At 68.5% G+C, this 52448-nt stretch carries 50 protein-coding genes (1 of these 50 running past the window's edge); 23 read left to right on the top strand and 27 right to left on the bottom strand.

What is annotated here, in order from left to right:
* The 3 genes from AB2U09_RS03475 to AB2U09_RS03465 form a co-directional block, all read right to left on the bottom strand.
* A partial coding sequence (locus tag AB2U09_RS03475; protein ID WP_459191299.1) for a DUF7827 domain-containing protein occupies positions 1–1795 on the bottom strand: 1795 nt, incomplete at its 3' end.
* A gap of 339 nt (positions 1796–2134) precedes the next feature.
* Positions 2135–4246 carry a sugar-binding protein gene (locus AB2U09_RS03470; RefSeq protein ID WP_459191298.1) on the bottom strand — a complete coding sequence of 704 codons (2112 nt, stop codon included), beginning with the start codon at positions 4244–4246 and terminating at the stop codon, positions 2135–2137.
* 470 nt (positions 4247–4716) lie between these two features.
* Positions 4717–5481 carry an IclR family transcriptional regulator gene (locus AB2U09_RS03465; protein ID WP_459191297.1) on the bottom strand — a complete coding sequence of 255 codons (765 nt, stop codon included), beginning with the start codon at positions 5479–5481 and terminating at the stop codon, positions 4717–4719.
* An 875-nt stretch (positions 5482–6356) separates the two neighbouring features.
* Between AB2U09_RS03465 and AB2U09_RS03460 the strand changes: the two genes are divergently transcribed.
* From AB2U09_RS03460 to AB2U09_RS03450, 3 genes are all read left to right on the top strand, one after another.
* The gene (locus AB2U09_RS03460) at positions 6357–8321 is read left to right on the top strand and encodes a response regulator (RefSeq protein ID WP_459191296.1); all 1965 of its coding nucleotides are present in this window, start codon (positions 6357–6359) and stop codon (positions 8319–8321) included.
* 164 nt (positions 8322–8485) lie between these two features.
* Complete coding sequence (locus tag AB2U09_RS03455) at positions 8486–9424, top strand: branched-chain amino acid transaminase (protein ID WP_459191295.1); 939 nt, start codon at positions 8486–8488, stop codon at positions 9422–9424.
* Between the two features lie 288 nt (positions 9425–9712).
* Positions 9713–9964, top strand: coding sequence for a hypothetical protein (locus AB2U09_RS03450; protein WP_459191294.1), 252 nt, complete (start codon positions 9713–9715; stop codon positions 9962–9964).
* Between the two features lie 24 nt (positions 9965–9988).
* Here AB2U09_RS03450 and AB2U09_RS03445 read toward each other — a convergent pair whose 3' ends face one another.
* From AB2U09_RS03445 to AB2U09_RS03435, 3 genes are read right to left on the bottom strand one after another with little or no spacing between them, the layout of a single operon-like run.
* Complete coding sequence (locus AB2U09_RS03445; protein WP_459191293.1) at positions 9989–10798, bottom strand: PH domain-containing protein; 810 nt, start codon at positions 10796–10798, stop codon at positions 9989–9991.
* Entirely contained in the window at positions 10795–11439 is a 645-nt protein-coding gene (locus AB2U09_RS03440) for a PH domain-containing protein (protein ID WP_459191292.1), read from the bottom strand. Before AB2U09_RS03440 ends, AB2U09_RS03445 begins: the two co-directional genes overlap by 4 nt.
* Before the next feature lie 57 nt (positions 11440–11496).
* Positions 11497–12690 (bottom strand): hypothetical protein, encoded by a 1194-nt coding sequence (locus AB2U09_RS03435; protein ID WP_459191291.1) that lies wholly within the window; start codon positions 12688–12690, stop codon positions 11497–11499.
* 140 nt (positions 12691–12830) lie between these two features.
* Between AB2U09_RS03435 and AB2U09_RS03430 the strand changes: the two genes are divergently transcribed.
* Positions 12831–15008 carry an NHL repeat-containing protein gene (locus AB2U09_RS03430; RefSeq protein WP_459191290.1) on the top strand — a complete coding sequence of 726 codons (2178 nt, stop codon included), beginning with the start codon at positions 12831–12833 and terminating at the stop codon, positions 15006–15008.
* 60 nt (positions 15009–15068) lie between these two features.
* Here AB2U09_RS03430 and icd read toward each other — a convergent pair whose 3' ends face one another.
* Positions 15069–16346, bottom strand: coding sequence for an NADP-dependent isocitrate dehydrogenase (icd, locus tag AB2U09_RS03425; RefSeq protein WP_459191289.1), 1278 nt, complete (start codon positions 16344–16346; stop codon positions 15069–15071).
* A gap of 323 nt (positions 16347–16669) precedes the next feature.
* Here icd and AB2U09_RS03420 point away from each other — a divergent pair, with 323 nt between their 5' ends.
* The gene (locus tag AB2U09_RS03420; RefSeq protein ID WP_459191288.1) at positions 16670–17602 is read left to right on the top strand and encodes an isoaspartyl peptidase/L-asparaginase; all 933 of its coding nucleotides are present in this window, start codon (positions 16670–16672) and stop codon (positions 17600–17602) included.
* Here the strand turns inward: AB2U09_RS03420 and AB2U09_RS03415 are convergent.
* Positions 17599–17991 (bottom strand): PIN domain-containing protein, encoded by a 393-nt coding sequence (locus AB2U09_RS03415; RefSeq protein WP_459191287.1) that lies wholly within the window; start codon positions 17989–17991, stop codon positions 17599–17601. The genes AB2U09_RS03420 and AB2U09_RS03415 overlap by 4 nt on opposite strands.
* Positions 17988–18242 carry a DUF7557 family protein gene (locus tag AB2U09_RS03410; protein ID WP_459191286.1) on the bottom strand — a complete coding sequence of 85 codons (255 nt, stop codon included), beginning with the start codon at positions 18240–18242 and terminating at the stop codon, positions 17988–17990. Before AB2U09_RS03410 ends, AB2U09_RS03415 begins: the two co-directional genes overlap by 4 nt.
* A 128-nt stretch (positions 18243–18370) precedes the next feature.
* On the opposite strand from AB2U09_RS03410, the gene map reads away from it, so the two are divergent.
* Positions 18371–19264, top strand: coding sequence for a type II methionyl aminopeptidase (gene map / locus AB2U09_RS03405; RefSeq protein ID WP_459191285.1), 894 nt, complete (start codon positions 18371–18373; stop codon positions 19262–19264).
* A 16-nt stretch (positions 19265–19280) separates the two neighbouring features.
* On the opposite strand, the gene AB2U09_RS03400 is transcribed toward map, so the two are convergent.
* Positions 19281–19979 carry a DUF2270 domain-containing protein gene (locus tag AB2U09_RS03400; RefSeq protein WP_459191284.1) on the bottom strand — a complete coding sequence of 233 codons (699 nt, stop codon included), beginning with the start codon at positions 19977–19979 and terminating at the stop codon, positions 19281–19283.
* Between the two features lie 147 nt (positions 19980–20126).
* On the opposite strand from AB2U09_RS03400, the gene AB2U09_RS03395 reads away from it, so the two are divergent.
* Entirely contained in the window at positions 20127–20534 is a 408-nt protein-coding gene (locus AB2U09_RS03395; RefSeq protein ID WP_459191283.1) for a universal stress protein, read from the top strand.
* A 45-nt stretch (positions 20535–20579) separates the two neighbouring features.
* A complete protein-coding gene (locus tag AB2U09_RS03390) occupies positions 20580–21449 on the top strand; it encodes an NAD-dependent epimerase/dehydratase family protein (RefSeq protein WP_459191282.1) in 870 nt (289 codons plus the stop codon).
* Positions 21450–21497: 48 nt separating this feature from the next.
* Here AB2U09_RS03390 and AB2U09_RS03385 read toward each other — a convergent pair whose 3' ends face one another.
* On the bottom strand, positions 21498–21740 hold the full coding sequence (locus AB2U09_RS03385; protein WP_459191281.1) for a hypothetical protein: 243 nt from the start codon (positions 21738–21740) through the stop codon (positions 21498–21500).
* A gap of 117 nt (positions 21741–21857) precedes the next feature.
* Between AB2U09_RS03385 and AB2U09_RS03380 the strand changes: the two genes are divergently transcribed.
* Positions 21858–22304 carry a GNAT family N-acetyltransferase gene (locus AB2U09_RS03380; RefSeq protein ID WP_459191280.1) on the top strand — a complete coding sequence of 149 codons (447 nt, stop codon included), beginning with the start codon at positions 21858–21860 and terminating at the stop codon, positions 22302–22304.
* On the opposite strand, the gene AB2U09_RS03375 is transcribed toward AB2U09_RS03380, so the two are convergent.
* A complete protein-coding gene (locus AB2U09_RS03375) occupies positions 22305–22499 on the bottom strand; it encodes a hypothetical protein (protein WP_459191279.1) in 195 nt (64 codons plus the stop codon). It abuts the gene before it with no gap.
* Positions 22500–22616: 117 nt separating this feature from the next.
* On the opposite strand from AB2U09_RS03375, the gene AB2U09_RS03370 reads away from it, so the two are divergent.
* The 4 genes from AB2U09_RS03370 to AB2U09_RS03355 all read left to right on the top strand — a co-directional run bounded on the left by AB2U09_RS03370 (position 22617) and on the right by AB2U09_RS03355 (position 27164).
* Positions 22617–23165, top strand: a complete 549-nt coding sequence (locus tag AB2U09_RS03370; RefSeq protein WP_459191278.1) for an HIT family protein — start codon at positions 22617–22619, stop codon at positions 23163–23165.
* A gap of 51 nt (positions 23166–23216) precedes the next feature.
* Positions 23217–24155 carry a cation diffusion facilitator family transporter gene (locus AB2U09_RS03365; protein WP_459191277.1) on the top strand — a complete coding sequence of 313 codons (939 nt, stop codon included), beginning with the start codon at positions 23217–23219 and terminating at the stop codon, positions 24153–24155.
* A 57-nt stretch (positions 24156–24212) separates the two neighbouring features.
* Complete coding sequence (locus AB2U09_RS03360; RefSeq protein ID WP_459191276.1) at positions 24213–25613, top strand: carotenoid oxygenase family protein; 1401 nt, start codon at positions 24213–24215, stop codon at positions 25611–25613.
* Positions 25614–25697: 84 nt separating this feature from the next.
* The gene (locus AB2U09_RS03355; protein WP_459191275.1) at positions 25698–27164 is read left to right on the top strand and encodes a dihydrolipoyl dehydrogenase family protein; all 1467 of its coding nucleotides are present in this window, start codon (positions 25698–25700) and stop codon (positions 27162–27164) included.
* Positions 27165–27175: 11 nt separating this feature from the next.
* Here the strand turns inward: AB2U09_RS03355 and AB2U09_RS03350 are convergent, their stop codons facing one another.
* The 4 genes from AB2U09_RS03350 to AB2U09_RS03335 form a co-directional block, all read right to left on the bottom strand.
* Positions 27176–27967, bottom strand: coding sequence for an alpha/beta hydrolase (locus AB2U09_RS03350; protein WP_459191274.1), 792 nt, complete (start codon positions 27965–27967; stop codon positions 27176–27178).
* A 90-nt stretch (positions 27968–28057) separates the two neighbouring features.
* Positions 28058–28453, bottom strand: coding sequence for a PIN domain-containing protein (locus AB2U09_RS03345; RefSeq protein WP_459191273.1), 396 nt, complete (start codon positions 28451–28453; stop codon positions 28058–28060).
* Complete coding sequence (locus AB2U09_RS03340) at positions 28450–28695, bottom strand: antitoxin VapB family protein (RefSeq protein WP_459191272.1); 246 nt, start codon at positions 28693–28695, stop codon at positions 28450–28452. The genes AB2U09_RS03345 and AB2U09_RS03340 overlap by 4 nt, the downstream gene beginning before the upstream one ends.
* A 76-nt stretch (positions 28696–28771) precedes the next feature.
* Positions 28772–30031, bottom strand: coding sequence for a tRNA (N(6)-L-threonylcarbamoyladenosine(37)-C(2))-methylthiotransferase (locus AB2U09_RS03335; protein ID WP_459191271.1), 1260 nt, complete (start codon positions 30029–30031; stop codon positions 28772–28774).
* Positions 30032–30173: 142 nt separating this feature from the next.
* On the opposite strand from AB2U09_RS03335, the gene AB2U09_RS03330 reads away from it, so the two are divergent.
* Positions 30174–31319, top strand: a complete 1146-nt coding sequence (locus AB2U09_RS03330) for an outer membrane protein assembly factor BamB family protein (RefSeq protein ID WP_459191270.1) — start codon at positions 30174–30176, stop codon at positions 31317–31319.
* Between the two features lie 104 nt (positions 31320–31423).
* Here the strand turns inward: AB2U09_RS03330 and deoC are convergent, their stop codons facing one another.
* Positions 31424–32110 carry a deoxyribose-phosphate aldolase gene (gene deoC, locus AB2U09_RS03325; RefSeq protein ID WP_459191269.1) on the bottom strand — a complete coding sequence of 229 codons (687 nt, stop codon included), beginning with the start codon at positions 32108–32110 and terminating at the stop codon, positions 31424–31426.
* Between the two features lie 150 nt (positions 32111–32260).
* On the opposite strand from deoC, the gene AB2U09_RS03320 reads away from it, so the two are divergent.
* The 4 genes from AB2U09_RS03320 (at position 32261) to AB2U09_RS03305 (ending at position 36914) form a co-directional block, all read left to right on the top strand.
* Entirely contained in the window at positions 32261–33103 is an 843-nt protein-coding gene (locus AB2U09_RS03320) for a DUF63 family protein (protein ID WP_459191268.1), read from the top strand.
* A 398-nt stretch (positions 33104–33501) separates the two neighbouring features.
* Positions 33502–34227, top strand: coding sequence for a guanosine phosphorylase (locus AB2U09_RS03315; RefSeq protein WP_459191267.1), 726 nt, complete (start codon positions 33502–33504; stop codon positions 34225–34227).
* Positions 34228–34368: 141 nt separating this feature from the next.
* A complete protein-coding gene (locus tag AB2U09_RS03310) occupies positions 34369–34644 on the top strand; it encodes a hypothetical protein (protein WP_459191266.1) in 276 nt (91 codons plus the stop codon).
* 749 nt (positions 34645–35393) lie between these two features.
* Complete coding sequence (locus AB2U09_RS03305; protein WP_459191265.1) at positions 35394–36914, top strand: HPP family protein; 1521 nt, start codon at positions 35394–35396, stop codon at positions 36912–36914.
* Between the two features lie 51 nt (positions 36915–36965).
* Here the strand turns inward: AB2U09_RS03305 and AB2U09_RS03300 are convergent, their stop codons facing one another.
* Positions 36966–38165, bottom strand: coding sequence for an NAD-binding protein (locus tag AB2U09_RS03300; protein ID WP_459191264.1), 1200 nt, complete (start codon positions 38163–38165; stop codon positions 36966–36968).
* 165 nt (positions 38166–38330) lie between these two features.
* Here AB2U09_RS03300 and AB2U09_RS03295 point away from each other — a divergent pair, with 165 nt between their 5' ends.
* The 3 genes from AB2U09_RS03295 (at position 38331) to AB2U09_RS03285 (ending at position 41993) form a co-directional block, all read left to right on the top strand.
* Positions 38331–39581: a potassium channel family protein gene (locus tag AB2U09_RS03295; RefSeq protein ID WP_459191263.1), complete on the top strand. Its 1251-nt coding sequence runs from the start codon at positions 38331–38333 to the stop codon at positions 39579–39581.
* Positions 39578–41629 (top strand): TrkA C-terminal domain-containing protein, encoded by a 2052-nt coding sequence (locus AB2U09_RS03290; RefSeq protein ID WP_459191262.1) that lies wholly within the window; start codon positions 39578–39580, stop codon positions 41627–41629. Before AB2U09_RS03295 ends, AB2U09_RS03290 begins: the two co-directional genes overlap by 4 nt.
* 88 nt (positions 41630–41717) lie before the next feature.
* Positions 41718–41993 (top strand): ubiquitin-like small modifier protein 1, encoded by a 276-nt coding sequence (locus AB2U09_RS03285; protein WP_459191261.1) that lies wholly within the window; start codon positions 41718–41720, stop codon positions 41991–41993.
* A 6-nt stretch (positions 41994–41999) separates the two neighbouring features.
* On the opposite strand, the gene AB2U09_RS03280 is transcribed toward AB2U09_RS03285, so the two are convergent.
* The 3 genes from AB2U09_RS03280 to alaS form a co-directional block, all read right to left on the bottom strand.
* Positions 42000–42272 carry a hypothetical protein gene (locus AB2U09_RS03280; protein WP_459191260.1) on the bottom strand — a complete coding sequence of 91 codons (273 nt, stop codon included), beginning with the start codon at positions 42270–42272 and terminating at the stop codon, positions 42000–42002.
* Positions 42273–42333: 61 nt separating this feature from the next.
* A complete protein-coding gene (locus tag AB2U09_RS03275; RefSeq protein ID WP_459191259.1) occupies positions 42334–43029 on the bottom strand; it encodes a hypothetical protein in 696 nt (231 codons plus the stop codon).
* A gap of 121 nt (positions 43030–43150) precedes the next feature.
* Positions 43151–45928, bottom strand: a complete 2778-nt coding sequence (gene alaS, locus AB2U09_RS03270; protein ID WP_459191258.1) for an alanine--tRNA ligase — start codon at positions 45926–45928, stop codon at positions 43151–43153.
* Between the two features lie 143 nt (positions 45929–46071).
* Here alaS and AB2U09_RS03265 point away from each other — a divergent pair, with 143 nt between their 5' ends.
* Complete coding sequence (locus AB2U09_RS03265; RefSeq protein WP_459191257.1) at positions 46072–46620, top strand: hypothetical protein; 549 nt, start codon at positions 46072–46074, stop codon at positions 46618–46620.
* Between the two features lie 53 nt (positions 46621–46673).
* On the opposite strand, the gene AB2U09_RS03260 is transcribed toward AB2U09_RS03265, so the two are convergent.
* Positions 46674–47816 carry a DUF4382 domain-containing protein gene (locus tag AB2U09_RS03260; RefSeq protein WP_459191256.1) on the bottom strand — a complete coding sequence of 381 codons (1143 nt, stop codon included), beginning with the start codon at positions 47814–47816 and terminating at the stop codon, positions 46674–46676.
* 404 nt (positions 47817–48220) lie between these two features.
* Between AB2U09_RS03260 and rnz the strand changes: the two genes are divergently transcribed.
* A complete protein-coding gene (gene rnz, locus AB2U09_RS03255; RefSeq protein WP_459191255.1) occupies positions 48221–49153 on the top strand; it encodes a ribonuclease Z in 933 nt (310 codons plus the stop codon).
* A gap of 460 nt (positions 49154–49613) precedes the next feature.
* On the opposite strand, the gene AB2U09_RS03250 is transcribed toward rnz, so the two are convergent.
* The 5 genes from AB2U09_RS03250 to AB2U09_RS03230 form a co-directional block, all read right to left on the bottom strand.
* Entirely contained in the window at positions 49614–50006 is a 393-nt protein-coding gene (locus AB2U09_RS03250) for a DUF7573 domain-containing protein (protein ID WP_459191254.1), read from the bottom strand.
* A 75-nt stretch (positions 50007–50081) separates the two neighbouring features.
* Positions 50082–50732 (bottom strand): bifunctional 4-hydroxy-2-oxoglutarate aldolase/2-dehydro-3-deoxy-phosphogluconate aldolase, encoded by a 651-nt coding sequence (locus tag AB2U09_RS03245; RefSeq protein ID WP_459191253.1) that lies wholly within the window; start codon positions 50730–50732, stop codon positions 50082–50084.
* Positions 50733–50777: 45 nt separating this feature from the next.
* Positions 50778–51164 (bottom strand): cupin domain-containing protein, encoded by a 387-nt coding sequence (locus AB2U09_RS03240; RefSeq protein ID WP_459191252.1) that lies wholly within the window; start codon positions 51162–51164, stop codon positions 50778–50780.
* Between the two features lie 59 nt (positions 51165–51223).
* Positions 51224–52132: an AEC family transporter gene (locus AB2U09_RS03235; protein WP_459191251.1), complete on the bottom strand. Its 909-nt coding sequence runs from the start codon at positions 52130–52132 to the stop codon at positions 51224–51226.
* 151 nt (positions 52133–52283) lie between these two features.
* On the bottom strand, positions 52284–52448 hold the 3' portion of the coding sequence (locus AB2U09_RS03230) for a DUF8108 domain-containing protein (protein WP_459191250.1). It continues 807 nt past the right edge of the window; 165 of the gene's 972 nt are visible here — the last part of the coding sequence; its start codon lies off the right edge, out of view; its stop codon occupies positions 52284–52286.

Genomic DNA, 52448 nt, shown 5'->3' with positions numbered 1-52448 from the left:
CACGCACGGCATCGACGAAGCTCCCACTCTCACCGCCCCAGGCGGTGACGTTGTCATCGCCTTCGGCGCTGAAGATGTGGTCGCGCTCGCCCGTGCCGGACATGTACGTGTTCCACTCGACGACGACCTCGCCGTCGCCGTTCACGTCGGCAACCGTCACGTTCGTCACGTAGTTCGTCTCGCTCAGGGTCCCGATCGACACGGTCGCCTGGGCGCCCTCTTCGCTGTCGTCAAGATTAACCGGAATCTCGACGACGTCACCGCGCTCCTCCTCGAAGACGCCGCCGCCGAACGAGGCGGAGTCGGCAGCAGGTAGGCTGTCGACCGTGAACTCACCGGCCTCGACCGTCACACCGGTCTGGACGTCGATGACTTCGACGTTGTACGAACCGTATCCGCGCGCACCCGGCGGTGCGAGGAATCGGATCGTCTCGTCGAACTGACCGCGGTTGTCGAGCATCGTCCCGTTCGCGGTGTCTTCCCAGCTGCCCGCGTCGTCGGGACCGTTCGTCCGGACGACGACCTGCGAGTCACCGCGGATGGCGCTCCCCTCGACGTCGTAGGTGAAGTTCACCTGTCCCGGTTCACTGAGCGGGAGTTCGTCCTTGTAGGTGAACGTCTCGCCGTCCGCATCGATGGACGCCTCGAGTCCCAGGTTGGTGACGTTGAAGAACTTCTTCGGGTACACCGAGTCCGTGATCTCCCACGTGTCGGAGTTGGATGCGAGGGTGGCGCCCTCGCTGTTCTGCAGTTCGAGCGTACCCGTGTGACTGCCCGTGTTCGGGGCATCGACGTCGGACACCGTGACCGTCACCGTGCCGCTCTCCTGGTCGAGCTGGAACCCGTCGGTTCCGACGAGCATACCGGACGAGCTAGCGTAGTAGACGCCCCAGTTAGCGGGATCGGTGTCGTCGCCGTCGATGCTGATCTGGCTGTCGGAGATGGCCGACGGGTCGATCCCGCTCGGGTTGCCGGAACTACCGAACTCGACCCAGAATTGCGAGACCGTATCGCTCGAATCGTACTCGCTCAGGTCGATGTCGAAGGTGAACGTGTTGGCTCCGGGGTCGCCGGGCGACGCCTGGATCGGGCCGCTATCGCCAGCAGCCTTCTCGAAGGCGACCTTGTAGGTCGATCCGGAGTTGAGATCGCCCGTGTCGACGCGCAGGTTGTCACTGTTGACACCCGTCGACCCGTCGAGGACGATCTCGCCCGTCTCGACGTTGATGACGTCGAGCTTCTGGTTGTCGGTCTGGCCCGTGAAGCTGAGGACCTCACCCTGGTAGATTCGCGCCGCGTCCTTTCGTGAGGAGTGAGCCGACTCGAGAACCGAATACGACTTGCTCGGCATGTCGGCGGTCACGTTCTCGAAGGACGCTGTGTAATCGCCGGAACCGACCGACGTCGACGCCGGTCGAGCGCCGTCGACTGACACTCGGATCGTCGTCGCGGGACCGCCGGTCGTCGGCCAGCCCGAGAGGCGGTAGCGCGACCCGCCCTTCTCGGGGGTGACCGAGAACTGTGACCCGTTGACGCTGTAGAAGTAGTTGCCCGTCGAGTCACGGCGCCAGATCGTGAAGTTGTCGGCGCTCAGATCGCTCGCCTCACTGTGCTGTTCGACGTCGTCGTCGAAGACGACGACCAGGTCGCTTCCCTCCTGGTAGACTTCCGTGAGGTCGGGTTCTTCGTTCGCCGCAGCCGCCGTTCCCGCGAACGCGACGGACCCCGCGAAGACGGAGGTCACCATCAGCATCGTCAGGAAGAGGCTGCGAAGCTTCTGCTCTGTACTAGTCATCGTCGATCCACCCGGTTCGCTGCGAACGGTCCACACCCATCGGTCCGTTCCGCAGTGTCGGTCGTCGTTGACCCTGTCATAGTTAGCTATACCCAGTAGCCTCGGCGACGGCGCTACGCCCGGCGTACCGATCCACTCGTGTAACCCGCCCGCGCGTGATAGCCCCGCCGCGTCGGCCAGTGTGTGGTACGGTAATCAGAACTTCTCCACATCCATAAATAAGTTATCATCACCTCTATCCGCGTTAGAGAATCCCATTCTCGGGGAATCAGCGTGAGATTAGGACACGGAGTCTGCCCCGCACCGGCGGGGCACCCGGGAAGCGGTGCGGCCGGACCGTCAGTCGGTGAGCTCGACGGTCGCGAACAGACTGGGATCGTCCCACGCCATGTCAGTGTCGGCGGCCCACGACAGTTTGGCGTCGCGCCCGTCCCCGTCGTCGTCGTCGTTGACGTGGACGTCGAAACCCAGTTGGTGGCCGGCTTCCGGCGACACGCCGAGCACCGACCAGGGGAACGCACACTCGATGCGGTAGCCGTCGTCGGTCTCCGCCCGACTCCATTCGACGGCAGCGACGCCTCGCGGGAAGATTCCCGTCATCTCGCCGTCGTCCCGCGGGAACGAGAAGTGGAAGTCGTTCTCGCCGTCGTAGCTGTTGCCGCCGGAGTTGTCGGCGTCGACGTACACCTCGACGGAGTCGTCGTCGTAGTGGTCCGCCGAGTCGGTCGACCGCTGGTCGTCGGTCACGTCGACGAGGACGTACAGAGCCTCGCCGTCCCAGCGGGCCCGCCATCCCCCGCTGAGATCGCGTTCGCCGTCGACGGTGCCCTGGATGACGTGCCGGAACTCGTGGGTAGTGGCCTCCGACCAGCCGTCGTCGTCACCGTCGATCGTCGGTGCGCTCGCGGTCTTCGCGATCTCGGCGGCCGGACCCGGTTCGGTACCGGTTTCGTGAGTCACGGGGTCCGTTCGGGCCGATTCGTTGCTCAGTGCGTCGGCCGCGCTCACCGAGACTTCGTACGTCTGGTCGGCATCGCCTCCGACGACGTGACTGGTTCCGTCCCGGACGATAGACTCTACGTCTCCATCGAGGTACACGGTGTAGTACTGCGTCGAGGTCTCGGCGTCGGAGACGCCGTCCCACCGGACCCTGAACTCGCGCTCCGAGACGACGTCGGTCGTGACGCCCGCGGGCACCGGCGGCGGAGATACGTCGTCGGGTCCCGCGTAGGCCGCGCCGGAACTCGTCACCGCGTCGGGCGTTCGGTTCGTCCGGTTCTCGAAGAGCTGTCGCTTCATCGTGTGGCCGGCGAAGCTATCGCCGCCGAGGAGGTTCCAGTCGGCGTCTACCAGCGGCGGTCCCCACACCGGGTCGTAACACCAGCCGATCCAGCTCACGTTCTCGTAGGATTCGAGCCACTCGAAGAACGGATCGCCCCATCCGGAGGTGGTCCCCTGGTCGACGTCGGAGTCGCTGGTGGCGTCCCAGCCGAACTCGGTTATCATCACCGGGACGTCCTCGGCGGGGGCGCCGTAGGTATCGTCGAACTCCCCGGGCTGGCCGTTGTCTGGATAGATGTGGCCGGCGTAGACGAGGTTCTTCCCTTCGAAGGGGTCCTCGACGGCCATGTGGGGCAGCGAGGTCCAGCGGGGTGATCCGACGACGAGCGGCGTCTCGGGGGCGTGCTCGCGGACGAGGTCGACCCACGGCTGGGCGATCTCCTTCCAGGCGCTCCAGGCCGCTTCGTCGTCGCCCCAGTGTGCGGGCTCGGTCGGTTCGTTGTACAGTTCGTAGAGGACGTGCGAGTCGTCGGCGTAGCGGGGCGCGACCGTCTCCCAGAAGGTCCGCATCAGCCGGTCGGTCTCGTCGGACTCGTACTCTTTGACCAGGTGGTGGTCGATCAGCGCGTAGACGCCGTTGTCGGCGCAGTGCTCGACGATGGGGTCGAGGAAGCGCTCGGCGTAGGTCTCGATCCCCAGCTTCTCGTACTCGGTCGTACAGGGGATCCGGACGACGCTGGGGTACCAGCCGTTCGACTCGTCGGTGAGTCGGTCGAGACTCTCCCAGTAGTCGGCGCCGCGCTGGTCCGCGTAGTTCATCCCCCAGAGCGGTTCCACGGTCGCCAGCCCGCGCAGTACGACTTCGTTCCCGTCCTCGTCGACGAGCCACTTCCCGTCCGTCGCGAGCGCCGGCAGGTCGCTTCCGGGGCTCGCCGTCTCGGTGTCGGTCTCGGCGTCAGTTTCCGTCTCGGTACCGGTATCCGCGGCCGTCGCCGTGCCGGTCGCCGTCGCGGTGGGGCTCGCGGTCCCCGTGGGCGTTGCCACTCCGGGCGTGTCCACCGGTGTCTCGGTCGGGGCCGCAGTATCGTCCGCGCGCAAGTCCTCCGGGCAACCCGCTACCCCGAGAGAGCCCAGCGCCGACAGCGCCGCCAGAAACCGTCTGCGTTCCATGGCCGTTGTCGCCGATATCCGCTGTTAACCGTTTCGGAATCTGTAGGAGTGTACGGCTGTCGCGGGCGATAGCTGTGTCCGCTGGCGACTGGTTCGACCGTTGCGAAAGAAGTTCGGCCGCGGTCCGAACGAGTGTGTGGTCCCGCCGATTTGCTCCACCCAAACCACCCCGTGTGTCAGAGGGGTCGCCCCTACCCGTCGTGCCGCCCGAACGGCGGGACCGCCAGATGGGTACCACTCGAATGCCGGGTAGGGGTACGCAGACAGCGCTCAACCGCGCGTCCGGGGCCGAGGCACGGCCCCCGTCCGTGGCAAGCCAAATCCCCACTGTGAGTCATGGCAAGGATCTCTGGTTGAGTCTGCCCGCGTTACAGTCGAGATCGAACATCGGTATTAAGTCTTTTGAAGAATCTCTCATATATCGGTCCCGTCTCCCCGTGATTCGGTCCGGGACGCCGACACTCCGCCGGTCACGAGTAGGTGATGTCCACCTCGATCGTCTCGGCGTTTCGCGTCACCAGCTCCGGGATCTCCTCGGTGAACCGGTCGCCGGAAATCCGGGTCACGGGGCCGAGGACGGCGATCGCGCCGAACACCTGTCCGTTCTCCCGGTGGCGGATCGGGGCAGCGACCCCGCGGACGCCCGAAATTCGCTCCTCGCGGTCGAGCGCGTAGCCCCTGTCCCGCACGACGGCCAGTTCCTCCCTGAGTTCGTTCTCGTCGGTGATCGTGTTCTCGTTCCGTGCGGGCAGTCCGTGCTGGTCGACGACCTCCTGGACGTCTCCGGGCTCGTAGTGGGCGAGCATTGCTTTCCCGGCCGCCGTCGCGTGGAGGTGCTGGGTCGTCCCGAGGCGCACGTCGAGACTCACCGAATCCTGACCTTCTCGGCGGTAGAGGACCAGCGATTTCCCGCGGTGTTCGGTCGCGACGAGCGACAGTTCCCCCGTGGTCGAGACGAGGTGGTCGACCGCCTGTCGCGCATTCTGATAGAGCGGATGCTCGTCGCGAGCGGGCCCTCCGATGGTGAGACACCGGAAGCCCGCGTGGTAGCGACCGTCGTCCTTCCGGACGCTCCCCTGGTCGACGAGCGTCCGCAGGTGGTTGTGTACCGACGTCGTCGAGAGGTCCACCTGTTCGGCGACCTCCGTCAGCGTCACACCGTCACCGTTGGCGACGATATCGAGGATCCGATAGCTGGTTTCGACCGCTCCGATCGACCCATCCGGTTTGCTCATACGGGTTCTATTTCTACTTTCCATTAATAAAATTTCTATTTACCGTGATACGATTTCACCATGAGTTGAAGAACTGACTCTCATGGGCGACGATCCTGCTCGTCGCCGGTGGGTAGCGCGATATCGATGCCCTCGATATCCCTCCCAACAGTCTGGGACCGTCTGAGAATTCGGAAAATCGCTGCCTCAACCTCTGTAGATCGGAATTTGAATTACCCAGGAACAGTTTTAGCGTTTCTATCGATGGTTGGCTGGGATCCATCTCTACGTTATCCAAGAACAGCAATACATGCAATACCCATCCACAAGATATCGCTCCTCAGCGCCCCACTGGAGATCGCGACTGGGTTCCACCATGGTCGATTACGGGGATATGTCTGTAATTCGTCTACCTACCCGACCCTCGATAGCCGTCTCTTCGAGCGGGTCCGGATCGGCTTTCGTGACCGCCAATATGTGACCAGAATTCTACTATTGTGCCGTTTACTATTCTATCTGTGGTTTGACGGAACGTGGTAGAAAGTTTCGAAGTGCAGGTATCGAGCAGCCCACAATAAACCCAGATCGATGAAACACTCGGGGATAATTATACAATATTCGTGTCTTGGGGCCGCATTACCGAATATATTTTACTATTCCGTGGACAATTCCGAATCCATCCAGTCCATCCTCAAATAGCGAAAATCCGGCCCGTAACTGCCTCGATCACGGTGAGGATAATCTGAGGTACGAGCGGGTGGGAGTAAACTAATAAAAAGAGAAGGTATTAAAGAGGATTGTCAATTTTGCAGACTCTCTCTCTTCCATCCGCGCTCGGTATCACGAATGAAGACGTGGCCGCCGGACTTTTCGTGTTCGATGTTGTGCGAGGGGCTATGGAGCAGACGGGGCCGATCGAGGTGATCTACGCCGACGGCGACCCGGAAGGGCGTTCCCGGGTCGTCGCCGCGCTCGAAGCGATCGGCGACATCTCGATCGAAGGGGTCTCCGACGGCGACGCGGTGCTCGACGCGATCGTCGGCCCCACCCCGTACGACTGCGTCGTGAGCACCGACCGACTGGCCGACCGGACCGGGCTGGAACTGCTGGAGGCGGTCCGCGACCGCGACGAGCAGCTGCCGTTCGTGCTGTATCCGCGGAACGGCGATGAGCGACTCGCGACCGAGGTGACGGCGTACGGTGCGACGAGTTACTTGCCACAGTCGCTCGACGACGGCGCCGACCGACTCTTCGAGCGCGTAACGGACGCGGCGGGCCGGTATCGCCGCCAGCGGCGGGTGCTGGCGGACGCGTCGATCCTCGAATCGGCGCTGACACACTTGCCGTACTCTATCTACGCGAAAGACGCCGATGGCCGGCACGTCCGCGCGTCGGACTGGCTCGTCGCCTCGGTCCCGGAGGACCCGATCGGCGAGACCGACCGGGAGCTGTACGACATCGAGGAGAGCTACCGGGAGGACATGCAGGTCATCGAGGAGCGCGAACCGCTGATCGGCCTCGTCGAGCAACAGGAGTACAGTGAGGACCACGACCACTGGTTGCACACGTCGAAGGTTCCGTGGGTCGACGACGAGGGGAATATCCGCGGCCTCGTCGGCGTCACGCTCGACGTCACGCATTACCAGGAACGGATTCAGGACCTCACCGAGCGCCTCGCGGAACGCGCCCGCGAGCGATACCCGCTGACGGTCGCCCTCGGCTATCTCAAGGTCGCTCGCCAGCCCGACAGCGACACCGAAGCGGTGCTCGACGAGATCGAACGCGCGCTCCGGGAGATGGACGAGCAACTGGAGGCCAGCGCCGCGTCGAGCGACCTGCCCACGGGGATGCCATCGATCAGCATGAATCGCCTGCGCCGGGTCGCGCAGACCGCCTTCGAGGCCGCCGATACCGACGACGCGACGCTCACCACGAGGATTCCCGAGCGAACGATCCTCACCGGCGACGGCGACCAGCTCCGCGAACTACTGGAAGTGCTGTTCGGGTATTGCGCAGAGAGCGGGGGCGCGCAGACGGCGATCACCGTCGGTCACACCGAGACCGGCTTCTACGTCGAGAGCCAGGGATCGGGGCTTCCGTCGACCGGCCGGGACGGTGCGGTCGGCCGGTCGGAACCGGACTCCGATCTGGCCGTGGTCAACCGGGTGGCGGACGCGCACGGCTGGACCGCGACGGTGACCGACGGGACCGGCGGCGGGACGCGCTTCTCGTTCGAGGGCTGTAACATCATGACGCCCTACGAACGGCCCGACTCGACCGACACCGAGGCGGTCGCGCTCACCGAACGGACGAACGTGGGCGGCGCTTCGCCGGCGGGCAGCGCCACCTACGACGATGCGGCTGAGACGTGGGTGATCGACGGCGGCGGCAGGGACGTCTGGGGCGACGCCGACGAGTTCTACTTCGTCCACGGCGAGACCGACGACGACGTCTCCGTCTCCGGGCGCCTCGTCGGCTACGATTCGGACCACCGCTTCGGCAAACTCGGCCTGATGGTCCGCGGCGGCCTCGACCCCGACGCGCCGTTCTACTACGTCGGCCTGACCGAGGCCGTCGGGACGGAAGTGATCCGGCGGACGGCGGCCGGCGAGAAGGCCTGGGGACACGTCGCGAGAGCGAGGGCCACTCCGCCGTGCTGGTACCGCATCGACCGCTCCGGCGACGTCGTGATGGCCTACGACTCCGAGGACGGCTCCCAGTGGCGGCCAATCGGCCGCCAGACGATCCCCTTCGACGGGCCGATCCACGTCGGACTGGTCGTCTGCAGCCGCTTCCCCGGGGAACGCTGCCGGAGCACGTTCGACCGGATCCAGGCGCTGGAACTGAGCGGCGGCCTGTGACCGACCGCGAGCGCGCTCGAGCCTCGATCCCCTGTCAGGACCACCCACGGACCGTCAACACTCTTACCACCGGAGTCGAAACGTCCGGGCATGGACAGCGCGCACGACGGCGGCCGACTGGCAACGTATAAATCGGGTGCGGCCATCACCGGGAGGTACGACCCATGAGCGAGCGCCCGGAAATGTTTCAGGGAGTCGACGAGCTCTGGATGGACGGCGAGTTCGTCGACTTCGACGACGCACAGATCCACGTCCTCACCCACGGGCTGCACTACGGCTCGGGGATCTTCGAGGGCGTGCGCTGCTACGACACGGTCGACGGCCCCGCCATCTTCCGCTGGGAGGAGCACCTCGAACGGTTCTACCAGTCCGGCAAGCCCTACGATCTGGACATCCCCTTCGAGCCCGAGGAACTCACCGAGGCCACCGTCGACCTCATCCGCCGCGAGGGCCTCGAATCCTGCTACATCCGTCCGATCGCCTTCTACGGCTACAACTCGCTGGGCGTGAGCCCCGGCGACTGCCCGACGCGAGTCGCCATCGGCGCCTGGCCGTGGGGCGCCTATCTCGGTGAGGACGCGCTGGAGAACGGCGTCGACGTGATGGTCTCCTCGTGGCGCAAGCACGCCTCCAGCCAGATCCCGACCAACGCCAAGACCACCGGCCTCTACGTCAACTCCCTGCTCGCCACCGAGGAGGCGAAGGGTAACGGCTACACCGAGGCTATCGTGCTCAACAAGGAGGGCAACGTCGCCGAAGGACCCGGCGAGAACATCTTCCTCGTCCGCGACGGCGAGATCTACACTCCCGGCCTCGCCGAGTCCATCCTCGACGGGATCACCCGCCAGACCGCTATCGACCTCGCGGAGGACCTCGGCTACACCGTCCACGACGGCGCCACCATCTCCCGCGGCGAGCTCTACACCGCCGACGAGCTGTTCTTCACGGGTACCGCCGCCGAGGTCACGCCCATCCGCAGCGTCGACGACAACGTCATCGGCGAGGGAACCAAGGGCCCGGTCACCGACGAGATCCAGTCGCAGTTCTTCGACCTCGTCGAGGGCCGCCTCGACGGCTACGACGACTGGTTCACCTACGTCTAGGCTCGATTCACACGACACCGACCACGCCGCGCTGCGGCGAATTCTCGACTGTCTCCCCGGCTTGCGTCTGCAGGCTGTCTCGTCTATCACGGTCGCGACGGCGCCGGGGCGGACGCGCGTTCGCCCGTGATATCGCGGGGCTCCGGCGGGGAGGTTAAACAGTTAGGGGTAACGGTCACGGGGCTTCTCACCCGATATCTGGTAGATGCAACCGACAAGTCAGCCCAGTAGTCGCGGCCGGCGCGTACGGATCGCCGAAGACGACCCGGCGCCGGGGGTGACCCGACGATGGCACTGACTGCCCGATTGCGCTCCGTCCTGAGCGACGCCCGCGAGCGAGCGGGCCGCACGGAGGAGTCGGACGAGGCCGCCCAGCCCGGTCGGCCCGGCCCCGCCGACCACGACGGGTCGGACGTCCCGGAGACGAGCCTCTACGAGTGCGAAACCTGCGACACCGTCTACGTCGCGGAGGAGAAATCCACCTGCTCGACCTGCGGGAACGCCGTCGAGGAAGTCTCGGCGACGCTCTCCCGTGAGTAACGCCGCCGCGCTGTTCTCCGCCGATCAGTCGCTGTTGCCGGGTCGCTGATCGTCTCGTCCGTCCGCACCGTCGCCGCGGTCGGTGTTCGCGCCGCTACGATCGACGGCTGCGTCGTCGCGATCGACGCTTGCACCGCCGAACGGGTCCGAGGACGGGTCGATCCGCTCGCTCGAACCGTCTTCGGCCATCCGCGCTTCGACCCGTTCGAGCGCTTCGCGCGTCGCACGCAGTTCCGCGACGAGTTCGTCCAGTCGGTCGGCGTTCGCTGCCCGGCGATCGCTGCTCGCGCCGTCGCCGCCAGTGCCGTCCCGAGCGCCGCGGCCGGCGAACTCCCGCTGGGCTTTCGAGATCCGCTCACGCACCTCGCGGGCGTCCTCCACGTCGTCGAACGAGAGGTCCGCTCCGGAGCTGCCGGCGGTACTGATGTCGATGGTCCCGAACCCGAGTTGCGCGCCCCAGAACGACTGGGTGAACTCCGTGTTCTGGATGCGGTCGAGGTCGACGCTCTCGATGTTTGTCGAGAGGATCCCCTGTTTCACGTACAGCGAGCGGTTCGTGACCACGTAGTCGGTGTGTTTGATCGAGAGGTACGAGAACGGCGCACCGAGCAGGACGATGAACCCGATGAAGACCGGGATGAGGATGACCCCGGTGACGACGGTCCCGATCATCCGGAGCTTCGTGGGCTCGCCCGCCCAGATGACTTCCTCGCCGGGTTCCAGCGAGAGCCACTCCGAGACGTCGGAATCGGCCGCGGCCGCCGCGCGGTCAGTGAGAGAAGCGCTGTCCGCGGACTGGTCGTCGCTTCCGCCGGCGTCCGGTCCGCCGCTCATGCGTGGTCCTCCATCCGCTCGGCGACGGCGCGGAGCCGCCGGGCCTCGGTCAGCAGCGCTTCCATCGAATCGCCGTCGAGCGCGGCCCTCTCGTCGGCTGCACGGTCGTCCTCGCGTGCTTCCTCGGCCGCGCGGACCCGCTCCTGCAGCCGGTCGCGGAACGTCTCGGGGTCGTCGAGGTCGGTGATCGCGAGGTCGGCGCCGCCGCTGCCGGCGGTGCTGAGCGACACCGTCCCGTAATCGAAGAGGTTGCCGGTCAGGTCCTTGCGGAGCGTCGTGTTCTGGACGCGGTCGACGCCGACGCTGGTGACCGTCTCCGAGAGGACGCCCGCCTTCCGGTAGATCCGCCGGTTCGTCAGCACGTAGTCGGTGTTGCCCACCTTCAGATACGCCCAGAACGCGGACGCGATCTGCGAGAGGGCGACCAGTACGGCGACGCCCCAGATTACCGCGCTCGAACTGCCCGTGAGCGAATCGATGCCGGGGAGGGCGCCGAGGCTGACGGCGACCGCGCCGCCGAACGCCGCCAGCGTGAGAACCACTCCGACCGCCACCGTCCCTGCGATGCGCCACACCCGGGGCTGGCCCGTCCAGACGACTTCCTCGTCCGGATCCAGCGAGAGCCACTCGTAGTCTGTCATCTCGCGTGGGTGGCACGGTCTGGGAGATAAAACCAGGGGACCGGTACCGGGCCTGCCCTAGATACCCGCCCAGCCGACCCTGAACGACAGGCGGACCTCCGTCCCGTCGACTGTTGCGGTCCCGGAGAGTCTCGTCTGCTCACCGCGCAGGTCGACGAGCCCCTCGCCGTCGAGCGGGTCGCGCGAGACGACGACCGACCGCTCGCCGCCCTCCTCGCGGAGGCCGACGAACAGCGACTCGCCGCGGTCGAGCGACTCCTCCAGCGTGACCGTCGCGTCGGTGTCGTTGTGTCTGAACTCGAACTCGGTGCCGGCGGGGACGGCCGCACCGCTGGTCAGCGTCACGTTCAGTGCGGTCCCCGCGGGGGTCTTCTCGGCGACGCCGCGGGGGACGCTGTCCAACCACGGTGGCCGCGGTGCCGTCTCGACTCCCCACTCGTACTCGTAGCCGTACGCCTCGGCGACCGACTCGTTCTCGCCGACTTCGCCGCGCAGGCGGTGGATGCGGCCGTCGTCGTCGACGAGCAGCCGGCCGGTGTAGTGGCCGAGCGCCGACCCGGCGCCGCGACTTCCGGTCATCCGGAGTTCGTGGAGCGTCCGGCCGTCGACGTCCGTCGTGCCCTCCCACTCGTAGTTGGCCGACGACAGCCGGACGGCCAGCGCGAAGGTGATCGTTCCCCTCGGGTCGGTCGACCCCGTCGTCGTGTTGTGCGCCGCCGACATCTCGTAGGGCGCGCCGAAGAACGTCCGGTTGGTCACCTCGACGCCGTCGCGGTACCAGGTGACGCCGTCGGCCGTCCGCTCGTAGGTGGCACCCTCGGCGTGGACGAGTACGCGGGTGTCGTTGCCGTTGCGGTGGCGGAGCCGCCAGTTCGACTCGTTGGTCGCCTCGACGTGTGCGACAAGCAGTCGGGTCTCGTTGACCGCGCCGGTTTCGTCGACGCCCGGCGGGAGCGACTGCCTGCCAGCCGGCGTCGAGCCAGTTCGTGGCGTGAGCGTCGGCATCGGCGTCTGCGTGGCCGTCTCCGTCCGCGTAGCCGCCGGTGTGGGCGACGCCGCTGACCCATCAGGGGTCGCCTCGACCGACTCGTCGCTCGGTGTCGCGCTCGCGGTCGGCGTCGCGTCCGCGGTCGGTTCCCCTCCGTCCGTCGCCGCTCCGCCAGGCGTAGCGGTCCCGCCGCCGAGCGCAGCACAGCCCGACAGGACCACGAGCGCCGCCACGACCAGTGTCGTCCCCCACTCACGTCTCATGTCCGTCCGGCCGCCCGGGGTGGTATAGTCGGTTTCGGTTCCGTGAGCGTCCTCCAAGGCCGCCACAGCGGGCGACTGCCGCTATCGGCACCGCCACGCCGGACAGTAAACGACATGTGTATAGGTGTCAATTGGAATGTATGGGTGGGTTCACGTTCAGGAGATCCTACGGGGTGCAGTCGCCGGACGACGGGCTGGCGGGCGGGGAGTTCCCGACGCCGCTGGCCGACCGTGACGTGCGGCTGGCGTCGCCGGTCGGCCTCGCGCAGGACCGCCGCGGAAACGTCTGGATCGCCGACGCCGGTAACAACCGACTGCTCGTGGTCGACGACACGCTGGAGCGACTGCTCGGTGTCGTCGGCGGCGCAGGCACCGAGCCCGGGTCGTTCGACCTGCCGCTCCGACTGGCACATCACCCGACCGCCGCGGCCGTCTACGTCGCCGACACGTGCAACGGGCGGATCCAGCGACTCGACTACGCGTACGACGGCGATGTACCGGAGATCACGGGAATCGAGACGTTCGCCGCCGCGGGCGACTTTCACCCGAACGGCGTGGTCGCCCACGAGTACTGGGATGGCGTCCGGATCGTCGCTGCTGACGAGTTCTACCGCGAGGGCGACGACCTGCGCGGTCGACTCGTCGTCTTCGACGAGGACGGGGCCGAACTGCGGTCGATCCGCGCCGTCGGCGAGGACGACCCGATCCCGCTGTACTGGCCGCAGGGTCTCGACGTCGACGACGAGGGCCGTCTCTACGTCGCTAATACGGGCTACGGCGTCCTCCACGACGGACCGACCGGTCCCCCGAAACTCGCGTCCGTGGTCCGCTGCGACCGGAACGGCGACCCGGCGCCGTTCGAGGGCTGCGCCGACGCGGTGCTCGACGACCTCCCGATGCCGCGGGACGTGGCCGTCGTCGGCTCGGGCCGCGACGCCCAGATCTTCGTCCCCGACGCGGGGACCGGGCGCGTCCACGTCTACACCAGCGTCGGCATCCCCGACGGCGTCGTCCCCGAGAGCGACGAGGACCTGAAGGCACACGCCGGCCTCGAAGACGGCGTCGGCCTCCCTCGCGATTTCGGCGAGCGGAGCGACGGCGACCTCGACGCCAGGCTCGGCGGCGATTCCGACACCGTCGACCAGCGGCGATTCCAGGGGCCGATCGGGATCCGTCCGTTCGATGGCGTTTCCGTCGCGGACAGCGACGCCGACGACCCGACGGTGGCAGTCCTCGTCTCGGAAGCGCTCTCCCAGCGGATCGGGGCCTACGCCGTCGACATCCACCGCGAGACGGGTCGCCGCTTCGGCACGGTCGGCGACGCCCGCGACGACCTCGGCCAGTTCTCGGTCCCCACTGGATCCGCGCTCGTCGGCGCCGACGGCGGCCCGCTCGCGGGCTGTGCGCTCGTCGCCGACGGCGCGAACGGCCGCCTCCAGCGGCTCGCGCTTCCCGGCCCGGGAGCGGGTTCCGACGGCTCGCTCGCGCCGGTCGAGCTCCCCGAGACCGGGTTCCCGTTCGGCCTCGCGTTCTGGCCGTCCGTCGGGGGCGGCGGGCGACTGTTTGTGACCGACTACGCCGCCGACTACAGTGAGCGCGACCGCGGACAGATCCACGTCTACGCGGTCGACGAGGCGGTCGGTGGCGGGCAGGACGCCGGTGACGGGCCCGGCGCGGGCGTCGATCTCTCGCTGGTCCATTCGTTCGCTCCGTGGGGGCTGGGCGAGGACGAGGCGAAGCTCCCACGGGGCATGGCGCTCGAGCCCATCGGCGACCAGCGGGCGCGCGTCTACGCGGCGGATTCGGGCAACGGCCGGATCTGCGTCTGGGAGTACGACTGGGTCTGCGACGAGGCCACTCCGGTCGCGGACCGCGGCGGGTTCGGGTACGTCGAGGGCGCGTTCTGGAACCCCTCGGACGTCGCGGTCGGCCGACGCGGGCTCTACGTCGCCGACGAGAACAACCACCGGATCCAGCGCTACGACGGCGCCGAGTGGCACACCGCCGGATCGCCGGGCTACGGGGCCGGCGACGAGTTCCTGCTCCCCATCTCCGTCGACGCCCACGACGGCCACGTCTTCGTGCTCGATCTCGTCACCCGGGCAGTCGACGTCTTCAAAGAGGACGGCGACGCCGACGGCGGGCTCCGCCTCGTCGACTCGATGCGCGCGTTCGGCGGCGACGCGACTGCCGGCGACCTCTGGCTTCCCTACCTGCTCTCGGTCGGCGACGTTTCGGACGCGGCGGGCGTCGACGTGGTCGTGCCCGACTCGACGCTGCACGCCGCTCACCACTACACGTGGACGGCTGGCGAGTGACGGAGCAGCGGCTGGCGGGTACAGCGCGCTCGCGAAAAAACGAGTCGGTGTCGTGAGCCGTTAGGCGAGGTCCTGAATGTTGTCGACGATAGCCTCGGCGTACTCGTCGGTGCCGAGCTTTTCGGCGTCGTCGAGCTGGCGTTCGAGGTCGTAGGTGACCTTGCCCGAGGAGATGGTCTCCTCGACGGCGTCGCGGACGAGGTCGGCGGCGTCCTTCCAGCCCATGTAGTCGAACATCAGGCGGCCGGAGAGGATCATCGCGGTCGGGTTGGCCATGTTCTGGCCGGCGCGCTTGGGTGCGGAACCGTGGACCGGCTCGGCGAGCACGCGGGCGTCACCGAAGTTGGCGCCGGGCGCGATGCCGAGACCGCCGATCTGGGCGCCGGCGGCGTCGGAGAGGTAGTCGCCGTTGAGGTTCGGCATGGCGAGCACGGAGAACTCGTCGGTGCGCAGCTGCATCCACTGGAGCATCGCGTCGGCGAGGCGCTCCTCGACCATGACGGCGTCCTCCGGGATGTCGATGTCGTCCTGGGTCTCCCACAGCGAGTCGGGTGCGGCGAAGACCTCGTCGTCGGGGTACTCCTCCTCGGCCACCTCCATGCCCCACTCCGTGAACTGCCCCTCGGTGAACTTCATGATGTTCCCCTTGCCGACGAGGGTGACCTTGTCGCGGTCGTGTTCGATGGCGTAGTCGATGGCCTTCCGAACGAGGCGCTTGGAGCCGAACTCGGTGATCGGCTTGATGCCGATGCCGATGGGGCCGTCGTGCATCACGTCGTCGAAGCCCATCTCCTCCTCGACGAACTCGCGGACCCGCTCGACCTCCTCGGTGCCGGACTCCCACTCGATGCCGGCGTAGACGTCCTCCGTGTTCTCACGGAAGGTGACCATGTCCATCTCCTCGGGCGCCTTCATCGGCGACGGGACGCCGTCGAGGTAGTAGGTCGGCCGGACGTTCGAGTAGAAGTCGAGCGTCTGGCGGAGCGCGACGTTGAGCGAGCGGAAACCGGCGCCGACGGGCGTCGTCAGCGGGCCCTTGATGGCGACGCGGTGTTCGTCGATGGCGTTGACGGTGTCGTCCGGGAGGTTCTCGTCGTACTTCTCCCGGCCGGACTCACCGGCGTAGACGCGCATCCAGGCGATTTCGCGACCCGTGGCGTTGGCGGCCGCCTCCAGCACCTTCTGGGCGGCCGGACCGACGTCCTTCCCGATGCCGTCCCCGTGGATGATGGGGATGACCGGTTTTTCCGGCACGTCCAGCTCGTCGGCCTCCTCGTCGATGACCTCGATCGGCGTCCCGTCGGACGGAACTTCGACCTTGTCGTACTCGTATCCCATACGCCGCCTTTCAGCGTTCGGGCCTAAAGGACTGCCGTTTTCCCTGAGGGATTTCGGCGGGGGGAACCGGCCCTGTCGGCCGAATCTGTTCGGAATCGCCGAACGGATTTCGACGATGCCCGAGCGGTGTGTCGACGATCCACTCACATCCGACCGGCCTGTCGACCCGGGGACTGAATCCAGCCGCGACCGCAGTTCGCCTGCGGTCGTCCTCGCCGTCGGTCAGGACGTCGACTCCGCGGGCGCACTTCGGAGAGTCGGGGACGGCGCTCGGACGCCGCGGGGTCACCGAACTTATGCCGTCGGCGCGGGCAGGGACGGGTATGCAGATCATCGCCCACGGCGGCGCGGGATCGCCGCCCGACGAGCCCGCGGACCGGCAGGCAGTGCTCGACGAGGCCGTCGCCTGCGGGGCCGAGGCCGACGACCCCGTGACGGCCGTCTGCGCTGCCGTCCGCGTCCTCGAAGTCGACCCGGCGTTCAACGCCGGCGTCGGCGGCGCCGTCCAGAGCGACGGCGTCGTCCGCACCGACGCGGGCCTGATGACCGGAGACGGCGAGGTCGGCGCCGCGGGCGCGATGCCCGGCGTCTGCCACGCCGTCGACGTCGCCCGCGCTGTGATGGAGGAGACGCCCCACGTCATGCTCGCCGGGGAGCGCGCAGTCGCGTTCGCCGACGCGGCCGGCGTCGAGACGGGGATCGACCTCTGGGCCGACCGCACGCGCGAGCAGTGGGCCGACGCCGACCCGCCCGTCGACGACCCGCAGGCCCACCTGCAGTGGGTCCGCGACCGCTTCGCCAGCGACGAAGCGGAGACGGGGGAACCGGGCGACGGCGAGCGGGTGAAAGCGGAAGAGTCCGCACCCCACGCCGATCCGCACGACCACGACACCGTCGGCGCGGTCGCCCGCGACGGCGCGGAGATCGCGGCGGCCACGTCGACGGGCGGCCGCTGGTACGCGCTGTCGGGCCGCGTCGGCGACGTACCGCAGGTCGGCTCCGGGTTCTACGCCTCGGAGGCCGGCGGCGCGAGCGCGACCGGCGCCGGCGAGGACATCGCTCGCGAGGGGCTCGCCCGCCGCGCGGTCGGACTGCTCGAACGGGGCGCCGACGCGGAGACGGCCGCCCGCCTCGCGATCGACGAGTTCGACGACGCTGCCGACGGGGATGCCGGAATCATCGTCGTGGACGCCGAGGGCGCCACTGGCGAGGCGTACGACAGTCCGGCGATGCAGACGGCGCGGACGGACGACTAAAACGACTCGACGGCGAGTCCGTCGACAGTTTCGAAGTCACCGTCCGAGGTGACGACCGGTTCGTTGAACTGCAGACCCGTCGCGGCGACGAGCGCATCGCCGGGGCCGAGTGATGGCTTGCTGTCGCTCACGAGGTGCTGTCCTTCCAGCACACCCGCACGACGCGAGATGTTCGCATCGATGTCGACGATCGGTTTGTTCGCTATCAGCGCCTCGAACTTCCGCGCGTTCTCGTTTGCGTTCTCACCGGCACCGACGGCGACGTATAGCTCCTGCAAGACGATCGCTGGGACTCGCAACGGGACGTCGGCGGTCTCAAGTTCGAGCGCTTTCTCTCTTGCGTCGTCACCTTCGTCAAGTGCGATGAGAAAGTCCGTATCCAGGATCATTCCCCTGCGTCCGTATCGACACCGAGCCGTTCCAAGCGACCCTCGGTCTCCGCCCGCCCCTCACGCTCGGAACGTTCGACGAGTTCTCTATGTCGGTCGGGGTCGATGGGCGAGTCGCCGTCGGCGTAATCGATCAGCGTCCATTCGCTCGTCAGCCGTTCGATAGCGTCCGAAAACGTCTCGTCAGGCTGTTTTCGGCTCTTGATCCGCTCGTAGACATCCTCGTCGAGCCGAACGGTTTTCGTCCCCATACGTATACGTCGTTTACAGACGCTGAAAAAGGTTGGCTCGATTAGTCGTGTTGCCCGTTGCTCGCGAGCGTTCACTCGACCCCGTCCGACACAGAAACCATTTGACCGGCCGGCGCAAACCGACGGACATGAGCGTCGATCTGGAGTCCGAGCAGTACGAGAAGTGTCGCGAGGCCGGCGAGATCCTCGCGCAGGTGCGCGACGAGGCCGCCGAGCGCGTCGAGGTCGGGACCGGCTACCTCGAGATCAGCGAGTGGGCCGAGGACCGCATCCGCGAACTCGGCGGCCAGCCCGCGTTCCCCGTCAACGTCAGCGTCAACGAGGAGGCCGCCCACGGCGCCGCGGGCCCCGACGACGACCGCGAGATCGGCGAGGACCTGGTGAAGCTCGACATCGGCGTCCAGATCGACGGCTGGCTTGCCGACACCGCCGTCACCGTCGACCTCGCCGGCGAGTCCGAACTCACCGAAGCCGCCGAGGAGGCGCTCGACGCCGCCCTCGACGTGGTCGAGCCCGGCGTCCCGACCGGGGAGATCGGTGCCGTCATCGAGGAGACCATCGACGGCTACGGCTACAACCCCGTCGTGAACCTCACCGGCCACGGCCTCGGCCACTACGAGCAGCACACGACGCCGAACATCCCCAACCGCGCCGTCGAGCAGAGCGTCGAACTCGAAGCCGGCGACGTGGTCGCCATCGAGCCGTTCGCCACCGACGGGGGCGGCAAGGTCCAGGAAGGGAGCCAGGAGGAAATCTTCGCGCTCGAACGCGAGGGCTCGGTCCGCGACCGCACCGCCCGGCAGGCCCTCGAACAGATCACCGAGGAGTTCAAGACGCTCCCGTTCGCCGCCCGCTGGCTGGACGTGCGTCGCCCCGGGATGGCCCTGCGGCGCCTCCAGCGACAGGACATCGTCCACGGCTACCCCGTCCTCAAGGAGGAGGACGGCAAGATGGTCAGCCAGAAGGAACACACTATCATCGTGACCGAAGACGGCTGCGAAGTGACGACGCGCAGCAGGTAGATCGGCCGACCGTTCGCTACTCCTCTTTCCACTTGCCCTCCTTGTCCCGGTGGTAGAGTTCGCCCATCGCCTGGCGCTGGCGCGGCCAGTACGCGACGCCGATCGCGGCCAGATAGCAGACCGCGACCGCACCGATGACGACCGTGCCCGGGATGCCGACGATGGCCGCCGCCGCGACGGGGCCGTCCTCCGGCGCGAAGACGGTGATGCGCGCGACCCACGCGGCGAGCAACACGAGCGCCAGCGGGAGATAGATCCGGCGGAGCCGCCGCGCGAACGCCTCCACGAACGGCATCTTGAGCGCCGGGCGGCGCAGGTCGTCGCTGAGTTCGCGCTGCCAGTCGGCGTGTTCGACGCCGCGTTCGGGGTCGACGGCGGCGGCGAAGACGTCCTCTTCGAGCAGGCGCACTCGCGAGCGCCACACGTCGTAGGCGAGGTAGCGCCTCGTGTCCACGAGGTGGAAGATGGCCACGGTCAGCATGCCGATGAGCAGCAGGTAGTGGGGGTTGTCGGGGCTGGAGAACACGAAGGTGATGAGCGCCGCCATGATCGTCACCGCCCAGTTCGTCGTCTGGTCGAGCCGGCCGCGCCAGTTGTTCGCGCGGTCCATCTCGCCGCGATAGACGTGCCCGAGCAGCGACGGGAGGTTCTCCTCGACGCGCTCTATCAGATCGCCGACCGGTTCGGTTCGCTCGGAGTCGGTTCTGTCCGACATACCGATCCGTACCGGCGGCGGACGGGTGGCTGTTGTTCCGCACGTGGTCGCGGGATGGTTTCGGGGTCGAGTCCGGTCACTGATCTCCGGGCGGCCGCCCGAAGGCCGGCGACGAACTGAAGACGGGGGCGGCGCAATCGGGGGTGTATGGGAACGATATTCGTCGCCTACGGTGACGAAGGCCGGGAATCGGTGCTCGAATTCGCGGCCGAGCGCGCCGTCGACGGCGGCCACGGCCTGTACGTCTACCACACGAAGGAACTCGCCGACGAGGAGGCCGCGGAGGTACGCGCGGAGATCGAGTCCGTCCTCGACCGGTTGGGCGTCGAGGTCCCCGTCGAGATCGAGATCGAGACCGGCAAGGGCGAGTCCGACCAGTCGAACGTCTCCTCCCAGAAGCGGCTCACTGACGCCATCTCCGAGAGCGGCCGCGAGTTCGTCTACGTCGTCATGGGCGACGTCGAACACGGCGCCGTCGAGAGCTTCGTCCTGCCGAGCATGACCGAGGCCGTCCTCGAGACGCGCGAGGTTCCGGTTCTGCTCGTCCCCGTCTGATCCGCTTTCTCCGCCTTTATCTGCCTCGCCGCCTTGTGTCGGTGCATGTCACGAGTGCTCGTCACCGGCGGCCTCGGCGGCTCGGGCCGCTGGATCGTCGACCGACTCGCCAGCGACGGCCACGAGGTGCTCTGCGTCGACCAGCGCTTCGCCGAGAGCGAACGCGCGGCAGTCGACGTGCGCGTCGCCGACCTCACCGACCGCGGGGACATGTTCGACCTCGTCGGCGAGTTCGACCCCGACGCCGTCGTCCACTGGGGCGCCATTCCCGACCCGCTCGACCACCCCGGCGGCGAGGTCTTCGAGAACAATATCGTCTCGACGTACAACGTCCTCGAAGCCGCGGGTCGCGCGGGTGCCCGCGTCGTCTGGGCGTCCTCCGAGAGCGCGCTCGGGTTCCCCTTCGCCGCGGAGACGGCCGCGCCCGACTCCCTCCCGATCGACGAGGAACACCCGCTGCGCCCGGAGGACCCCTACGGCGTCTCCAAGGAGACCGGCGAGGCGCTCGCCCGGATGACGACTCGCCGCCACGGCGTCCCCGTCGTCTCGATCCGGCCGTCGTGGATCCAGTACCCCGGCGAGTACGTCTGTCTCGACAACGACGTGCCCGCGGAGGGCGTCGGGAACTTCTGGAGCTACGTCGACGTGCGCGACATCGCCTCCATCGTCGCGGCCGCGCTGGAAACCGACGTGGACGGGCACGAGGCCGTCTTCGCCGTCGCCGACGAGAACTACACTGACCGCCCGACCGTGGAACTGTTCGAGGAGCGCTTCGGCGCGGTGCCCGAGCCCTGCGACCTCTCGGGCGACGACGCGGCCATCTCGAACGCGAAGGCCGCGGATCTGCTCGGCTGGGAACCCGCGCACTCGTGGCGCGAGGCCGCCGACGAGGACGTCGACGAACCGATGATCTGACGGCCGGGGTTGCAGACCGTCGATCACGGGTCAACGCCGTGCGCCCGTTCACTCTTCCGACTCGGCCGGGTTGTGTGCGATGGCGAACAGGAACCCGGAGAGAAAGAGCAGTTCGTTGCCGAGGTACACCGCGAGGATCGGGTCGGCGATCCCGACGATCGACCCGGGAAGCGCGATGCCGAGGACTGCGAGGACCAGCGCGCCCACGGCGGCGATCCCCGCGAAGATTCGCGTGACCGCGCCGCAGACGTAGCCGACGACGAACACGAGGACCGCTTCGAGAAGCCCCATGCTGCGAACTGACGCACGCAGCGGGCAAAGCCGTTCCGCCGGTGGAACTGCGACGGACCTGCCAGCCGTTGCCAGCCCGCGGAAACCGTTTTGGACGGCCGCGTCCACGGGACGCACGTGCCGATCGAAGTCCGCGAAGTGACGACCGACGAGGGGTGGGACGAGGCCGTTCCGATACTTCGCCAGCTGTGGAGCGACGCCGAGGAGTCGTTCGTCCGCGGCTGGCGCGAGGAAGACGACTACCGGCTGTTCGGGCTGTACGAGCGCGACGGCAGCGCGGCTGACGCTCCGGAGTCCGAGACGCTCGTCGCCGTCGCGGGCATCTCGATCCAGCGCGTGCTCCACCACGAACGGCACCTCTGGGTCCACGACCTCGTCGTCGACGAACCCCGTCGCGGCGAGGGGTACGGCCGGCGACTGCTGGACTGGCTGGCCGAGTGGGCGCGCGAGCGCGACTGCGAGAACCTCGCGCTGGCGTGTCACGGCGACAACGACGCGGCGCGAGCGTTCTACGAGGCGGAGGGCCTGGAGGTGTGGGGACAGGTCATGGAGCGGGGGCTGTGACTACTCGATGACGCCCCCGGCGTGGGCGATGTAGACGCCGATGGAGGCGCCGAGCGCGTAGCCGAGGCTGCCGAGCGCCGCACGCTCGACGGAGTCGCCGGCGACGACGACGCCGAACACCGTCACGGCGAGGACGCCCGCGACGAACGCTACCGCGGCCGTCTGGAGGGAAGTCGTCTGGAGGGCGGGTGTCATACGTCAGCCATCTCTCGCCCGGGTGGATACTTTTTTCTCTCTCGTCGTTCGGTCGATCCGTCCCGCGGGACGACGCCGCCCCGCCGGGATTTAGTGCATCCGCCCCACAGGACCGGCATGGACCAGGTCTTCGCCCCGTGGCGGATCGAATGGGTCGAGCGCGAGGGCGGCAACGACGACGTCGACGGCTGCGTCTTCTGCGCCTTCGCCGAGGGCGACCGCGACCGTGACCGCGACCGGTGGGTCGTCGCCCGCTCGGAGCGGTCGTTCGTCCTCATGAACAACTACCCCTACAGCCCCGGCCACGTGATGGTCATCCCGCATACCCACACCGGCGACTACCGCGACCTCGACGACGAGGTCCTGCTCGACCACGCTCGCCTGAAACAGCGGACCTTCGACGCGCTGGAGGACGGGCTCGGTCCCGACGCCTACAACGCCGGCCTCAACCTCGGCGGGAGCGCCGCCGGCGGCTCCATCGACGACCACCTCCACACCCACGTCGTCCCGCGCTGGGAGGGCGACACCAACTTCATGCCCGTCATCTCGGACACGCAGGTCATCGTCGAGGCCGTCGACGACTCCTACGACCGCCTGCGCGAGGCCTTCGCCGAACAGGACGGCGCCGCGGTCACAGGCGAGGACCACGCCGTCGAGTTCTCGTAGTCCGCTCCCGCGGTCGACACGGCTTTGACCCGGGACCGACAATCCCGGACGATGACAGACGACCGGCCGCGAGTGCTCCGGAAGGTCGGCTTGCTCCTGCTCGCGGTCAACGCCGCGCTCGTCGCGCTGAAGGGCGGGGCGTGGTTCGCGACCGGCAGCCTCGCGGTCCAGTCCGAGGCGGTCAACAGCGCCTCCGACACGGTCTACTCGCTGGTGACCGTCGCCGGTCTCTACCTGACGACGCGCCCGCCGGACTTCGAACACCCCCACGGCCACGAGCGCATCGAGCCGTTCGTCGGGCTGTTCGTCGCGCTGGGCATCTTCGCCGCCGGCGGGACGGTGCTGTACCAGTCGGCGATGTCGCTCGTCTCGGGCGACGTGACCGTCTCGCGGGGACCGACCGCGGTCGCGGTGCTGGTCGTCGCCGCCGTCACGAAGTACCTCCTCTACCGCTACGTGCTCGCCGCGAGCGACCGCCACAACTCGCCGGCGCTGACCGCGACTGCGCTCGACAACCGCAACGACGTGCTCACCGCGTCGGCGGCCATCGTCGGCGTCCTCGGCGCCAGCGCCGGCTACCCGATCCTCGACCCGCTGGCGGCGATCGTCGTCGCCGTCGGCATCGTCTACACGGGCATCGAGGTCGTCAACGACAACCTCGGTTACCTCCTCGGTCGCGCGCCGCCCGAGAAACTCCGCCGGGAGATCGTCCGCCGGGCGCTCGCTCACCCCGACGTCGAGGGCGCTCACGACGTGATCGCCCACTACGTCGGCCCGGAGATCGACGTCTCGCTCCACATCGAGGTCGAGGGCGACCGCACGCTGTTCGAGGCCCACGACATCGAGTCAGCCGTCGTCGAGTCCATCCGCGACCTCCCCGAGGTCGACGACGTGTTCGTCCACGTCGACCCGCGCGAACTCGATGAGTGGAAGCCCGACGAACAGGTCGACCAGCTCGCCGGCGACCGCTGGCGCTCTCGAAAGGAGTAGCGGTCCGGACAGCGCCGCCAGAGACTCACCCCTCCCGGCCCAACGGGGAGTATGTCCATGGAGACCGGCTTCGAGCTGGGGTTCGACTCGCTCTCGAACGAGGTCGCAGACCAGTCGCTCGCGGTCGAGGGGTCGCTGCCGGACTGGCTCGACGGCGCGCTGGTCCGCAACGGCCCGGCGACCTTCGAGGTCGGTGGCGAGCGAGTCGAACACTGGTTCGACGGGCTGGCGATGCTCCACCGCTTCGCGTTCGACGGGCGCGGGGACGCGGTCCGCTACACCAACCGCTCGCTCCGCTCGGAGACCTACCGCCGGGCGGCGGAGACCGGCGAGATCACCGGCCAGTTCGCGACCGGGGGTGGGGGCTACCTCCGGCGGGTCCGCCAGATACTGTTCGGCGACCCGACCGACAACTGCAACGTCCACCTCGCCCGCGTCGGTGACGCGCTCGTCGCGATGACGGAAGTCCCGCGGTACGTGGCCTGCGACCCCGACACCCTCGAAACCCGCGGCGAGTTCGCCTTCGCCGACGCGCTCACCGGACACCTCAATTGCGCGCACGTCCTCCCCGACCCCCACCGCGGCGAGACGGTCGGGCTCCTGACCACGTTCGGTCGCCCGAGCGAGTACACGCTCTACCGGCTCCCCGACGGCTCGCGCTCGCGCGAACGGATCGGCTCCGTCGCGACCGACCGCCCCGCGTACCTCCACAGCTTCGCGCTCACCGAGCGATTCGCCGTCCTCACGGAGCACCCGTTCGCGACGACTCCCGCGTCGTTCCTGGTACCCGGCCGGGACACCTTCGTCGACTATTACGACTGGAGTCCCGAGCGCGGGACGAGATTCCACGTCATCGACCGCGAGACGGGCGAGCGGGTCGCGACCGCGACGGCCGACCCGTGGTTCGTCTTCCATCACGTCAACGCCTTCGAGGCCGACGGCGAACTCGTGGTCGACCTCGTCGCCTACCCGAACGCCGACGTCGTCGAGGGGCTCTACCTGTCCGAAGCGAGCGACTGGTTCGAGCACGGCAGCGACGGCCAACTCCGACGGTTTCGGGTGCAACTCGACGGCCGGGCCGTCGCGAGCGAGGCGCTGTACGAGGGCTGTGAACTCCCCCGGGTCGCCCGCGACGACCGCACCAGGGAGTACCGCTACGCCTACGCACAGGGCGCGGCCGACCGGGACGGCAACCACGTCGCGAAGGTCGACGTGACCACCGGCGAGTCCCGCCGGTGGGAGGAGTCGGGGCTGTTCGTCGAGGAACCGGTCTTCGTCCGCGCGCCCGACGCCGAGCGACCGAGCGACGACGGGGTCGTTCTCGCGACCGCCCTGAACACGAACGAGCGCCGGACCGACCTGCTCGTCCTCGACGGCGAGACGCTGGACGAACGGGCGCGAGCGCCGCTCCCGCACGCGGTCCCGTTCGGCTTCCACGGTCGGTATTTCGACGAGTAGGACGCCGGAGTCGACGCGGAAAACGGTCGGCCGTCGTGCGCGCAAGGGACAAACGGGTCCGTCACCTAGCGTCTGTACCTTCACATGCCCGAGTTCGACCTCATCGTCCTCGGCGGTGGTACCGGGAACCTCGTCGCCGCGGCGGCCGCCGACGAGGGGAATGACGTGGCGCTCGTCGAGCGCGGTCGGCTCGGCGGCACCTGCCTCAACCGCGGGTGCAACCCCTCGAAGAAGCTCATCCACCGCGCGAACGTCGCCGAGACGGTGCGCTCGGCCGACGCGCTCGGCGTCGAGGCGTCGGTCGAGAGCGTCGACTTCGAGGGCATCGTCGACGACGTGCGGACGGCGATCCGGGGGGTCGCGGAGGCGAAGACCCGACGCGCCCGGGAGCGCGACAATATCACGCTCTACCAGCGCGAGGGTCGATTCGTCGACGAGCGGACGGTCGAGGTCGACGCCGACGGCGGCGAGAGCGCCGACAGCGACGACGGGGAAGTCGGCAACGACGCTGGCGAAGCCGGCAGCAACGGCGAGCGACTGACCGGCGAGACCGTCGTTCTGGCGGGCGGTTCCGGCCCGATGGTCCCCGACTCCATCGACGGGACCGACGAGACCGATTTCCTCACGAGCGACGAGGCGCTGTGGCTGTCCGAGTGCCCGGACCGTCTCGTGATCGTCGGCGGCGGCTACATCGCCGTCGAGTTGAGCCACTTCTTCTCGCAGATGGGTGCCGACGTCGTGATCGTCGGCCACGGGGGGGTTCTCGTCGACCGCGAGGACGCCGACGTCGCCGAGCGACTCACCGAGGTCTACCGGGAGAAACACGAACTCCACCTCGGCTACAGCGCGACCGAAATAGCGGAGAGCGACGGCGAGAAGCGCGTCACCGCGGAGGACGAGGACGGCGACGAGATCGAGGTCACGGGCGACCGCCTCCTGCTGGCGACCGGCCGCCGGCCTAACTCCGACACCTGGAACGTCTCGGCGGCCGGCATCGAGACGGACGACAGGGGGTTCGTCGAGACGGACGAGTACCTGCGAACGTCCGTCGACGGGGTCTACGCGATGGGTGACATCGCGGGCAACCACATGTTCAAACACTCCGGCGACAAGGAGGCGAAGTACGTCGTCGAGAACGCCGTGCGAGGGGCCGAGGAACCGGTCGAGTACCCCGGGATGGCCCACGCCGTCTTCGGCTCCCCGCAGGTCGCCAGCCTCGGGAAGACCGAGGATGAACTCGAAGGTGACGAGGAGATCAGCGACGACGAGTACGAGGTTGGCACGTACGCCTACGACGACACCGCGCTCGGGTCCGCGCTCGACGACGAGGGCGGGTTCGCGAAGGTCCTCGTCGGCGCCGACGACGAGGTACTGGGCTGTCACGTCGTCGGCCCCGAGGCCTCGACGCTGATCCACGAGGTGAGCACGGCCGTCGCCGCGGGGGCCGACGCGGCGACCGTCGCTTCGACCATCCACGTCCACCCCGCGCTCTCGGAGGTCGTCCAGGGCGCGTTCCGCGAGGTGTGCGACGTGGCGCCGAGCGGGATCTGAGTCGGTCTCGCTTAGAGACGACGGTCGAGGAAGTCCGCGACCGTCTCGATCCCGCGGTCCTGCCAGTCTTCGGGGTCGACGACGATACCGTGGCCGCCTCCGGGGACGATACCGAGTTCGACCGGCCGTCCCGCTTCGGCGAGCGCCTGCGCGTACTCGCGTGCGCCGTCCGCGGGCAGCAGGTCGTCGTCGTCGCCGTGCAGGACGAGCGTCGGCGGCGTCGCCTCACTGACGTGGGCCGCCGGCGACACGCGCTCGTAGCGCTCGGGCACCTCGTCGGGGCCGCCGCCGAGGAACTGCCGTTCGAGGTCGTTGGCCGCCTCCGGAGTGCGGTCGCGCAGGTCGTAGGCGCCGCTGATCGGTGCGTTGGCCGCAACCTTCGAGGAGACGGTCGCGTCTTCGGGGTCGAAGCCGCCGTCGGAGGCGGCGACCAGCGCCGCGAGGTGGCCCCCGGCGGAGTGACCCGTCGTCGCGACGCGGTCGGGGTCGATGCCGTACTCGTCGGCGTGCTCCTTCGCGAAGCGGACCGCCGCGGCGCCGTCCTCGACCGGCGTCGGGAACGTCGCCTCGCCGCTCAGGCGGTAGTTCGCGTCGAAGCAGACGTACCCGCGCTCGGCCAGCCCGCGTTCGAGCGCTTCGAGTTGGCCCTTCTCGCCCTCGATCCAGCCGCCGCCGTGGTAGACGACGACGGCCGGGCGGTCCGTCCCGCCGTCGTCGGGCCGGTACACGTCGAGTTCGAGCGGCGAGTCCCGTTCGGGCGGCCGGTGGAAGACGACGTCTCGGTCGACAGTCACGTCGGTCATAGCCGGTGGTCGCCCGGTGTCGGAAAACGGTTTTCGGTCGCGGCAGTCAGGCCAGCGCTCGGTGCGTGGACAGCGCCGTCCACGGTCACCTCACTCCCGATACGTTTCGACGTCGACGACCCGTTTCGTCGCCTCGTGTGTGAGATCGTCGTCCGCCGACACGACCGGCGCGTCGAGTTCGCGACCGACGGCGGCCACGAGCGCGTCGACACCGTCGAGATACGGTCCCTGTGGACCGATTTCGTCCGCGATATCTCCAGCGAGGGCTGCTGTCTGTTGGTCGGTTTCGTAGACCTCTCCCCACGAGAGATCCGCTTCCGCCTCGGCTACGTTGCCGTCTGGGGCGTTTCCCTCTCCCACCAACACTTCGGCGTAGGCCGGCGCCGGGAACACGAATCGCTCGTCCTCGTTTGCGAGCAGGTACTCGGCGGTCGCGTCGACACCGCCCAGGTAATCAATCAGAAAGTTCGCGTCCAGCACCTTCATCCGTCGTCCGCCAGTCGTCGCATGCGCTCTTTCGACTTCGATCGCTCGGCTTCGCGTGCTTCGCGAACGCGCTCGGCGTGGTCTTCAGCCCATCGCCCGAACCCAGCGAGGAGGTCACGGTCGTCGTCTTCTGCCAGTAACCGCTCTAACACGTCGTTGTACGACTCGCCCTCGCGCCGGTGTCGGTCGAGTTTCGCTTTCACTCGGTCGCTGACCCGGATCTGTTCGTCCGCCGTCGCCATCGGTACGTCAACGTTCGCGTTGACACTGTTTAGTCCTTGGGCCAGGGTGGCCGCAGAACTCCACTGATGCGAGCGTCTACGCCAGTTCGCCGAGCGCGTAGACGGTGTTGTGGCCGGTGATCTCGACGTCGACGGTCTCGCCGACCGCGACGCCCTGGGTCTCCGCACCCGGGATCGCCACCTGCCGGTAGGCCCGATCGTAGCCGACGAGCGACTCGTCGGTGCCGTCCTCGGTCAGCAGCACGGAGCGGGTGTCGCCGACCATCGACCCGTAGACCTCCTCCATGAGGTCCATCTTCGCGTCGGTCATCGCCGAGGAGCGCTCCTTCTTGACCGTGCCGCCGAGTCCCTTCATGTCGGCGGCGTCGGTGCCCGGTCGCTTGGAGAACCGGGTCACGTTGATCTTCTCCGGGCGGGTCTCCCGCAGCAAGGCCATCGACTGCTCGAAATCTTGCTCGGTCTCGGTGGGGAAGCCGACGATGAAGTCCGTCGAGAGCGTCCACTCGTCGAGGTACTCGTCGAAGGTCTCGACGACCTCCACGTACTCGCCGACCTCGTGCTGGCGGCGCATGTCCGCGAGCACGTCGTCGCTGCCGGACTGGACCGGCGCGTGCAGGAAGTTGTAGATCTCCTCGTTGTCGGCGAAGACCTCCGCGAGTTCCTCGCGGACGCCGTGGACGCCCTTCGGGTTGGCCATGCCGACGCGCACGCGGAACTCGCCGTCGATGTCGCAGATGCGGTCCAGCAGTTCGGGCAGGAGGCTCTCGCCCTGGTTGCGGTCCCAGCCGTAGACGCCGGTGTCCTGGCCGGTGATGCGGATCTCCTTTGCGCCGGCGTGAACCAGCGCGCGGGCCTTCTCGACGTTCTCCTCGACGGAGGGGGAGTCGATCCGGCCGGTCGCCTGCTTGGTGATGCAGTACGAGCAGTCGCTCATGCACCCGCGGGCGATGGGGAGGATGCCGACGACGCCGTCGAGGACGGGTTCGGTGTCGGGCGTCGTCGTCGGGCACTCGCCGTTGCGGACGTACTCGGGCACTTCGTCCCAGTGGAGGATCTCGGCCTCCAGGTCGGCCTGCTGGAACTCCTCGCCCTGCGCGAGGGCCATACAGCCCGTCACCACCAGATCGGCAGGCGTCTCGGCGTCGAGTTCCTCGGCCCGCCGGAGCATGTTGCGCTCCGTTTTCTCGACCACGGTGCAGGTGTTGAGGATCGCCACGTCGGCCTCCTCGGGGCCGTCTGCGGGGTGGTGGCCGCCGTCGCGGAGCGAGCGCTCGATCTGGCGGCTCTCGCCCCGGTTGGCCGTGCAACCGTAGGTCTCGATGTGATAGCGGGCCATCTCGTTATGTCTCCCTTGGCGCTCGCGGCCAAAAGCGCGACGGATCGGGTCGGTCCGGCGACGGTGACTGCGAACGGGGCTCGTCGCCGAAGGTGTCAACTCGATCACTACATTGATGGTGGGTGGCTAACACGTACGTGTCGTGACTCCACGCCACTCCTCGACTCGACGGAAGTTCCTGACGGCTAGTGCGGCCGCCGCGGCGGCGGGAGTCGCGGGTTGTTCGGGGTCGAGTGACGCGGGCGGGAGCGGTTCCGGCACGGCGTCGGGAGCATTCGACCCCCGTACCGAACCGGCGCGCGTCTGGACCACGGACGGCGCCGACTTCTCGGCGGCCGGACTGCCGGCGGCGACGGAAAGTCACGTCGTCGTCCCGTCCGGGAGCGAAGTAGTCGCGCTGGACGCGGCCTCGGGGGCCGTCGAGTGGCGGATCACCGACGACGAGGCGGGAGCCGTCTTCCGGGCGCGGCCGACTATCGTCGACGGGACCGTCTACGTCGGTGACCTCCGCAACCGGGTCAGAGCGTTCGACGCCGAGTCCGGCGACGAGCAGTGGACGCGGACGCTCGACGCCGGCGTGGTCGCGGCGCCGGCCGACTCGACCTACGGACTCGTCGTCGGGACGACCGAGGGGCACGTCTACGTACTGGACCGGGAGACGGGCGAGACGCACTGGCGGACCGAGGTGTTCGGCGGCGTCGAGGCGTCCATCGGGGCCGACCAGACCCGGTTGTACGTGCCTACGACGGCCGGCGAACTGGTCGCACTCGGTCCGCGCGGGGAAGGCGCCTGGCGGCGCCGCCTCGGGGCGTGGCTGAAGTGCCCGCCGGTCGTCGACGACGGCCGGGTCTTCGTCGGGAGTTGGGACGAGAACGTGTACGCGCTCGACGCGCAACTCGGATCGATCGACTGGCAGACGTCGGTGGGCGCGTTCGACCGGGACGGGGGTCTGGCGCTCGCCGCCGACGCCGTCTGTTACGCCGCCGGCCGCGGCGTCGGCGCGCTGAACCGCGACGGGTCCGAGCGGTGGTCGGTCACCTTCGACGAGTCGGTTGAGTGGCGTCCGGCCGCGTTCGGCGACACGGTCCTGGCCGGCAACGCGGGTGAACTCCGTGCCTTCAAATCTGACGGGGCCGGCGGCATCGGCCCGTTCGGCGGTGACCGCACGCGGTGGACGCGGACCCCCGGCGACCACCTCGGGCCCGGCGTCGCGGCCGCCGACGGGAAACTGTTCGTCCCCTTCCAGCGCGACGGCGCTGGAGCGGTCGTTGCCTTCGAACCGCAGTGACTCGCCTTGGCCGTCCGTGAACTCGGCGACGTCTCTTCTCTGTCCGTTCCGATCGTTACCGTCTCCGCCGTCACCGTCTCGTCTGCCCCCGTTCTACGGTGCATCTACTCCCACCCGCTCACGTCCTCGCGCGTCGCCGTCTCGTGCTGGTCGAGGAACTCGCGGGCGATCACGTCCCCGCTCGAAGCCCCGATCCGCTCAGCCCCGGCGTCGAGCATCGCTTCCATGTCGGCCCACGATCCCACGCCGCCGGAGGCCTTGACGGGCATGTACTCCGCCAACAACTCTACGTCGGGCACCGTGGCCCCACCGTCAGAAAATCCGGTCGCCGTCTTCAGGTAGTCCGCGTCGGCTTCGAGCGCACACTCGGCGGCGCGGCGTTTCTCGGCCTCGTCGGCCAGAAGCGGCGTCTCGACGATGACCTTGACCGGGATCGGCACTGCCGCGACCACTTCCTCGATCTCCTCGGTCACGGTCTCGTGCTCGCCGGCTCTCAGCCGGCCGACGTTGATCACCATGTCGAGTTCGTCGGCGCCCTCGTCCCAGGCGTCGGTGGCCTCGGCGACCTTCGTGGCGATCGTGTGCTGGCCGTGGGGGAAGCCGATCACGGTCGACAGCGGCACCGACGGCGCGTAGCCGGCCGCGAGTTCGAGGTAACAGGGCGGGATGCACGCGCGCATCCCGTACTCGATGGCGGCGTCCAGCACCGCGATCACGTCGTCCGGCGTCGTCTCCGGCCCGAGGACCGTGTGCTCGATGCGGCCCGTCACCTCCGCCGCGTCCGTGTTCATGGCTCACCCCTCTCATCCCCGCGTAAAAGCCCGTTCGGATCGGCGGGGGATCGTTCGGCTGTCCCGCTCTCCGTCGGTCGCCCCTATCCAGCCTGAGGCAGGGCTGTATCGACCGGAACCCTTTCGGCGGTCCGCGTCCCGCCACAGGGTATGCAGTTCCTCCCGAGCGGGCTGGCGATCCCACCGCTGCCGTACGCGATCGTGTTGGTCGTGCTGACGGCGGCCTCGCTGGCCGGGCTCTACCTGCTCCGGCCGCCGGTCACGACGAAGCAGGTGATCGCCTTCGCGCCGTGGATGGTCGCCGGCGGTGCCTTCCACGCGCTCTACCAGGCGGAGCTGATCCCCCCCGTCGCCGACCCCTTCTTCGCCGCGCCGGCGGTGTACGTGACGACGTTCGTCCTCACAGCGGCGGTGTGGCTCCCGTCGATCATCCGCGCCCAGACCGTCGACGACGTCGGCCGGATCGCCCGCAACCTCGGCGTCGCTGGCGGGTTGCTCGTCCTCGGGCTGACGGTGTTTTCCTACACCTACGCGTTCGGTCGCATCGAGGCGAGCGTCTCGCTGGTCTGGCTGCCGCTGGGATTTCTCGGCGCCGCCCTGCTCACGGCGCCGTGTTACTACCTGTTCGCCATCTGGCGGACGGCGACGGTCGACCACGCGAGCTGGGGCGGCCCGCTGGTCGTCTTCGCCCACGCGCTCGACGGGCTCTCGACGGCCATCGGCGTCGACGTGATCGGCACCGGCGAGCGCACGCCGATCCCCCGGCACATCATGGACTTCGCCGAGACGCTGCCAACCTACCCGTATCTCGGCAAGGGCTGGCTGTTCGCCGTCGTCAAGCTCGGTATGGCGATGTTCATCGTCGCCATCGTCGCCGACATCGTCGACGAGAACCCGACAGAAGGGAACGTCATCCTCGCGTTCGTCGCCGCCGTCGGCATGGGGCCGGCCGCGAACAACCTCTTCCTGTTCCTGCTCGGCCCTGCGATCTGATCGATCGGTGATCAGTGACGGACCGTTCTCCCGCGCGGTCCGTGCCAGCCGAACCCCTTCCTTTCGCGTGGAACCGCCGTTCCATCACGCGATCCGTCCCGTTCCGACCGCTCGCGAAATGCACCCCTGTCGGACTCGTGAGCGATAGGGAGCGCTCAGTAGGCCCCGGGAGCGGTCGGTTTCGGTCACCTGAGACACGGGGTCGTCGCCGACAGCTCGCGACGCAACCCCCTTCTTTCGCGTGGAATCCGTTCACAATCCGGCGATCCGGTCGGCGCGAATCGCTCGTGAAACGCACCCCCGTTCGGCTGTCGAGCGCTCGGGAGTCCTCCGGACGGCTCCGGAGTCGCGGCCGGCGAACGAGTACCGTTTTGCCGCTGCCGGTCCCACGGGCGCGTATGGCGAAACAGCCGCATCTGCTGGTCGAACCGGGCGACGTCAACGACATCGCGCTGATCCCGGGCGACCCCGGACGCGTCGAGCGCATCGCGAACCACTGCGAGGACGTCGAGCAGGTCGCCGAGAACCGCGAGTACAAACTGGTCAACGCCACCTACGAGGGTCGGGACCTGACCATCTGCTCGACGGGGATCGGCTGTCCCTCGGCCACCATCGCGGTCGAGGAACTGGCGAACGTCGGCGTCGAGACGTTCGTCCGCGTCGGGACGATCGGCGCGCTCCAGTCCGACGTCGAGATCGGCGACATGATCGTCGCGACGGGCGCCGCCAAAGACGAGGGGACCACGAAGCGCTACGAGAACGTCGAATACCCCGCGGTCGCCGACTACGAGACGCTCTCCGCGCTCGTCGACAGCGCCGAAGCCAACGACGAGGACGTCCACGTCGGCCCGATCGCGACCGACGACGCGTTCTACGCGGAGACCGACGAGTACGTGAACGACTGGGAGCAGGCGGGGCTGCTCGCCGTCGAGATGGAGGCGGCGGCCGTGTTCACGCTCGCCCGCCGGAAGGGCCTGCGCGCCGGCGCCATCTGCACCGTCGACGGCAACCTCGTCGAGGGCACCCAGAAGGGCGAGACCGACGAGGAGGAACTCCCCGAGAAGGCGAAGAACAACGTCGAGCGGGCCATCGGTATCTCGCTGGACGCCGCGACGCAGCTCTAACGGTCGTCGGTAATACGGTTTCTCTGTAAGCAGAGTCGACCGTGTAACTGGCGTTCAGTATCGCGTGCGCATCTTGCAATGTATTACTGAATATTCGGTTAGTGGTAAAACCGCTATTAATTTCACCTGTACTGAACGTAGATGCTGGTCATGATGCGAGTGGACCGTCCGAGAGGCGAGACTGAACGCCTCGTCGAGGATGCGATGCGTGCCGCCGGTATCCCGGATCGGGGGATCGGCCGCGACGACCGCGGGCGGATTGAGGGCAGAAAGACGGCGATCTCGGCGACTGGAATCGTCCTTGCTGACATTGCGGCACTGCCCGAACGGAACGACAGTTGCTACGTCTGTATCGTTGTCGGTACAATTCGCGGTCACAGATCCCCTCCCTGCTCGGACGGCAGTCACCGAAGATAACCCAGAAAGTGAGATCGGCCCTACGCGGGAAAGCCGGAGATGATCTCACGGTTCTGTAGGGGTGGAGCTGACATACTATCCGCCGCTCCCTCGAGCTCTTTCAGGTACCGTCGTAGCGAAAACTGTCCGCGCGAAATGTACCCTCAGTACTGAGCAGACCCGATTCCGGGAGTCGAGCCGGGCACTAATTTCAGCCGTCTACTTGGCGAATCGTCCGTTCACTTCAGCCTGCTCGCTTATCAGTTGTTTCGTGGAGGCGGGTCGTGGAATAAAGTCGAATGACAGCGACCGCACTCACTGGGGACAGCAAGCGATGAAAGCCCTCGGCGCGCTCGCGGTCGCTGCGCGGGATAATCCGCGCTCTCCGCACCGCCCGCGCGGATAGTGCCCGCTCAGGCGACTGAATAAACGCGAGCGCACCTCGCCCTTTCAGTCCGCCAGGAGACGGCAACCGCACAGCACCGCAGACTGCCACACACCTCCCCAGCCGATTCGCTCGCCTTCGGCTCGCTCATCCCTCGCACGATGCTGGCGCGAGACGAGACTCGCGCCAGCGCGCGCCACGGTGGATTGCTACGTCCATCGCCTGTACTTACCGAATTAACGGTTCAGTTTCCGCTCCTCGAACTGAGAAGGAAATCGCGCTACTAGCTACTCACCCGTCGGGACCGCCACCGACGCCAACCGCGAGCGCGGCGCCGACGGCCGTGGGAACGCTCTTTTGTGCGGTGACGGGGATAGTAGCGACCATGCGCGGGCCGCTCAGGGACCGGCTGTACGGGACGGTCGCCAGGCTTCGCCGGCTCGAACGCCGCGAGGCGCGGGCGTTTCGCCGGTGGGTCGAGCGGACGCGGACGCTCGTCCACCTGTCGATCCTCGTGTTCGTCCCGCTACTCATCGCGCTGGTGACGGCGCTGTCGAACGTCGAGCCCCGGCTGTCGTTCCTCCTGTTTCCCCCGCTGGCGTCGGGGACCTACACGCTCTTCGCGAACCCCGAGGGGCGGTACGCCTCGCCGTCGCGGTTCGTCGTCGGGCTGACCGTCGGCGCGCTCTGCGGCTGGGCGGCGCTCGGGGTGACGACGACGCTCGGCGTCGCGGGTGGCGGCGCCAGCGCGTTCGCCGTCGGCGCCGCGGAAGCGGCCCTCGCGGTCTTCCTCGCGGGGGTGGCCACGTGGATGCTCGACGTCGAGGAGCCGTCCGCATATTCGACGGCGCTGCTCGGGCTGCTGGTCCGGCCGGGCGCCCAGTTCGAGTTCACGCTGAGCATCCTGCTCGCCAGCAGCATCGTCGCGCTCGTGTTCACGGTCTGGCGCGAGCGGTTCTACGAGCGCCGGGCGCAGTTCCTCTACGAGTCGACGCGGGGCGACGACCACGTCCTCGTGCCGATGCGGGGCGAGAACCCGGACGCGACCGCGATGCTCGGCGCCCGGCTCGCGGCCGCCCACGACGCCGGGAAAGTCGTCCTCCTCGACGTGGTCGACGACGCGACCGCCGCCAGCGCCGAGCGGGACGCGCTCGACGACAGCCGCCGGTTCGACGGCCGGCTCGCCAGCGACGGCGGCGAGGCGACCGAGGAACGCGACGAGGCGGGCGTCGAGCCCGACGGCGGCTCGGATTCCCCGTCCGAACGAGAGCCCGATCCGGCCGTCGTGGAGGCGGCGGACCGCCTCGAATCGCGCGCGGACAAGATCGAGCGGCGGGTGGGCGTGCCCTGTCAGGTGGTCATCGCCGTCGGCGGCCGGTCGCCCGCGGCGACGGTCCTGAAGACCGCCCACGAGGTCGACTGTGACCTTGTGGCGGCCGCCTACGAACAGCGCCACGGCGCGCTCTCGCCGTACCTCCACGACCTCTTCCGCGGCGACGTCGACGTGCTCGTCCACCGGTCGTCGGCCGGGCGGACCCACTGGAAGCGGGTGATGGTCCCCGTTCGACGCGCCAGCGACGTGGCCCACGGCATGATCGACTTCGCGATCCGGCTCGTCGGCCGAACCGGGCGCATCAGCGTCTGTTCGTGCGTTTCGGGTGAGCGGGAGCGCCGTCGCGCCGAGGAGATGCTCGCCGACCTCGTCGAGGCGTTCGACGGCGACTTCGAGACGCGCGTCGCGACCCAGTCGATCGAACGCTACCTCGCGGAGAACGCCGACCAGTTCGACCTCGTGTTCATGGGCGCGAGTACCGACCGCAGCGCCGCCTCGCGACTCATCTCGCCGCCGACGTTCGAGCGCATTCAGGATCTGGACACTGACGTGGTGATCGTCGACCGGTCGTAGCGACGGGAGTCCGGACGGACGAGCTGTGGCCCTCGCGATCCGAATCTGTGTTCAGTCGCCGTCCCGCGCCGCTCCGCTGTCGACGTCGAGGAGGCGCTCGGCCAGTCCCTCCACGTCGGCGTCGCCGAGTGCGGATTCGGCGAGGAGGTGGCCGCCGATGAGTGAGGGGCTGATGACGGCGTCAGCGCCGGCCCGGCGGAGCTTCTCCGTGTTCTCCCGGTCGGTGGCGGCGGCGACGATCCGCAGTTCGGGGTTCAGTTGCCGGGCGGTGAGGATCGCCAGCGCGTCCTGTGCGTCGTCGTTCGTCGCGGCGATGACGGCCCGAGCGTGTTCGATCCCGGCCTGTTGCTGTGGCTCCTCGTCGCTGGGGTCGCCGACGACGACGCGGAGGTCGCGGCTCCGGAGCGTCGTGGCCCGCTCGGCGTCGGGAGTGATCACGACGAACTGGGCGGCGTGGGAGAGTTCTTCCAGCAGCGGTTCGGTCAGGTCGCCGTAGCCCAGGACGACGACGTGGTCGTCCAGGAGCTCGATGTCGGATTCGTTCATGGTACCGAGTGCTTGCGAGAGGCGCGCCTCGATGGCGGGGCCGAGCAGCGACCCCAGCGCGACGGTGAAGCTGGCGACGCCGAGGACGACGACGGTCATGCCGAACAGCTTCGCCTGCGGGCTCCGCGGCGTCACGTCGCCGTAGCCGACGGTGCTTGCGGTGACGATGGTGTAGTAGAAGGCGTCGGTGAGCGTCGAGAGGCCGACGAACTCGTCGCGGAGCTGATAGGATCCGACGGTGCCGTAGACGAGCGTCCCCGTGAGCGCGGCGCCCGCGGCCAGCTGCGTCGTCGAGAGGTCAGTCTTGCGGTCGAACCGCCGGTAATTCACCAGTACCGTCGGAAGCGACAGCAGCGACAGGACGACCATCGGCAGCGAGAGCCGACTCGCCTGGACCAGCCCCTGAAGCGCGGTCATCGGGAGGAGGACGACGGTCGAGAACCACGCCGCCCGCAGTCGGTGGCGCATCCCCGTGGCGCTGACGAGCATGAGGAACCCGGTCAGCGCGCCGGTGAACCCCGCGGCGCGCTGGACTGAGGGGGGGATGTCGACGTACGCCGCCAGCGGCCCCTCGACGCTCGTGACGCTGATGTTCGCCACGCCCGTGGCGAACGACAGCACGGCGACGAGCATCGGCAGCCAGATCGCGGCGCGAGTTCCGACGACCACCGTCTGCGGGTGGCGCAGCGCCCGCCTCGGGTCCATAACCCTCCGGAGGACGGCGACCGGCTAAAATCCCCCCGACACTCGCTCGAACGTGTCGGAACGGTCACAGTCGGGCCGGACGCGCCGAATCGACGGCCGGCCCTGTCGCACCGGCGGAACGGATCCGCCGGTACACGTTTAAGAGTGGATTCCGTGACACCGTGCATGGCTGCGTTTCCGGTCGAACTGCTGTTCGGCATCTATCTCGGTATCCTGACGGGCGTCATCCCGGGGCTCGTCGCGTGGTCGCTGGGTTTTCTCTTCAAGTACTTCACCGGCGTCACCATCCCCGGGTTCGGTGTGGTCGTCCTCGCGGTCGCGCTCGCGGGCGTCAACGGCGGCCTGCTCGCACTGGCGGACCCGACGATCACCCAGAACGCCAACGCCGTCACGATCACGACGGCGATCATGGTCGTCCTGATGATCTCGCTGTACGCCCACAGCCGCGGCGACCAGATGGGGGCGACGTTTCCCAAGCGCCTCTCGCTGAAGCAACTGCGCGAGAAGACCCTCGCCGCGGACGTCCGCGGCGCGCTCGCCGGCCGCGACGAGGCGCGCATCCGCGTCGTCGGCGAGGTCGCCGACATGGAGGGCTACCCGCCGCTCGCCGACGACCTGCGGGCGGAGATCCGCGGCAGCGAGTGGACCTTCCCGGCCGACCTGCGGATCTCCGAACTCGAAGCGCGTCTCGCGGAGCGGCTCAAGACCGAGTACGACCTCGGCGACGCGGCGGTGACTGTCGACGAGCGCGGGCGGGCGTCGGTCGTCGCCGCACCGCCCTTCTCCGGCCTCTCGAAGCGCATCCCCGACGGCAAGCGGGCCGTGTCGGTGAACGCGCTCGTCCCGACCGGCGTCGCCCGCAACGACGAGGTGACGCTCATCACCCCCGACGCACAGGTCCGCGGGACGGTCGTCAGCGCGAAGACGCAGAAGGCGACCGCTTCCGCCGGTCCCGATCCGTCCGCCAGCGCACCCGCGGACGACGCGGACGGCGCGAGCGACGACGAGGAAGACCACGTTCCCCAGCCCGTCAGGGCGCCGACGACGACCGGCGGCGAGGGTCGGATCACCGTCGCGGTGACGCGGACCGACGCCGACCCGCTGCTGAAGGCCGACCGCGCCCGGGTCGTCGTCGAGTCCCGCGGCGTCCGCCGCGAGTACGAACTTGTCTCGCTGCTGCGGCGGGCCGGCCGGCGCTTCCAGCGAATCACGGTCGGTCCGGACGGCGCGCTCGACGGCGCGACCGTCGGCACGGCGAACGTCCGCGACACCTACGGCGTCGCCGTGATGGCCGTCCGCGGTGCGAGCGGCTGGGTGGTCGCGCCCCGGGGCGCGACCACGCTCTCGGCCGGCGACGAGGTGTTCGCCGTCGGGACGCGCGAGCAACTCGACGCGTTCCGGGAGGCGGTGGCGTGAGTGGGATCGACGCGGTGCTCGCCGATGGAGCGACTGTCGTCGCCCAGAGCGGGTCGATCACCGAACGGGCGCTCCTCGCCATGGCGCGCGTGCTCGGTTACTCCCTGATCGCTGCGGGCGTGGCGGCGGTCGTCGCCATCCTGTATCGCTGGTACGTCCGCGAGCGCGTTCCCGGCAGTCTCCCTGCCCTATTCGGACTCAGCGCGGTCGTGCCGCTCCTCGGCACCAACAAGTTGCTACAGAACGTCATCAACCCCACCACGGGCACCGACCCGTTCAACGAGGCGACGGCGCTGTTTAACATCGCCGCGTTCCTCGTCGCGCTGGGCGCGACGCGCGTCGGGACCGACATCGGCGACCACATCGGGACCGACGTGTCAGTCGCGACCGGCGAGCGCGCCGTCGAGGCGGAGGTTGGCCGCATCGTGCAGGCGGTCGGGCGCGTCATCACTATCGAACTCCCCGAGGAGATCGAGGACATCGTCGGCTACGACCCCGTGCCCGACGAGACCAAGGAGGATCTGGCCGGCACGACTTTCGTCTTCCCCCGCCGGCTGACCGTGGCGGAACTGCGCGACCGGCTCGTCACCCGCCTGAAGGCCGACTACGCCGTCGGCCACGTCGACGTGGAACTGGCCGACGACGGGACCGTCGAGTTCCTCGCGGTCGGCTCCCGCGCCGCCGGCATCGGCCCGACGCTCCCGCCCGAGACCTCTGCCGTCGCCGTGCAGGCCGACCCCGCCTTCGCCGCCAGCGCCGGCGACCTCGTCCAGGTCTGGAGCACCGACCCCTACGAGCGCGTGCTCACCGCCGAGGTCCGCGGGACCGTCGACGACGTGGTGACCCTCGCCGTCGACGCCGCCGACACACGGAGGCTCGACGCGGAGACGCGCTACAAGCTCGCGACGCTCCCCGTCGAGTCCCGGCCCGACCGGGAGTTCGCTTCGGTGCTCCGGGCGGCCGACGAGACGATGGCCGCCGTCACCGTCGCCGGGTCAAGCGCGCTGGCGGGCCAGCCCGTCGGCGCGCTCGACGTGACCGTCGTCGCCATTCGCCCCCGCGAGGGGCCGGTCGAACCGCTGCCCGGCCGCGACCGGATCCTGGCCGGCGACGACGCCCTCTATCTGGTCGCCGCGCCGGAGGCCATCCGCAAGGTCGAGCAGGCCGCGAGTCCCGCTACCGGCCCGGCGGCGGATTCGACGGTTCCCTCGGCGGAAGGCGGCGCTCGGGTCAGCCCGGACGAACGGGTCGACGCGACGACCCCCGTCGCGGGCGAGGGGGCCGACGGCTTGACGACCGAGGCCAGCGAACCGTCCCGCGAGCCGGACGAACCGTCCGGGGTCGACGACCTCTCCGACGCGGACGCGCCGGGCATTCAGGCGCTCGAAGACGAGGTCCCGGACGAGGCGGTCGAGGCCGAGAAACCGGCGGACGCCGAGCGGTCGAGAGACGCCGCGTCGCCGGGTGAGGCACCTGCGACCGACAGCGCCTCTGACGAGGTCTCGGTCGGGGACGACTCGCCGGACGAGGGAACGGTTACCGACAGTTCGGACGCGGAGTCGCCAGTCGAGGACGGGCCGGCAGCGGAGTCACCGGACGCGGGCGATTCGAGTGCGGCGTCACCGCTGGACGACATGCCGACTGAAGAATCACCGCTCGAAGACGATCCGCTGGAGGAGATGCCGGCCGAGGGTGAGTCGCCGGACGACGAACCGACTCGCGCGGATCTGGAGGACCTCGCTGGCGTCGACGTGGACGACCTGACGGGGACCGACGTGTCGGTCGAGGCGAACGGCGAACCCGACGAGTCGCCGGCGGAATCCACCGACGAGACGGACGGCCTCGACGGGCTCCCGGACGCCGACGAGAGCGAGTCGGTCGGCGAACCCGACGAGTCGAGTGATGGGACCGACGATAGTGCCGACGACGCTGACGACACCGACGACGGCGGCGATACGCCCGCGATCGACGACGAGAGAACCGACGACGATGACGGTAGCGGTTGGACCGTCGCCGTGGACGAACGCCGTGACGACTCCGACCGGTAGCGAACGGGTTCGGATATTCCCGGGCGGAAGCCCGGACGAGCGCGCCGAGTGCGGAACGCTCTTTGAGTATCGGTGTCCATCCACGGATATGCACTGGCGGCTCTTTGCCACGCTGGCCGAGACGGCCGGGGACACGGAGATCGAGGTGGACGCCGACGGCGCGACCGTCGGCGACGCCTTCGACGCGCTGCTCGACGCCCACCCCGAACTCGAAGCCGAGGTCCTCGACGAGGACGGCGACCTCTACGAGCACGTCCGCCTGCTCCACGAGGGCAAGAACCCCTTCGCCGAGGAAGACGGCTTCGAGACCGCAGTTTCCGAGGGGGACGAACTCGCGCTGTTCCCGCCCGTCAGCGGCGGATAAACGACGTTACTTCTCCCCCGGATCTCCGACAGCTGACTCCCGCTCGTCGGCGACGTGGAGGAGCACGAACCCGACGAGTCCCGACGCGAGCGCGGCCTGAAATCCCCATTTCGCCACGAGTTCGAGCACCGGAGTGATTGCATCCAGTCCGGTCGACCGTCCGACGGCGTCTGGACCGCCGAGCAACACGACGATCAACCAGCCGGCGAACGTGACGTGCGCCAGATCCCACCAGCGCCGCCAGCTACCGACTGCGCGGCGGAGCGGCGCGGCACTCATGGAGAAGTGTTTCCTGCACTATCATTTTGTCCTGCCGATGGCGGGCAGGATGGAACGCCGATCAGGCGTCGAGCATCTCCAACACGCGCAGGACGAGCTGGAGGATGTGGATGAACACGCCCATCACGGCGATGTAGATGCCGATGGCGCTGCGCAGGTCGCCGTACTTGCTCTCGCGGACTGCCCAGATCTCGTAGGTCAGGTCGACGATGAACCCGATCAGGAACAGCGCGCCCGCGACGAGCATCAGCATCGGGTTCACGAACACGCCGGCAGCCCCGACGACGAACCCGCCGCCGAAGCAGACCCACGAGTACATCTGCCAGCGCTCGAAGGAGTGGTCGGTCTTGAAGACGACGGCGGCAACCACCGCCGTGATGAGGCCGGTGATCACCGCCGTGATGCCGAGGGCGGTGACCCGTGTCGACATCCCGACTCGAAGGAGGATCGCCGACCCGAGCAGCGCGTATCCGAACTGCGACAGCGCCACGCCGACGCCGGCCAGTCCCATACTGCCCTTCTCGATGCCCGTGTTCGCCAGCCAGTAGCCGCCCCCGACGGTGACCATGAATACGGCGATGCCGATGAAGAAGTTCCGGAACAACGCCGCACCCAGCGGGGCGACCGGCGTGTAACTCAGCGCCAGCATCAACACGATGTTCAGCGCGACCAGTCCCGCCCCGATCCCCGCGATCCGCGAGACGCTCCGCGAGGCCGTCGACTCCACTCCCGGCGCGTCGTATTCGATCCCGCTCATGTTCGATACCTGATTGACGGTTCCGATACATGAACGTTACCGTTCATGACAGGGTGCAGACTGTCGGGCGCCACGATCGACTGTGAACCTGCGAACGGCAGAAAAGCGACATTCGGCGACTTCAGGCGTTGGCGACCTGCTGGAGCACGTCGGGGGCCTCGTCGAGCGCGTCGTCGAGGGCGTCGACGTCCGGACCGCCGCCCTGCGCGAAGTCCGGCGGGCCGCCGCCTCCGCCGCCGACCTTGCTCGCCAGTTCGCTGACGACTTCGCCGGCGTTGACGGCCGAGCCGTCGGGGACGGCGACGACGAAGGTTGCGCCGTCGTCACCCGAGCCGAGCACGGCGATCTTGCCCTCTTCGACGAGGGCGTTCGCGGTCGCGCGGAGCTCGTCCATGTCGCCGTCGAGGCGCTGGACGACGGCGGTCTCGTCGCCGACTTCGACTTCCTCGCCAGCGTCGCCGCCGGCCGAAGCGCGGACCTCGGCGAGTTCCTCCTTGAGCTGCTCGATGGTCTTGCCGCGCTCCTTCCACTCGGTGAAGAAGCGCTCGGCGGTCTCGGGCACTTCCTCGGGCGCCACGTCGAGGACGTCGGCGGCCTCGTAGAGGGCGTCCTCGGTGTCCTGAGTGGCCTGAACCGCCGCGTCGCCGGCGGCGAACTCGATGCGGATGACGCCGTCCTGAACGCGCTCGGTGCCGAGCACCTTGATCGTCCCGATGTCGCCGGTGCGGGCGACGTGGGTGCCTCCACAGGCCTGCACGTCGTCGGCGACGTGGATGAGGCGGATGTTCTCGCCGGCCGGGATACCGCCCTGGTAGAGGTCGAAGCCGTGTTCGTCCTCGGCCTCGTGGCGGTCGGGCCACTCCTGTTTCACCTGCACGTTCGACCGGACGATGTCGTTCGCGCGGTGTTCGATCTCCCGGACCTGCTCGCGGGAGACCGACTCGTAGTGGCTCACGTCGATGCGCGAGGACTCGACGCCCTTCTGGGCGCCGGCCTGGCGGACGTGCTCGCCGAGTACCTGCCGGGCGGCGTGGACGACGACGTGCGTCGCGGTATGGTGGGCCATCAGGCGCTGGCGGCGCGTGGCCTCGATCTGCCCGCGGACGAACTCGCCCTTACCGGGGTCCTCGTCGGCGGTGTGGAGGATGACGCCGTCGACGATCTGCACGTCCGAGACCTCGGCGGTCACGTCGTCGGTCGAGAGCGTCCCGTGGTCCGGCGGCTGGCCACCGCCCTCGGGGTAGAACATCGTCTGGTCGAGCACCACGTCGTAGGTGTCGTCGTCGCGCTCGAACACTTCCAGCACGACGGCCTCGAACTCCGTCCGCTGCTGGTTCTCGTAGTACAGCCGGTCGGTGTCGGGCAGTTCTTCGAGGCGGTCGGCGTAGGGCCGCTCCTCGTCCTCGTCGAAGGCCTGCCCGCTGCCGTGCCGGTCGGCGACGAGCGCGTAGAAGTCGTCCGGCGTCTCCACCGCGACGCCCTTCTCGGCGGCGATCTCCTCGACCATGTCCGGCTGGATACCGTGGGAGTCGTAGAGTTCGATGAGTTCGCGGACGGGGATGGGCTCGCCCTGTTCGGCGTAATCGTCGGCGAGTCGGCGGACGCGGCGGCCGCCCTGGTCGAGCGTCTCGCGGTACTTCTCGACCTCGGTGCGGACGATGTCGCGGATGGTGTCGCGGTTCTGGTAGCCCAGCCGGTCGGCCTGCATGTCGACGAGTTCGTCCAGCGGGGCGTCGACGCCGACGTTGTCCACGAGGCGCTTGGTCCGGCGCAGGACCATCCGGGCGAGATAGCCCGTGCCGACGTTGGAGGGGACGATGTTGTCGCCGAGCATGTACGCGAGCGTGCGGCAGTGGTCGGCGATGGCGTAGATGTCCTCCAGCGGTTCGAGCAGGTCGACGAGTTCGCTCGTGGAGACGTCGAGCTTGTCGGCGATGTTGTCCCGCGCGGACTCCATGTCCTCGGCCTCGTCGATGTCCATGTGGCCGGCCAGCGTGGCGGCGCGGTGGACGATCTCGGCCTCCCGCTCGGAGTAGTCGAGGCCGGCGTTGTCCTTCAGGAAGTCGATCATCTCGGGGTAGATGGCCTCGTAGACGGTGGGGGTGCCCTGGGACATCCACGTCCAGCGCTCGATGCCGTAGCCGGTGTCGATGACCCGGCGGTCCATCCGGCTGTACGTGTTGCCGTCCTTCATCTCGATGTCGCCGTCGGGGTCCTGCTCGAAGCACATGAAGACGAGCGTCGCGAGTTCGAGCCCGTTGTAGATGACTTCGAAGGCGGGGCCGGCGTTGCCGCCACCCACCCACGGGTCCTCGATGAGGGTCACGTCCTCGCGGGGGGCGCCGACCTCGGCGAGGAGATCCATGCAGTGCTCGACGCACTGGTCCTTCCAGTAGATCTCACCCTCGTAGGCGTAGTCGGTGCCCTCGTCGGCGTTGAACGCGTGGTGGCCGCCCATCTCGAAGGCCATCGTGTGGCGGCCGGTCTTGCCGACGTTGTCGATGTCCTGCATCCGGATGCACGGCTGGGAGACGACCAGCGGGTTCGCCGGCGGCGGCGACTCGCCGCTGGTGACGTGCGGCTGGAAGTCGTAGATAGACGCCTGGGTCAGGAGGACGTCGTCGCGCCAGCGGTTGGCGGCGACGGGATAGGGGTCGATGCGCTCGTGGTCCCGCGCCTCGAAGAAGGAGAGGAACTGCTCGCGCATCTCCTCCAGCGAGAGCTCCTCGTCGAAGCCGGGGTCGTCGATGAAGCCGTACTCCTCGCATGGCGGCTCGCCGCAGGTCGCCCGGTCCCCGTCGAGCGTCCAGAAGTGGGCCCCACACTCGGAACACTGCTTCCGGTGGAAGCCGTGCTCCTCGAAGTAGTCGAGTCGATACTCCTGTTCGAGGTCGCTCATTCGTTGCACTAGGTTGGCCCAGCGGCGCGTAAAACAGTTCCGAAGGTACGGCCCCGTATACACGGCACTCGGCGGCTCACGCGCGGCTGCCGCCGGCATCGTCAGTGGGAAAGCACATGTCCGTGTGGGATGACGAGCGACGTATGCGCCGCTTCGCCATCGCCGGGATCGTCCTCCTCTTTGCCATCGTCGGCGGTGCCACCGTCGCCCTGTCCGCGCTCACGTCCGAAGACCGCCCCGCGAACGCGACCGTCTCGACCTTCGAACCGCGTGTCGCCGTGGGCAACGAGTCCGCGGACGCCGTCGCCGGGTCGGGCGAGGTCGTCACCTGCAACGAGCAGGGGCCGATGCCGGGCAACGCCGGGCTGAGCGGGTCGCTCGTCCTCGAACGTCCTCTCGGCGACGACGGACCACCCGACGCGTCGTTCGGCGTCGATATCGCCGTCGGCGACGGCTCGCTCGCCGAAACGCACACCGTTCAGCTTTCGCCGGGCGACTCCGAACGGCTGACCCTCTTCACGGTCGTCGAACAGCCGTCGTCGCTGAACGGTGGCGACTCGGTGACGGTTCGAGCGACCGTCGCGACCGCAAACGGCACCGCCGAAACCGAAAACAGAACCGTCGCCACGGTGACCCGAACCGTCCGGGTCACCGAGCGGGACCGTCCCTGTGCGGACGAGCGCGGAAACTGAGTGTCGCCGCGGAACCTATTGTCGCGGGACCGCTCTCGCGCCCGTTAGCCGTCTCAGTTGTCTTGCCCGTTCCCGGCGCCCTCGTCGGGGCTGTCGTCGGAGTCACCGTTCTCGGACCCGTCGTCTCCGTCCTCGAACTCCGCTTCGAGTTCGGCCTCGGCGTCGCCCGATTGGACCTCGATTTCGAGTTCTTCGGCGTCGCTCGGCACGCTCACGACGTACTCGCCGTCGGCGTCGGTCGTGCCCGTCGGCCCGTCGTCGACGGCGACCGTCGCGTTCGCCAGCGCGCTGCCGTTCTCGGTCACACGCACGGTGACGTTCTCGCCGGCGGTGACGTTGCCCGCGAACGCCGCTTCGATAGCGCGCTCGTCCTCGTCGTCGCCGTCGCGCTCGTCATCGTCGTCGCGGTCGTCGACTCGCTCGATGGGCACGTCAGTCCCGGACTCGCCCACGACGGGCTTGAGGATGTACTTCCCGCTGTTGCCCGCCTCGTGGACGGTCACGTCGTAGACGAAGTCCACCTCGGAGCCGTTCTCGACGGTGAACTCGCTGTTGAGCTGGAGCTTGTCGCTCGGGAGCTTGACCCGCTGGTCGTCGCCGTTTTTCAGCGTCCCTTCGACCTCGCTCACTTCCATGTGGACCTTGTTGTACTCGCCCGCGGGCAGGTCGAACTGCTGGAGGAGCGTGGCATTGGCACCGCGCAACTGCGAGAGGTCGACCTCGGTCGCGTTCACGTCACGCGTGACCCAGCGACCGTCCTCGCTCTCCTCGTCGTCGTCCATCTCGTTCGCTTCCTCGCGCTCTTCGTCTGCATCAGTCTCGTTCGTGTCTGTCGCAGTCGCGTTCGCGGCCGTGGCGGTCGTGTTCCCGACCGTGGCGGTCGCGTTCGCGGCCGTCACCGTGGACTCGTTGCCCACCTCGGTCGACTCGTTGTCGGCGGCCTCGACGAGGTGGAACTGAACGCTCGTGATCGTGACGTTCAGGTGCGCGAAGTCGTCCATGTCGTTCGGCTCGTCGCTCACGTAGAAGTTGACCGCCCCCGAGTCGGCGTCCGCCGTGTCCGTACCGTCGGCTCCATCTCCGGCGGCGCCGTCGTCACCGTCGAGGGCGGTCGGCGTCCCCGTGCCGGGCGTCGCCGCACATCCGGCAGTGACGATCAGAAACGCCGTCGCGAGCGCGACGATGGCGCGTTTCATGCCCACACCTCGGGCCCTCGCGTTCGGCGTCCGCTCGTCGGTCCGCGCTCGGTTCGTGGTCGCTCTAGCTGTGACATCGTACTTCCCGGTACGACCCCGATACTCATATATAAGTGCGACTTCGAACCCGGATCAACACCGATCAACTCGAATTACAGATCGTACTGATAGCCGCAATCGGTCGCGTTTTCGCCACGAACGGGAAACACGCTGAGATAAACGAACGAAAGGCATTTATATCATGCTTACCGGCGACCGATCCGTCGGATGTCGACGACGAGTGGTCGGCGAATAGTTTGTAGCGGTGAACGGGCCGTGGTCGGCGAGCGGTCGGGCGGCAGGTCGGTTCGACCCGCGGATCGGGATCCGACACGCGTTTACCGGGCGCCCGCCGAGAGGCGGACATGCGCGTGACGTTTCTCGGGACGAGCGGTGCGGTCCCGACCACCCAGCGCAACACGAGCGCGCTGCTGGTCAACCGCGACGGCGACCGTCTCCTCTTCGACTGCGGCGAGGGCACCCAGCGCCAGATGATGCGTTTTTCCACCGGGTTCGACGTCGACCACATCTTCGTCACGCACCTCCACGGCGACCACGTCCTCGGCATCCCCGGCTTCCTCCAGACCCTCGATTTCAACGACCGCGAGGCCCCGCTCGCCATCCACGCCCCCAGCGGTACCCGCGGCCAGCTCGAGGATCTCGTCCACGCCGCCGGCACCGACCCAGCCTTCCCCGTCCGAATCCACCAGATCGACCCCGGCGAGGTCGTCCTCCACCGCTCGGAGTACGAGGTCCGCGCCGTCCGCACCGACCACCGCACCAACGCCGTCGGCTACGCTCTGGTCGAGGACGACCGCAAGGGCCGCTTCGACCGCGAGAAGGCCGAGGAGGAACTCGACATCCCGCCCGGTCCCGAGTACTCGAAGCTCCACCGCGGCGAACCCGTCGAACACGACGGCCGCACGGTCCAGCCCGAGGAAGTCGTCGGCCCGCCGCGACCGGGCCGGACGCTCGTCTACACCGGCGACACCCGGCCCACCGACGCCGTCGTCGCCGCCGCCGAGGACGCCGACCTGCTCGTCCACGACGCCACCTTCGCCAGCGACTGGGCCGACCGCGCCAAGGAGACCGCCCACTCGACCGCCCGCGAGGCCGCCGTCATCGCCGACCGCGCCGGCGCGAAACGGCTCGCCCTGACCCACATCTCCACGCGCTACGCCGGCGACCACACCCCGATCGAGCGCGAAGCCCGCGAGCACTTCGACGGCGAGGCGTGGGTCCCCGACGACGGCGAGGAGTTCGCCGTCCCGTTCCCCGACGAAGCCGACGACGAGTGATTCTCCGCGACCTCGGACGACGGATCTGCTGCGATGGCGCGCGCTGTCGAGCGTGCCCGCCGCTTGGCGGGCCGCTCGAAATAGCCGTGCGAGGGATGAGCGAGGCGACGGCGAGCGAATCGGCTGGGGAGGCTAGTGGCTGTCTGCGGTACTGTGGTGGTGCGGTTGCTGTCCCTGGCGGACTGAAAGGGCGAGGCGGGCTCGCGTTTATCTAGTCGTCTGAGCGGGCACTATCCGCGCGGGCAGTGCGGAGAGCGCGGATATCCCGCCTCAGCGACCGCGAGCGCGCCGAGGGCTTTCATCTCTCAACACATCCTGCGGTTGCGGTCACTACAACTGCTAGCGAGCGCGTCGAGGGCTGTCAACGCTCAGTAGTCCCTGCGGTCACTCTGACCTGATTTCCTCGCTCAACTCCGCGTTCAGAACCAACGGCGACGCTCGTCCCGGAAACGGCGCCGGTTCACCAGTCTTTGCAGTCGGGGCAGACGAGGTCGTCGTCCTGTCGCCAGCGGCGGTCGACCGTCTCGCCGCAGGCGTCGCAGACGCCGCCGTCGCCGCTCCACGTGTAGGTCGACACGGCCGGTTCGACTGCCGTCGCAGAAACTGGTGGCCCGTCGCTCTCGCTAGAGTCCTCTGAGGTGTCCGTCTCCGCGTCGCCACCACTGGTCTCCTCGGAGGAGGCGTCACCTTCGCTATCGCTCGCGTCGCTCGCGTCGTCGTCCACCGACGAGCCCACGGGGTCTCCGGACTCGGCAGCGGATGCTCCGGGTTCGTCGGCAGCGTCCGCGGACTCGTCGGGGGAACCGTCGGATTCGCCACCGCCCGCGAAGTCGTCGAGCGACCGATTTCCCATGGAATTCACTGGTCGGTCGCGCCTCTTATCGGTGACGGGACGCGCCGGAAAGCGACCGGCGGCAGAATACGGTCGCTACGACCGGGCGTCTTCGACGGCCTCGACGAACGCCGCGGCGGACTCGCGGACGCCGTCCCAGTCGTCGCTGGCGATGGCGTCGTAGTCGACGAGCGCGGACCCGGCGCCGACGGCGACCGCGCCGGCGTCGAAGTACTCGGCGACGTTGTCGGTCGAGACGCCGCCGGTGGGCATGATGGGGACGTCGCCCAGCGGGCCCTGCAGCGCGCCGATGTGGCCCGGGCCGACGGTCGAGGCGGGGAACATCTTCAGGATGTCCGCGCCGGCCTCCATCGCGTCGGCGGCTTCGGTGGGCGTCATGACGCCGGGGATGGCGACGACGCCCTCGCGGTTGCAGACGTCGATGACCTCCTCGTTGAGATTGGGGGCGAGGACGAACTCCGCGCCGGCCTCGATGACGTTGCGCGCGGCCGCGGCGTCCATCACCGTCCCCGCGCCGATGACCGCGTCGGTGCCCTCCAGCGCGCGGTCCACGTCGGCTATCATCTCGCTGCAGCGCTTTGCGTCGGCCGTGATCTCGATGGCCGTGACGCCGCCCTCGTGGACGGCCTCGGCGACCGTGACGATGTCGTCCTCGTCGATGCCGCGGAGGACTGCGGTCACGCCGCTGTCGATGATCCGGTCCAGAGTCTCGCCTTTCTTCGTCATGTCCCTCCGTCCGAGCGGGGGCCCCTAAAGGGTATCCAGTCGCGCTCACTCCTCGCCACTGTCGCCCGGTTCGTACGGATGGGCGATGTCCGATTTCGGCGCGCCCGTCCCGAGCACCCGCACCGACCCCTCGGCGCCTTCGGGATTGTACGCTCGATGGGGGCTCTCGGGTTCGGCGACGAACACCTCGCCCTCCTCGACGACGTACTCCTCGTCGGGCGTCTCGACGTGCAGTGTCCCCGAAATCACGTAGAACGCTTCCTCGCGGCGGTCGTGGTAGTGGTACACCCGCGGCAGTTGCTCGCCGGGTTCCATCTCGTAGGTCGCGAGGTGGAGCGCGGCCAGTTCCGTCGCGTCTGAGACGCCGCGGCGGTCGCAGGGGTAGTCGGGCGTCGCCGATAGGTCGTCGGGGTCGACGTGGTGGTAGGCCATGCCCGTCGATGGGGCGCGAGCGCTGATAAAATCCGGCGAGTTTCGCGGCGACCGCGGGGCTACCCCATCACTTCGAGGATGAGCGCGACGGTGCCCAGCGAGGCGAGCGTGGTGGCGAAGACGTTGAGCGAGGCGAGTTGGGAGTCACCGCCGAGTTCCGTCGAGTAGACGTACGTCGAGACCGCCGAGGGCATCCCGAGCATGACGACGACGGCCGCGGCGGCGGTCGCGTCGACGGAGAGCAGCGTGAAGACGACCCACGCGACGGCGGGCATCAGCCCGATCTTCATCGCGACGACCGAGCCGGTCAGCCCGTAGTCCACGTCGGCATCGACCACCTGGAGCGAGGCGCCGACGCACAGCAGTGCGATGGGCAGCGCGAGTTCGGAGACCCAGCTGAGGCCGGTCGCGACGGTGCCCGGCGCGCCCAGTCCGGCGGTCGAGACGGAGAGTCCCGCCACGAGCGCGATGAGGACGGGGTTGGTCGCGACGCCGCGCAGTTCCGTCGCGATGTCGGCGTCCGCGTCGTTGATGGCGATGAGCGAGCAGACGGTCAGCGGCGTCTGGACGAGGATGCCGACGCCGAGGACGACGGCGGCGGTCCCGCTGGCGGCGTCGCCGAGCGTCGCCTTGACCAGCGGTAGGCCGAGGAACCCGAGATTCGAGTGGTACGACTGGACCAGGGCGACACTCCGGCGGGCGCCGGACGGCCGGCGCCGGTGGACCAGCCACGCGAGCCCGATGATCGTCGCGAACACGACGAGCACGCCCGCGACCAGCGCCGGCGAGACGAGTTCGCCCAGCGCCCGATCGTAGGTCGAGGAGAACACGAGCGCCGGGAGCGCGACGTAGAACGCGGCGTCGTTGAGCCAGCCCGTCCGCCGCTCGGTCAGGACGCCGACCCGGCGAGCGCCGACGCCGACGCCGAGCAGCGCGAGCAGGTACCCCAGCCGCACGAACACCTCCATACCCTGTCCGAACCGATCTGTCCCTTTGAGCGTTCGGATTCGGGCGGACTTCGCCGGCAGCGGCGCTGTGGCGTGCGGTATCGATCCGCACGTTCACCGCAGCTCGCCTACCCCGCTGCCCGTTACCGCAGCGAGCCCATTCCGTTGCCCGTCACCGCAGCGCGTCTTTCCGTTCTTCTTCGGAGAGAGCGACCTCGCCAGCGATGTGGCGGCTACAGCGCTCGCACTCGTAGGAGACGCCGCCGCTGTCGTAGGTCCGGATCGCTGACCCGAACAGGAAGAAGGCGTCCTTCTGCCGGCGGGCGACGACGGCGTC

Source organism: Halosimplex yunnanense (assembly GCF_054504345.1).
This window is presented reverse-complemented; position numbering and strand designations above follow the sequence as displayed.

Excerpts from the sequence above, each read along its gene's own strand:
- AB2U09_RS03470 (WP_459191298.1), bottom strand. The coding sequence starts at position 4,246 with ATGGAACGCAGACGGTTTCTGGCGGCGCTGTCGGCGCTGGGCTCTCTC.
- AB2U09_RS03465 (WP_459191297.1), bottom strand. The coding sequence starts at position 5,481 with ATGAGCAAACCGGATGGGTCGATCGGAGCGGTCGAAACCAGCTATCGG.
- AB2U09_RS03460 (WP_459191296.1), top strand. The coding sequence starts at position 6,357 with ATGGAGCAGACGGGGCCGATCGAGGTGATCTACGCCGACGGCGACCCG.
- AB2U09_RS03455 (WP_459191295.1), top strand. The coding sequence starts at position 8,486 with ATGAGCGAGCGCCCGGAAATGTTTCAGGGAGTCGACGAGCTCTGGATG.
- AB2U09_RS03450 (WP_459191294.1), top strand. The coding sequence starts at position 9,713 with ATGGCACTGACTGCCCGATTGCGCTCCGTCCTGAGCGACGCCCGCGAG.
- AB2U09_RS03445 (WP_459191293.1), bottom strand. The coding sequence starts at position 10,798 with ATGAGCGGCGGACCGGACGCCGGCGGAAGCGACGACCAGTCCGCGGAC.
- AB2U09_RS03440 (WP_459191292.1), bottom strand. The coding sequence starts at position 11,439 with ATGACAGACTACGAGTGGCTCTCGCTGGATCCGGACGAGGAAGTCGTC.
- AB2U09_RS03435 (WP_459191291.1), bottom strand. The coding sequence starts at position 12,690 with ATGAGACGTGAGTGGGGGACGACACTGGTCGTGGCGGCGCTCGTGGTC.
- AB2U09_RS03430 (WP_459191290.1), top strand. The coding sequence starts at position 12,831 with ATGGGTGGGTTCACGTTCAGGAGATCCTACGGGGTGCAGTCGCCGGAC.
- icd (WP_459191289.1), bottom strand. The coding sequence starts at position 16,346 with ATGGGATACGAGTACGACAAGGTCGAAGTTCCGTCCGACGGGACGCCG.
- AB2U09_RS03420 (WP_459191288.1), top strand. The coding sequence starts at position 16,670 with ATGCAGATCATCGCCCACGGCGGCGCGGGATCGCCGCCCGACGAGCCC.
- AB2U09_RS03415 (WP_459191287.1), bottom strand. The coding sequence starts at position 17,991 with ATGATCCTGGATACGGACTTTCTCATCGCACTTGACGAAGGTGACGAC.
- AB2U09_RS03410 (WP_459191286.1), bottom strand. The coding sequence starts at position 18,242 with ATGGGGACGAAAACCGTTCGGCTCGACGAGGATGTCTACGAGCGGATC.
- map (WP_459191285.1), top strand. The coding sequence starts at position 18,371 with ATGAGCGTCGATCTGGAGTCCGAGCAGTACGAGAAGTGTCGCGAGGCC.
- AB2U09_RS03400 (WP_459191284.1), bottom strand. The coding sequence starts at position 19,979 with ATGTCGGACAGAACCGACTCCGAGCGAACCGAACCGGTCGGCGATCTG.
- AB2U09_RS03395 (WP_459191283.1), top strand. The coding sequence starts at position 20,127 with ATGGGAACGATATTCGTCGCCTACGGTGACGAAGGCCGGGAATCGGTG.
- AB2U09_RS03390 (WP_459191282.1), top strand. The coding sequence starts at position 20,580 with ATGTCACGAGTGCTCGTCACCGGCGGCCTCGGCGGCTCGGGCCGCTGG.
- AB2U09_RS03385 (WP_459191281.1), bottom strand. The coding sequence starts at position 21,740 with ATGGGGCTTCTCGAAGCGGTCCTCGTGTTCGTCGTCGGCTACGTCTGC.
- AB2U09_RS03375 (WP_459191279.1), bottom strand. The coding sequence starts at position 22,499 with ATGACACCCGCCCTCCAGACGACTTCCCTCCAGACGGCCGCGGTAGCG.
- AB2U09_RS03370 (WP_459191278.1), top strand. The coding sequence starts at position 22,617 with ATGGACCAGGTCTTCGCCCCGTGGCGGATCGAATGGGTCGAGCGCGAG.
- AB2U09_RS03365 (WP_459191277.1), top strand. The coding sequence starts at position 23,217 with ATGACAGACGACCGGCCGCGAGTGCTCCGGAAGGTCGGCTTGCTCCTG.
- AB2U09_RS03360 (WP_459191276.1), top strand. The coding sequence starts at position 24,213 with ATGGAGACCGGCTTCGAGCTGGGGTTCGACTCGCTCTCGAACGAGGTC.
- AB2U09_RS03355 (WP_459191275.1), top strand. The coding sequence starts at position 25,698 with ATGCCCGAGTTCGACCTCATCGTCCTCGGCGGTGGTACCGGGAACCTC.
- AB2U09_RS03350 (WP_459191274.1), bottom strand. The coding sequence starts at position 27,967 with ATGACCGACGTGACTGTCGACCGAGACGTCGTCTTCCACCGGCCGCCC.
- AB2U09_RS03345 (WP_459191273.1), bottom strand. The coding sequence starts at position 28,453 with ATGAAGGTGCTGGACGCGAACTTTCTGATTGATTACCTGGGCGGTGTC.
- AB2U09_RS03340 (WP_459191272.1), bottom strand. The coding sequence starts at position 28,695 with ATGGCGACGGCGGACGAACAGATCCGGGTCAGCGACCGAGTGAAAGCG.
- AB2U09_RS03335 (WP_459191271.1), bottom strand. The coding sequence starts at position 30,031 with ATGGCCCGCTATCACATCGAGACCTACGGTTGCACGGCCAACCGGGGC.
- deoC (WP_459191269.1), bottom strand. The coding sequence starts at position 32,110 with ATGAACACGGACGCGGCGGAGGTGACGGGCCGCATCGAGCACACGGTC.
- AB2U09_RS03320 (WP_459191268.1), top strand. The coding sequence starts at position 32,261 with ATGCAGTTCCTCCCGAGCGGGCTGGCGATCCCACCGCTGCCGTACGCG.
- AB2U09_RS03315 (WP_459191267.1), top strand. The coding sequence starts at position 33,502 with ATGGCGAAACAGCCGCATCTGCTGGTCGAACCGGGCGACGTCAACGAC.
- AB2U09_RS03310 (WP_459191266.1), top strand. The coding sequence starts at position 34,369 with ATGCTGGTCATGATGCGAGTGGACCGTCCGAGAGGCGAGACTGAACGC.
- AB2U09_RS03305 (WP_459191265.1), top strand. The coding sequence starts at position 35,394 with ATGCGCGGGCCGCTCAGGGACCGGCTGTACGGGACGGTCGCCAGGCTT.
- AB2U09_RS03300 (WP_459191264.1), bottom strand. The coding sequence starts at position 38,165 with ATGGACCCGAGGCGGGCGCTGCGCCACCCGCAGACGGTGGTCGTCGGA.
- AB2U09_RS03295 (WP_459191263.1), top strand. The coding sequence starts at position 38,331 with ATGGCTGCGTTTCCGGTCGAACTGCTGTTCGGCATCTATCTCGGTATC.
- AB2U09_RS03285 (WP_459191261.1), top strand. The coding sequence starts at position 41,718 with ATGCACTGGCGGCTCTTTGCCACGCTGGCCGAGACGGCCGGGGACACG.
- AB2U09_RS03280 (WP_459191260.1), bottom strand. The coding sequence starts at position 42,272 with ATGAGTGCCGCGCCGCTCCGCCGCGCAGTCGGTAGCTGGCGGCGCTGG.
- AB2U09_RS03275 (WP_459191259.1), bottom strand. The coding sequence starts at position 43,029 with ATGAGCGGGATCGAATACGACGCGCCGGGAGTGGAGTCGACGGCCTCG.
- alaS (WP_459191258.1), bottom strand. The coding sequence starts at position 45,928 with ATGAGCGACCTCGAACAGGAGTATCGACTCGACTACTTCGAGGAGCAC.
- AB2U09_RS03265 (WP_459191257.1), top strand. The coding sequence starts at position 46,072 with ATGCGCCGCTTCGCCATCGCCGGGATCGTCCTCCTCTTTGCCATCGTC.
- AB2U09_RS03260 (WP_459191256.1), bottom strand. The coding sequence starts at position 47,816 with ATGAAACGCGCCATCGTCGCGCTCGCGACGGCGTTTCTGATCGTCACT.
- rnz (WP_459191255.1), top strand. The coding sequence starts at position 48,221 with ATGCGCGTGACGTTTCTCGGGACGAGCGGTGCGGTCCCGACCACCCAG.
- AB2U09_RS03250 (WP_459191254.1), bottom strand. The coding sequence starts at position 50,006 with ATGGGAAATCGGTCGCTCGACGACTTCGCGGGCGGTGGCGAATCCGAC.
- AB2U09_RS03245 (WP_459191253.1), bottom strand. The coding sequence starts at position 50,732 with ATGACGAAGAAAGGCGAGACTCTGGACCGGATCATCGACAGCGGCGTG.
- AB2U09_RS03240 (WP_459191252.1), bottom strand. The coding sequence starts at position 51,164 with ATGGCCTACCACCACGTCGACCCCGACGACCTATCGGCGACGCCCGAC.
- AB2U09_RS03235 (WP_459191251.1), bottom strand. The coding sequence starts at position 52,132 with ATGGAGGTGTTCGTGCGGCTGGGGTACCTGCTCGCGCTGCTCGGCGTC.